The sequence below is a fragment of the Clostridium sp. genome (genome assembly GCF_017888565.1).
Classification (GTDB): Bacteria; Bacillota; Clostridia; order Clostridiales; family Clostridiaceae; genus Clostridium.
In genome coordinates this window covers 1-56,856 of sequence record NZ_JAGHFX010000014.1, presented here as the reverse complement: position 1 = coordinate 56,856, position 56,856 = coordinate 1, and the positions used below count along the sequence as shown (strand labels likewise).

General features: G+C 26.1%; 76 protein-coding genes and 3 pseudogenes (1 of these 79 only partly in view). 7 read left to right on the top strand and 72 right to left on the bottom strand.

Translation table 11 applies throughout. From position 1 onward, the window contains the following. The 6 genes from J7M87_RS02705 to J7M87_RS02680 form a co-directional block, all read right to left on the bottom strand. Positions 1-1,056 carry the 5' portion of a HAMP domain-containing sensor histidine kinase gene (locus J7M87_RS02705; RefSeq protein WP_291648435.1) on the bottom strand. It extends 348 nt beyond the left edge of the window, so 1,056 of the gene's 1,404 nt are visible here — the first part of the coding sequence; the start codon lies at positions 1,054-1,056; its stop codon lies off the left edge, out of view. 1 nt (position 1,057) lies between these two features. Continuing rightward, positions 1,058-1,762: a response regulator transcription factor gene (locus J7M87_RS02700; RefSeq protein WP_291648433.1), complete on the bottom strand. Its 705-nt coding sequence runs from the start codon at positions 1,760-1,762 to the stop codon at positions 1,058-1,060. Positions 1,763-1,979: 217 nt separating this feature from the next. Next, entirely contained in the window at positions 1,980-2,693 is a 714-nt protein-coding gene (locus J7M87_RS02695; RefSeq protein WP_291648431.1) for an ABC transporter permease, read from the bottom strand. A gap of 14 nt (positions 2,694-2,707) precedes the next feature. Then, on the bottom strand, positions 2,708-3,454 hold the full coding sequence (locus J7M87_RS02690; protein WP_291648430.1) for an ABC transporter permease: 747 nt from the start codon (positions 3,452-3,454) through the stop codon (positions 2,708-2,710). 2 nt (positions 3,455-3,456) lie between these two features. Beyond that, positions 3,457-4,368, bottom strand: a complete 912-nt coding sequence (locus J7M87_RS02685; RefSeq protein WP_291648428.1) for an ABC transporter ATP-binding protein — start codon at positions 4,366-4,368, stop codon at positions 3,457-3,459. A 129-nt stretch (positions 4,369-4,497) separates the two neighbouring features. Beyond that, complete coding sequence (locus J7M87_RS02680) at positions 4,498-4,995, bottom strand: GNAT family N-acetyltransferase (RefSeq protein WP_291648426.1); 498 nt, start codon at positions 4,993-4,995, stop codon at positions 4,498-4,500. A gap of 286 nt (positions 4,996-5,281) precedes the next feature. Between J7M87_RS02680 and J7M87_RS02675 the strand changes: the two genes are divergently transcribed. Both J7M87_RS02675 and J7M87_RS02670 read left to right on the top strand, forming a co-directional pair. After that, positions 5,282-6,409, top strand: coding sequence for an ABC transporter permease (locus tag J7M87_RS02675; RefSeq protein WP_291648424.1), 1,128 nt, complete (start codon positions 5,282-5,284; stop codon positions 6,407-6,409). Next, the gene (locus tag J7M87_RS02670) at positions 6,409-7,101 is read left to right on the top strand and encodes an ABC transporter ATP-binding protein (protein WP_291648422.1); all 693 of its coding nucleotides are present in this window, start codon (positions 6,409-6,411) and stop codon (positions 7,099-7,101) included. Before J7M87_RS02675 ends, J7M87_RS02670 begins: the two co-directional genes overlap by 1 nt. Positions 7,102-7,391: 290 nt before the next feature. Here the strand turns inward: J7M87_RS02670 and J7M87_RS02665 are convergent, their stop codons facing one another. The 13 genes and pseudogenes from J7M87_RS02665 to J7M87_RS02610 all read right to left on the bottom strand — a co-directional run bounded on the left by J7M87_RS02665 (position 7,392) and on the right by J7M87_RS02610 (position 16,984). Continuing rightward, positions 7,392-7,880 (bottom strand): CarD family transcriptional regulator, encoded by a 489-nt coding sequence (locus J7M87_RS02665; RefSeq protein ID WP_291648420.1) that lies wholly within the window; start codon positions 7,878-7,880, stop codon positions 7,392-7,394. Positions 7,881-8,253: 373 nt separating this feature from the next. Beyond that, positions 8,254-8,568 (bottom strand): hypothetical protein, encoded by a 315-nt coding sequence (locus tag J7M87_RS02660; RefSeq protein WP_291648418.1) that lies wholly within the window; start codon positions 8,566-8,568, stop codon positions 8,254-8,256. Positions 8,569-8,960: 392 nt separating this feature from the next. Continuing rightward, positions 8,961-9,881, bottom strand: coding sequence for a GNAT family N-acetyltransferase (locus J7M87_RS02655; RefSeq protein ID WP_291648416.1), 921 nt, complete (start codon positions 9,879-9,881; stop codon positions 8,961-8,963). Positions 9,882-9,932: 51 nt separating this feature from the next. Next, a pseudogene (locus tag J7M87_RS20400) lies at positions 9,933-10,049 on the bottom strand (GNAT family N-acetyltransferase); the annotation flags it as partial. Positions 10,050-10,092: 43 nt separating this feature from the next. Continuing rightward, on the bottom strand, positions 10,093-10,917 hold the full coding sequence (locus tag J7M87_RS02650) for a pentapeptide repeat-containing protein (protein ID WP_291648414.1): 825 nt from the start codon (positions 10,915-10,917) through the stop codon (positions 10,093-10,095). Positions 10,918-11,055: 138 nt separating this feature from the next. After that, positions 11,056-11,805, bottom strand: coding sequence for an aminoglycoside adenylyltransferase domain-containing protein (locus J7M87_RS02645; RefSeq protein ID WP_291648412.1), 750 nt, complete (start codon positions 11,803-11,805; stop codon positions 11,056-11,058). 464 nt (positions 11,806-12,269) lie between these two features. Continuing rightward, on the bottom strand, positions 12,270-12,455 hold the full coding sequence (locus J7M87_RS02640; RefSeq protein WP_291648410.1) for a GNAT family N-acetyltransferase: 186 nt from the start codon (positions 12,453-12,455) through the stop codon (positions 12,270-12,272). A 93-nt stretch (positions 12,456-12,548) separates the two neighbouring features. Further along, the gene (locus tag J7M87_RS02635) at positions 12,549-12,902 is read right to left on the bottom strand and encodes a hypothetical protein (protein WP_291648409.1); all 354 of its coding nucleotides are present in this window, start codon (positions 12,900-12,902) and stop codon (positions 12,549-12,551) included. 18 nt (positions 12,903-12,920) lie between these two features. Further along, entirely contained in the window at positions 12,921-13,277 is a 357-nt protein-coding gene (locus J7M87_RS02630) for a helix-turn-helix domain-containing protein (RefSeq protein WP_291648407.1), read from the bottom strand. A gap of 352 nt (positions 13,278-13,629) precedes the next feature. Next, on the bottom strand, positions 13,630-14,304 hold the full coding sequence (locus J7M87_RS02625; RefSeq protein ID WP_291648405.1) for a PIG-L family deacetylase: 675 nt from the start codon (positions 14,302-14,304) through the stop codon (positions 13,630-13,632). 113 nt (positions 14,305-14,417) lie between these two features. Beyond that, positions 14,418-15,359, bottom strand: coding sequence for a GNAT family N-acetyltransferase (locus tag J7M87_RS02620; protein WP_291648403.1), 942 nt, complete (start codon positions 15,357-15,359; stop codon positions 14,418-14,420). After that, positions 15,346-16,626, bottom strand: a complete 1,281-nt coding sequence (locus tag J7M87_RS02615; RefSeq protein WP_291648400.1) for a PTS transporter subunit EIIC — start codon at positions 16,624-16,626, stop codon at positions 15,346-15,348. Before J7M87_RS02615 ends, J7M87_RS02620 begins: the two co-directional genes overlap by 14 nt. Before the next feature lie 61 nt (positions 16,627-16,687). Beyond that, the gene (locus J7M87_RS02610; RefSeq protein ID WP_291648397.1) at positions 16,688-16,984 is read right to left on the bottom strand and encodes a PTS sugar transporter subunit IIB; all 297 of its coding nucleotides are present in this window, start codon (positions 16,982-16,984) and stop codon (positions 16,688-16,690) included. Between the two features lie 147 nt (positions 16,985-17,131). Here J7M87_RS02610 and J7M87_RS02605 point away from each other — a divergent pair, with 147 nt between their 5' ends. Then, positions 17,132-17,893 (top strand): MurR/RpiR family transcriptional regulator, encoded by a 762-nt coding sequence (locus J7M87_RS02605; protein ID WP_291648395.1) that lies wholly within the window; start codon positions 17,132-17,134, stop codon positions 17,891-17,893. A gap of 146 nt (positions 17,894-18,039) precedes the next feature. Here the strand turns inward: J7M87_RS02605 and J7M87_RS02600 are convergent, their stop codons facing one another. Continuing rightward, positions 18,040-18,225 (bottom strand): hypothetical protein, encoded by a 186-nt coding sequence (locus J7M87_RS02600; protein ID WP_291648394.1) that lies wholly within the window; start codon positions 18,223-18,225, stop codon positions 18,040-18,042. 347 nt (positions 18,226-18,572) lie between these two features. On the opposite strand from J7M87_RS02600, the gene J7M87_RS20395 reads away from it, so the two are divergent. Further along, positions 18,573-18,773 carry a PF20097 family protein gene (locus J7M87_RS20395; RefSeq protein ID WP_365844270.1) on the top strand — a complete coding sequence of 67 codons (201 nt, stop codon included), beginning with the start codon at positions 18,573-18,575 and terminating at the stop codon, positions 18,771-18,773. A gap of 149 nt (positions 18,774-18,922) precedes the next feature. Here J7M87_RS20395 and J7M87_RS02595 read toward each other — a convergent pair whose 3' ends face one another. From J7M87_RS02595 to J7M87_RS02570, 7 genes and pseudogenes are all read right to left on the bottom strand, one after another. After that, a complete protein-coding gene (locus J7M87_RS02595) occupies positions 18,923-19,174 on the bottom strand; it encodes a DUF4318 domain-containing protein (RefSeq protein ID WP_291648392.1) in 252 nt (83 codons plus the stop codon). 293 nt (positions 19,175-19,467) lie between these two features. Next, positions 19,468-19,965, bottom strand: a complete 498-nt coding sequence (locus tag J7M87_RS02590; RefSeq protein WP_291648390.1) for a hypothetical protein — start codon at positions 19,963-19,965, stop codon at positions 19,468-19,470. A 90-nt stretch (positions 19,966-20,055) separates the two neighbouring features. Further along, positions 20,056-20,487 (bottom strand): annotated as a pseudogene (locus J7M87_RS20390) (WG repeat-containing protein); the annotation flags it as partial. Positions 20,488-20,538: 51 nt separating this feature from the next. After that, entirely contained in the window at positions 20,539-20,958 is a 420-nt protein-coding gene (locus tag J7M87_RS02585; protein WP_291648389.1) for a WG repeat-containing protein, read from the bottom strand. A 286-nt stretch (positions 20,959-21,244) separates the two neighbouring features. After that, complete coding sequence (locus J7M87_RS02580; RefSeq protein WP_291648387.1) at positions 21,245-21,703, bottom strand: hypothetical protein; 459 nt, start codon at positions 21,701-21,703, stop codon at positions 21,245-21,247. A 262-nt stretch (positions 21,704-21,965) separates the two neighbouring features. Further along, entirely contained in the window at positions 21,966-22,451 is a 486-nt protein-coding gene (locus J7M87_RS02575) for a hypothetical protein (RefSeq protein ID WP_291648386.1), read from the bottom strand. A gap of 479 nt (positions 22,452-22,930) precedes the next feature. Beyond that, positions 22,931-23,455 carry a biotin transporter BioY gene (locus J7M87_RS02570; protein ID WP_291648385.1) on the bottom strand — a complete coding sequence of 175 codons (525 nt, stop codon included), beginning with the start codon at positions 23,453-23,455 and terminating at the stop codon, positions 22,931-22,933. 249 nt (positions 23,456-23,704) lie between these two features. Between J7M87_RS02570 and J7M87_RS02565 the strand changes: the two genes are divergently transcribed. Beyond that, positions 23,705-24,685 carry a biotin--[acetyl-CoA-carboxylase] ligase gene (locus J7M87_RS02565; protein WP_291648384.1) on the top strand — a complete coding sequence of 327 codons (981 nt, stop codon included), beginning with the start codon at positions 23,705-23,707 and terminating at the stop codon, positions 24,683-24,685. 92 nt (positions 24,686-24,777) lie between these two features. Here the strand turns inward: J7M87_RS02565 and J7M87_RS02560 are convergent, their stop codons facing one another. The 22 genes from J7M87_RS02560 to J7M87_RS02455 all read right to left on the bottom strand — a co-directional run bounded on the left by J7M87_RS02560 (position 24,778) and on the right by J7M87_RS02455 (position 38,433). Next, on the bottom strand, positions 24,778-25,452 hold the full coding sequence (locus J7M87_RS02560) for an HD domain-containing protein (RefSeq protein WP_291648382.1): 675 nt from the start codon (positions 25,450-25,452) through the stop codon (positions 24,778-24,780). Between the two features lie 12 nt (positions 25,453-25,464). Then, positions 25,465-25,671 (bottom strand): hypothetical protein, encoded by a 207-nt coding sequence (locus J7M87_RS02555; RefSeq protein WP_291648381.1) that lies wholly within the window; start codon positions 25,669-25,671, stop codon positions 25,465-25,467. Between the two features lie 138 nt (positions 25,672-25,809). Continuing rightward, positions 25,810-26,115 (bottom strand): hypothetical protein, encoded by a 306-nt coding sequence (locus tag J7M87_RS02550; RefSeq protein ID WP_291648378.1) that lies wholly within the window; start codon positions 26,113-26,115, stop codon positions 25,810-25,812. Between the two features lie 58 nt (positions 26,116-26,173). After that, positions 26,174-26,656, bottom strand: a complete 483-nt coding sequence (locus J7M87_RS02545) for a GNAT family protein (protein ID WP_291648377.1) — start codon at positions 26,654-26,656, stop codon at positions 26,174-26,176. Positions 26,657-26,947: 291 nt separating this feature from the next. Continuing rightward, positions 26,948-27,337: a DUF4440 domain-containing protein gene (locus J7M87_RS02540; protein ID WP_291648375.1), complete on the bottom strand. Its 390-nt coding sequence runs from the start codon at positions 27,335-27,337 to the stop codon at positions 26,948-26,950. A 52-nt stretch (positions 27,338-27,389) separates the two neighbouring features. Continuing rightward, positions 27,390-27,938, bottom strand: coding sequence for a GNAT family N-acetyltransferase (locus J7M87_RS02535; protein ID WP_291648373.1), 549 nt, complete (start codon positions 27,936-27,938; stop codon positions 27,390-27,392). Positions 27,939-28,370: 432 nt separating this feature from the next. Further along, positions 28,371-29,102 (bottom strand): ABC transporter ATP-binding protein, encoded by a 732-nt coding sequence (locus J7M87_RS02530; protein WP_291648371.1) that lies wholly within the window; start codon positions 29,100-29,102, stop codon positions 28,371-28,373. Between the two features lie 17 nt (positions 29,103-29,119). Further along, a complete protein-coding gene (locus J7M87_RS02525) occupies positions 29,120-30,016 on the bottom strand; it encodes a glycine betaine ABC transporter substrate-binding protein (RefSeq protein ID WP_291648369.1) in 897 nt (298 codons plus the stop codon). Continuing rightward, positions 30,016-30,657, bottom strand: a complete 642-nt coding sequence (locus J7M87_RS02520) for an ABC transporter permease (protein ID WP_291648367.1) — start codon at positions 30,655-30,657, stop codon at positions 30,016-30,018. Before J7M87_RS02520 ends, J7M87_RS02525 begins: the two co-directional genes overlap by 1 nt. 553 nt (positions 30,658-31,210) lie before the next feature. Further along, positions 31,211-31,462 (bottom strand): kinase to dihydroxyacetone kinase, encoded by a 252-nt coding sequence (locus tag J7M87_RS02515; RefSeq protein WP_291648365.1) that lies wholly within the window; start codon positions 31,460-31,462, stop codon positions 31,211-31,213. A gap of 127 nt (positions 31,463-31,589) precedes the next feature. After that, positions 31,590-32,066: a hypothetical protein gene (locus J7M87_RS02510; protein ID WP_291648363.1), complete on the bottom strand. Its 477-nt coding sequence runs from the start codon at positions 32,064-32,066 to the stop codon at positions 31,590-31,592. Between the two features lie 90 nt (positions 32,067-32,156). Next, a complete protein-coding gene (locus J7M87_RS02505; RefSeq protein WP_291648361.1) occupies positions 32,157-32,339 on the bottom strand; it encodes a DUF6199 family natural product biosynthesis protein in 183 nt (60 codons plus the stop codon). A gap of 114 nt (positions 32,340-32,453) precedes the next feature. Beyond that, positions 32,454-32,984 (bottom strand): GNAT family protein, encoded by a 531-nt coding sequence (locus tag J7M87_RS02500; RefSeq protein WP_291648359.1) that lies wholly within the window; start codon positions 32,982-32,984, stop codon positions 32,454-32,456. Between the two features lie 85 nt (positions 32,985-33,069). Next, positions 33,070-33,558 carry an AAA family ATPase gene (locus J7M87_RS02495; RefSeq protein WP_291648357.1) on the bottom strand — a complete coding sequence of 163 codons (489 nt, stop codon included), beginning with the start codon at positions 33,556-33,558 and terminating at the stop codon, positions 33,070-33,072. A 29-nt stretch (positions 33,559-33,587) separates the two neighbouring features. Then, the gene (locus J7M87_RS02490; RefSeq protein ID WP_291648355.1) at positions 33,588-34,019 is read right to left on the bottom strand and encodes a VOC family protein; all 432 of its coding nucleotides are present in this window, start codon (positions 34,017-34,019) and stop codon (positions 33,588-33,590) included. Between the two features lie 95 nt (positions 34,020-34,114). Then, positions 34,115-34,405 (bottom strand): serine hydrolase, encoded by a 291-nt coding sequence (locus tag J7M87_RS02485; RefSeq protein WP_291648353.1) that lies wholly within the window; start codon positions 34,403-34,405, stop codon positions 34,115-34,117. Further along, positions 34,344-34,670 carry a hypothetical protein gene (locus J7M87_RS02480; RefSeq protein ID WP_291648352.1) on the bottom strand — a complete coding sequence of 109 codons (327 nt, stop codon included), beginning with the start codon at positions 34,668-34,670 and terminating at the stop codon, positions 34,344-34,346. The genes J7M87_RS02485 and J7M87_RS02480 overlap by 62 nt, the downstream gene beginning before the upstream one ends. Positions 34,671-35,231: 561 nt before the next feature. Further along, positions 35,232-35,921 (bottom strand): NAD(+)--rifampin ADP-ribosyltransferase, encoded by a 690-nt coding sequence (arr, locus tag J7M87_RS02475; protein WP_291648350.1) that lies wholly within the window; start codon positions 35,919-35,921, stop codon positions 35,232-35,234. A 390-nt stretch (positions 35,922-36,311) separates the two neighbouring features. Continuing rightward, on the bottom strand, positions 36,312-37,142 hold the full coding sequence (locus tag J7M87_RS02470; protein ID WP_291648348.1) for a nucleotidyltransferase domain-containing protein: 831 nt from the start codon (positions 37,140-37,142) through the stop codon (positions 36,312-36,314). A 96-nt stretch (positions 37,143-37,238) separates the two neighbouring features. Continuing rightward, entirely contained in the window at positions 37,239-37,691 is a 453-nt protein-coding gene (locus J7M87_RS02465) for a DUF1835 domain-containing protein (protein WP_291648346.1), read from the bottom strand. Between the two features lie 52 nt (positions 37,692-37,743). Further along, a complete protein-coding gene (locus J7M87_RS02460) occupies positions 37,744-37,893 on the bottom strand; it encodes a hypothetical protein (RefSeq protein WP_291648344.1) in 150 nt (49 codons plus the stop codon). Positions 37,894-37,932: 39 nt separating this feature from the next. Further along, on the bottom strand, positions 37,933-38,433 hold the full coding sequence (locus J7M87_RS02455; protein ID WP_291648342.1) for a hypothetical protein: 501 nt from the start codon (positions 38,431-38,433) through the stop codon (positions 37,933-37,935). A gap of 162 nt (positions 38,434-38,595) precedes the next feature. Between J7M87_RS02455 and J7M87_RS02450 the strand changes: the two genes are divergently transcribed. Beyond that, complete coding sequence (locus J7M87_RS02450; protein WP_291648340.1) at positions 38,596-38,892, top strand: YciI family protein; 297 nt, start codon at positions 38,596-38,598, stop codon at positions 38,890-38,892. Between the two features lie 159 nt (positions 38,893-39,051). Here the strand turns inward: J7M87_RS02450 and J7M87_RS02445 are convergent, their stop codons facing one another. The 10 genes from J7M87_RS02445 to J7M87_RS02400 form a co-directional block, all read right to left on the bottom strand. After that, a complete protein-coding gene (locus tag J7M87_RS02445) occupies positions 39,052-39,594 on the bottom strand; it encodes a flavodoxin domain-containing protein (RefSeq protein ID WP_291648339.1) in 543 nt (180 codons plus the stop codon). 173 nt (positions 39,595-39,767) lie between these two features. Further along, entirely contained in the window at positions 39,768-40,199 is a 432-nt protein-coding gene (locus J7M87_RS02440) for a hypothetical protein (RefSeq protein WP_291648337.1), read from the bottom strand. A gap of 142 nt (positions 40,200-40,341) precedes the next feature. Continuing rightward, the gene (locus J7M87_RS02435) at positions 40,342-40,854 is read right to left on the bottom strand and encodes a hypothetical protein (RefSeq protein WP_291648335.1); all 513 of its coding nucleotides are present in this window, start codon (positions 40,852-40,854) and stop codon (positions 40,342-40,344) included. 168 nt (positions 40,855-41,022) lie between these two features. After that, positions 41,023-41,205, bottom strand: a complete 183-nt coding sequence (locus J7M87_RS02430) for a PspC domain-containing protein (protein WP_291648333.1) — start codon at positions 41,203-41,205, stop codon at positions 41,023-41,025. Between the two features lie 819 nt (positions 41,206-42,024). Further along, positions 42,025-42,141 (bottom strand): LPXTG cell wall anchor domain-containing protein, encoded by a 117-nt coding sequence (locus tag J7M87_RS02425; protein WP_291648331.1) that lies wholly within the window; start codon positions 42,139-42,141, stop codon positions 42,025-42,027. Between the two features lie 609 nt (positions 42,142-42,750). Then, a complete protein-coding gene (locus J7M87_RS02420) occupies positions 42,751-43,017 on the bottom strand; it encodes a hypothetical protein (RefSeq protein ID WP_291648329.1) in 267 nt (88 codons plus the stop codon). 21 nt (positions 43,018-43,038) lie between these two features. Then, positions 43,039-43,503, bottom strand: coding sequence for a pyridoxamine 5'-phosphate oxidase family protein (locus J7M87_RS02415; protein ID WP_291648327.1), 465 nt, complete (start codon positions 43,501-43,503; stop codon positions 43,039-43,041). 42 nt (positions 43,504-43,545) lie between these two features. Then, entirely contained in the window at positions 43,546-44,160 is a 615-nt protein-coding gene (locus J7M87_RS02410; protein ID WP_291648324.1) for an NUDIX hydrolase, read from the bottom strand. Between the two features lie 84 nt (positions 44,161-44,244). Then, on the bottom strand, positions 44,245-44,376 hold the full coding sequence (locus J7M87_RS02405; protein ID WP_291648322.1) for a hypothetical protein: 132 nt from the start codon (positions 44,374-44,376) through the stop codon (positions 44,245-44,247). Then, positions 44,366-44,551: a DUF6440 family protein gene (locus J7M87_RS02400; RefSeq protein ID WP_291648320.1), complete on the bottom strand. Its 186-nt coding sequence runs from the start codon at positions 44,549-44,551 to the stop codon at positions 44,366-44,368. Before J7M87_RS02400 ends, J7M87_RS02405 begins: the two co-directional genes overlap by 11 nt. A 231-nt stretch (positions 44,552-44,782) precedes the next feature. On the opposite strand from J7M87_RS02400, the gene J7M87_RS02395 reads away from it, so the two are divergent. Then, positions 44,783-45,547 carry a stage II sporulation protein P gene (locus tag J7M87_RS02395; RefSeq protein ID WP_291648318.1) on the top strand — a complete coding sequence of 255 codons (765 nt, stop codon included), beginning with the start codon at positions 44,783-44,785 and terminating at the stop codon, positions 45,545-45,547. Between the two features lie 94 nt (positions 45,548-45,641). On the opposite strand, the gene J7M87_RS02390 is transcribed toward J7M87_RS02395, so the two are convergent. From J7M87_RS02390 to J7M87_RS02330, 13 genes and pseudogenes are all read right to left on the bottom strand, one after another. Beyond that, on the bottom strand, positions 45,642-45,932 hold the full coding sequence (locus tag J7M87_RS02390; protein ID WP_291648316.1) for a hypothetical protein: 291 nt from the start codon (positions 45,930-45,932) through the stop codon (positions 45,642-45,644). A 510-nt stretch (positions 45,933-46,442) separates the two neighbouring features. Further along, a complete protein-coding gene (locus J7M87_RS02385; protein WP_291648314.1) occupies positions 46,443-46,769 on the bottom strand; it encodes a hypothetical protein in 327 nt (108 codons plus the stop codon). Positions 46,770-46,789: 20 nt separating this feature from the next. Continuing rightward, the gene (locus J7M87_RS02380; RefSeq protein ID WP_291648312.1) at positions 46,790-47,173 is read right to left on the bottom strand and encodes a VOC family protein; all 384 of its coding nucleotides are present in this window, start codon (positions 47,171-47,173) and stop codon (positions 46,790-46,792) included. Positions 47,174-47,184: 11 nt separating this feature from the next. Next, positions 47,185-47,781, bottom strand: a complete 597-nt coding sequence (locus J7M87_RS02375; RefSeq protein WP_291648310.1) for a GNAT family N-acetyltransferase — start codon at positions 47,779-47,781, stop codon at positions 47,185-47,187. 25 nt (positions 47,782-47,806) lie between these two features. Continuing rightward, complete coding sequence (locus J7M87_RS02370; protein WP_291648308.1) at positions 47,807-47,977, bottom strand: hypothetical protein; 171 nt, start codon at positions 47,975-47,977, stop codon at positions 47,807-47,809. 553 nt (positions 47,978-48,530) lie between these two features. Then, complete coding sequence (locus J7M87_RS02365; RefSeq protein ID WP_291648307.1) at positions 48,531-51,485, bottom strand: exo-beta-N-acetylmuramidase NamZ domain-containing protein; 2,955 nt, start codon at positions 51,483-51,485, stop codon at positions 48,531-48,533. 714 nt (positions 51,486-52,199) lie between these two features. After that, positions 52,200-52,516: pseudogene (locus J7M87_RS02360) on the bottom strand (transposase). A 382-nt stretch (positions 52,517-52,898) separates the two neighbouring features. Continuing rightward, a complete protein-coding gene (locus tag J7M87_RS02355; protein WP_271845905.1) occupies positions 52,899-53,171 on the bottom strand; it encodes a hypothetical protein in 273 nt (90 codons plus the stop codon). A gap of 73 nt (positions 53,172-53,244) precedes the next feature. Further along, entirely contained in the window at positions 53,245-53,709 is a 465-nt protein-coding gene (locus J7M87_RS02350; protein WP_291648303.1) for a TNT domain-containing protein, read from the bottom strand. A 476-nt stretch (positions 53,710-54,185) separates the two neighbouring features. Then, a complete protein-coding gene (locus J7M87_RS02345; RefSeq protein ID WP_291648301.1) occupies positions 54,186-54,524 on the bottom strand; it encodes a hypothetical protein in 339 nt (112 codons plus the stop codon). 9 nt (positions 54,525-54,533) lie between these two features. After that, on the bottom strand, positions 54,534-54,776 hold the full coding sequence (locus J7M87_RS02340; RefSeq protein ID WP_291648299.1) for a hypothetical protein: 243 nt from the start codon (positions 54,774-54,776) through the stop codon (positions 54,534-54,536). A gap of 462 nt (positions 54,777-55,238) precedes the next feature. After that, positions 55,239-55,481, bottom strand: a complete 243-nt coding sequence (locus J7M87_RS02335; protein WP_291648297.1) for a hypothetical protein — start codon at positions 55,479-55,481, stop codon at positions 55,239-55,241. Then, positions 55,478-56,856 (bottom strand): glycohydrolase toxin TNT-related protein (locus J7M87_RS02330; RefSeq protein ID WP_291648294.1); only part of this gene is annotated, 1,379 nt, incomplete at its 5' end. The genes J7M87_RS02330 and J7M87_RS02335, both read right to left, overlap by 4 nt.

The following is a 56,856-nucleotide window of genomic DNA, read 5'->3' as shown; positions in this document are numbered from 1 at the left end:
ATTTTCATCATGATAATTAAAATTTATTTCTCTATCACTATACTTACTATTATTTAATAAATCTATTATACTTTCTTGTACTAAATTAATTAAATTCTGTTCTTTAAAATTAATAGGAAGAACTTTATTTTTCAATTTATAAACTAAAGACAAATCATTAACTAGATCCTGAATATAGTTACTGTTATCTAAAATAGCGCTACCATATCTTTTTGCATCATCAATATTTATCTCATATTGATCCCCATTTAAAAGCTCTGCATATCCTTTAATTGAACTCAATGGAGTTTTTAAATCATGACTAATATTAGCTATCCATTCTTCTTTTGCTTTATCTGCTTCTTTTCTCTCTATTTCATTTTCCTTTAAAACAATAGATAAGTTATTAATATTTTTGCTTACCTCTTTAAATAGCCCTTGCTTATTTTTCTTATTTTCATATATTCCATTTTTTAAATCATCTATATCTTCAACAACTGATACCATCGGCTTAACTAACCTTCGACTAAATATATAAGCTACAATAGTCATTAAATTTAATACAAAAATAATGATTGAAATATGATATTTAAAACTTTCCTCTGTAAATGTCATTTTAAATCTAAAAATTTTATCTATTGGAAAACCAACTAATAATGTATAGGTTTCATTTCCTTTTGCTATATTGTTTGTAGAAATAGTAGTAGGTGCCTTACTTCCCCATGGATTTTGTATAAAATCTATTAAATCTGCCGTAAGATAGGTACTTGGCACATTTGTAGGCTTATTTACTTCATATACTTCATTGTTTCCTTTATCTAAAACCTGTATCCATATGTTATTTTCAATTAATTTATTTATATTATTATCTTCTAAATTAAATTCATTACCTCTTTCTAAATCTTCTATATATGGTTCTATAAATTCTGAAGTTCTAAATGATACACTAAAAACTTTTTCTCCAAAGGTTATATTACTATTATAAATTACTAAATTTAACACTGCATAAACTATCATTGTTATATAAAAAACTAATATCATAGATCCTAGTAATTTAATGGTTAATTTTACTTTCATATTAATTAACTAGCTTATAGCCAATCCCCTTCAAAGTTTTTATATGTTTTGGATCACTTGGATTATCTTCTAGCTTTTCTCTTAAATGTCTTATATGAACCATAATTGTATTGTCATACCCATCATATTCATATCCCCAAATTGCCTCACATAATGAGCTTTTACTAAATACCTTATTAATATTTTTAACAAGAAATAAGATTAATGAGTATTCCTTAGCTGTTAGTAATATATTATCTTCACCTTTTTTCACTTCTCCTGTTTCCTCATTAATAGATATATTACCAAAAGTATATAAATTAGTTTTCACTTCACTTACTATGCTTCCTCTTCTTAGTTGAGATTTAACTCTAAGAACAACTTCTTTGATATTAAAAGGCTTAGTTACATAATCATCTCCACCAGCTTCTAATCCTTTAATTTTTTCTTCATCTTCGCCCATTGCAGTTAAAAAGATAATTGGGCATGTAGAAAATTTTCTAATTCTATCACAAACTTTATACCCATCTATATCAGGCAAATTAACATCTAAAATTATAATATCTGGATTTTTTTCTTTAACCTGTAATATTGCATCTATACCATTATCAACTGGATATATTTCTTTAAATCCTTCTTTTATAAATACTTCTTTTAATAATGATAATAGCTCTCTTTCGTCATCTACTAACATTATCTTTTTATTTAATATTTCATCCATAACCATGATGCCAACTCCTTCTTGTTAAATTCTCCAAGTTATCTAATTATAAAACCGATATTCACCTTACATCATACTTGCAATACATTTAGCTTAAAACACTGCATATCAAAAATTCTTTTATAATAATATTCTATTTAAGAAACTACATTTATGAGATGCATTCAAAACTCAGATATAATTGTTGTTTATTCTATCAGTTACATTTTACCATAATTATCTTTTACTTTATATCTGATTTGGTAAACCTTATAAAATCTATAGAAAACATTATAATAGATAACAATATTGATACCACAAGTGTTATATACCTTTCAAAATTACTTATATTCCCTCCAACTATCATCATAGAATATGTCCAAGGAGCATAAACCCAAAATCTACTTTGTGCTATAAATATATTTGTAATTAACATAATAACTCCAGTTGAAATTAATGGTATTATACTTGAAAAATTTCTACCAATTATAAATAGTAAAATTAATATAGGTAATGTTGTTATAAAAATTTGCAAAGCATATGATAACAATTCAAAATTAAAGCTTATAGTCTTATTTAAATAAAATTCAGATAAAACTATACAAGTAAAATATGATAGGATTGAAGTAACTAAAGTAACAATCATTACTTTATATTTAGAAAAATAAATACTACTTTTCTTAACCGGTAAAAGCATCAATTGTTTCCAACCACAATTATCATTTTCTACCTTTGTTATTACACATGCTGTATATATGTTTTGCAGTGGTAAAAGTAATGATAAATAAGCAATTACCGAAAATATAAATATTTCTTCATTAAGACTTATCCCATTCATACTTCCCATGACTTGTATTCTTTTCATAACTATTAGTACTACTGGTATTGGGATAATTAAAGCTAAAAGTAATAAAGAGCTCTTTTTGACTTTTAATAATTCTATTTTTAATAATTCCATTTCTATCCCTCCACCTAATAAATTTTCTTGTTATTAAAATAGGCTTTAATTAATAAAGAACCTATTAATAATATGAATATAGATATAACTAGAACTAAGGCTATTTCATTGTTACCTTGAGTTATTGAAAATAAAGAAAATCCATATGGATTAATATTTTTAATGAAGGAATCGTTATAATAAATATTTGAAGAAACCATACTTAATACTGCTGCTATTCCTAAAGATATAAGTAAATTTTTATTTTTTAAGTTTATAAATAAATGTATAACCATTATTACTAATGATGATATTAACTGTATTGCAAACATAACTATGAAAAACTTCCAAGGTATTGGTTCTTTAAACTTAAATATTATTCCTACTATTATTAAAGAAATAACATTTAATAGTAGCATTAATATAGAATAAAAACTTGCTACTATATATTTTGATATTAAGATACTGCTTCTTTTTATTGGCTGCGTTAATAAAAATATCCATGAATTATTTTTATATTCACTTTCAAATAGTGTAGCTAAAATTAATGCTGCAAACATAGGCATAAAATCATTGAAATATAGTATTCTTTGTTCTTTAATTAAAACTTGCCATGATGTTAAGCCTTTTTCCATAGCTTGAGGCAAGAGCCAACTTTCATATCTTATTAAAAAATCTACACATAAAAGTGCTGCTACACCTAGTGGAATAGCTAATATAAATAAAATTACTAAATTTCTTTTTTCTTTTATAAATTCATTTTTTATTAAAGTCATCAACATAATTAAACCTCCTTAGTTAATCCTAAGAATATTTCCTCTAAGGAGCTTTTTTCTTGTGATAAATAGTTAATTTCATAGCCTGACATAACAAGGTCTCTACAAAGTGTAGATGCAGATACATTATTTCCTTTAACTTTTAGCTTTCCATTTTCCTCTTGAACTCTATATTTCCTAGAAGTAAGTAACTTAAATACTGAATCATTATCTTCATGCTTTTCTAAACCTATTAATACTTCGTTAGTTGAATTTTTCTTTAAATTATCTAGTGATCCTTGATATAATAACTTTCCTTTATTTATTACAGCAACTTCTGTAGCAACTAACTCAATTTCACTTAATATATGACTTGAAATTATTATTGTAATATTTTTTTCCTTAGCTAGATATTTTATTAAGTTCCTTATTTCTATAATTCCTGCTGGATCTAATCCATTAGTTGGTTCATCTAAAATTAAAAGCTTTGGGTTGCCCATAAGAGCTTGTGCTATTCCTAGTCTTTGCTTCATCCCTAATGAGAATTCCCTAACCTTTTTATTTTTAGCATCCCATAGATTTACTAACTTCAACTTTTCTTCTATTTCATTTTTACTTAACCTTAATACTCTTCTTAAAATCTCTAAATTTTCATAAGCTGTTAAATGTCCATAATAGGAAGGACTTTCAACTAAAGCACCTATATCTTTTAATATTTCTTCTCTATTATCTTTAATTGATTTTCCAAAAACACTTATTTCTCCACTATTAGGTTTTATTAATCCTAATATCATTTTGATAGTTGTAGATTTTCCTGCTCCATTTGGACCTAAGAATCCATAAACTTCTCCTTGTCTAACTTTTAAATTTACTTTATCCACACTATTTACATTATTAAATTTTTTAATTAAATTTTCTGTTTTAACAATATATTGGCTCATCTTTACTCTCCTCTTAAACTTTATGAACCAATTATATATTTCCAATCTTAATGACATTTTTAGCTGGCCTTAATTCTACCTTAATTTTTACTCCAGAGGAAATTCCCCTGTGCCCCATAAAACTTTCAATTAATATAGCTTGGCCATATAATATTCATCTACATATTTTCCATCAATTATCATTGAATTCTTTTTAGTCCCTTCTATGACAAATCCATTTTTCTCATATAAATGTTTTGCAACATTATTATGGCAAACTACAGTTAATTCTAATCTTGTAATATCATTTTCTTTTGCCCATATATCTAATTCTGAAAATAATTTTTTACCAATCCCAATACCTCTAAAAGCCTCACGAATACCAACTACAATATAAGCTGTATGCCTTATTCTTTTTGGCACTCCCCTTTGTGCAGAAAGAAAACCTATAATGTTTTCAGTATCATCGGTTGCAACTAAAAGCAAATTGTTTCCTTCAATACATTGATTTATAAGAAGATTAACTTTGCTAACATCATTTGACCTTTCCCCTGGCTCAAGCAACATAAATTTTGTTTCTTTATCAAGTTCTAATAACATTTTTAATAAATTATTTGTATCTTCAGCCTTTACTTTACGAACATTCATTGCATTATTCCCCCTATATAAAACATTTTCCTTATTTTAGCATAAAGCTTAATTTATTAATATATTTTTATTTATGAAACATAATCATACTCTCACTATTCATTAAAAACTTTTCTATAAAATATCTCAAGATACAACAAAAAAATTTTTATCATAAAGTAAATTCACTCTACTTAGATAAAAATTATTAATTAATATTGATTTTCTCTTGAACATAGTTCATAATTAATTCATGCTTATAATATACACTTTAATAAGTATTAATCAAAAGAAGGAGAATTGAATTATGTTTTTAGCACTAAAAGAACTAAAGCACAATAAGGCTAGATTTGGTTTGATAATCGGAATTTTAACTCTTATTATATTTCTAGTACTATTTTTATCAGGTATTGCAAAAGGGTTATCTGCAGCTACTGGCTCTTCAATTGAAAATTCTAAAGCAAATTATTATATTTTAGATGATTCTGCAGATAAATTAATTACTCGTTCTGTTATTGAGAACGATGCTTTAAAGAAATTAAATAGCCTTAATGAATTGATATATTTAAATGAAAATACTACACCTATTAATTTACATACAAGTAATTTCATTATGGATTCCTTAGATAAGAAAATCAATTTAGTTTACTTAGCTATTGAACCATCAGCTTTTCTTATGCCTGAAGTTATTGAAGGAAATACCTTAAATAATGATAGAGAAATAGTTTTAAACAACTCATTTAAAGAAGATGGTATAGAAATTGGAGATAAAATCAAAGATACATCTTCTAATTTAGAATTAACTGTAGTTGGATTTACTAAAAATCAAATGTATGCACATATTTCTGTAGGGGTAATATCTTTAGATACATATAAAGAAATAATGACTTCTGCTACTGGTAGGGATTATAATGATTTTCAAGCATTAGCTATTAATATGGACAAGTCTTCAGAAAATCTAGATTTACTTACTAACCTTGTTAATGATAATTTAGACAAAAAAGTTTTATTAACTAAAAGTGAAGTAATTTCAAATGTTCCTGGACATTCACAAGAACAGGCTACTATTCTTATGATGTTAGTATTTTTATTAATAATATCTTCATTTATAGTTGGAGTATTTTTCTATATAACAACTATGCAAAAGTTACCTGAAATCGGAGTGTTAAAAGCTTTAGGAGCTAAAATGTCAACTTTATCAGTCTCTTTAACATCTCAAGTATTTATGCTTTCAATAATAAGCATGGTCATCGGAAATATATTAACATTTTCTTTAGCCAGTGTATTACCAGCAAGCATGCCTTTTGTATTAAGTTATAAAGATGGAGCTTTAGTTTCACTATTATTTATAGCAATAGCATTATTAAGTAGTCTATTTTCTATAAGAAAAATAAGAAAAGTAGATGCTATTTCTGCAATAGGAGGTAATTATTAATGAAAAAATACGCACTTCAATTAAAAAGTATAACTAAAACATACAAAGATGGCGATACTGAAAATACTGTTTTAAATAATATTTCAATTAATGTTAAACAAGGTGAATTTGTTGCTATTGTTGGCCCTTCTGGCTCTGGTAAAAGTACATTTTTATCTATTGCTGGCGCATTGCTTTCAGCAAGTAGTGGTGAAATAATAATTGGAGATACAAATTTAAGTGAGAAAAATAAAAAGGAATTAGCTGATATAAGAAGAAATCAAATAGGATTTGTTTTTCAATCACATCAACTAATACCTTATTTAACAGTTATTGATCAACTAAAATTAATACCAAAGCTTTCTAAAAATAAAGACAAAAAAGAAGTTAATGATTATGCTAATAAGCTTTTAAAAGATTTTGGACTTGAACATAGACTTAATCACTATCCTTCCAAATTATCTGGTGGTGAAAAGCAAAGAGTTGCAATAGCAAGAGCTTTAATGAATCATCCTGATATAATTTTAGCAGATGAACCAACAGCAAGTTTGGATAGCAATCGAGGTCGTGAAGTTGTTACTATGATTAAAGATGAGATAAAAAAATATAATAAAGCTGCTTTAATGGTAACTCATGATGAGCGTATTCTTGATTTAGTAGATACAATATATAGAATTGAAAATGGGAACATAACTATAGAAAAGAAAATTTAACTTTAAAATGGCTGTTTCACAATAATTGTGTAACAGTCATTTTAAGTCTAGAACTTTAACTTATGTAATTTATAGTAATGATTATAATATAATTTAACAAACATTAAATTTCATAAACGCTATTTTAATCTTGGTATACTACTTCATATTACTAGATTAAATAAAATAGGTTTATTTCTTATAAAAGATTTAACTGTAAAATATACTTTTTTCTAGACCTATCATTTATATAGATATAAATTAATAATTTAAAGATACATATTATATTAAAATTAACCTTATAATTTATTTTAAATATTATTTGCAATATAATCTTGAACTTCATCTACATCAATTTCTAGGACTATTGCCATTTCTTGATATAATTGTTTGCTAGCACTAATCATAATATCTTCGTCTGTTTTGTTAAGTTTTTTACCTATTGAATTTTTTTCATCTTTTTCTAATTTTATTGAATTTATAACCTTTATAAGTTCCTCAGCATTACCTCTTTTTATTATAGCCTTATATTCTTCAACTCTTCTTCTTGAATCTTCGATGTCAACAGTCTCATTTTTTGAAATTTCTTTCAATAAATTCACTATTTCAGCTTTTGTCATAAGATCCCTCATTAATATTCTTTGATTATTTACAGGTGTTTTGATAGTCATCTTTTCATTATAAACTGGTGATAAAATATAATACTCTAACTCTTCATTTCTTAAAGTTACCTGCTCTATATCTGTAACTTTACAAACTCCATTTGAACCATATACAACATAATCATTTATTTTAAACATAAAATAACCCCCTTAAGTGTTTTAATTGTAATTAAAAAAGTAGCTCCTACAGCTAAAAACTTTTAGGAACTACCTGTTGTTATATTTATTATACCACAAATATACTAATATTTCTTCTAATCTTTATAATAATATTAATATTTAACTATTTTCTTATAATAATTCAATTAATTCTCTATTAAAATAGAAATTTAATACATTTTAATTATACTTTACTATTTAATATAACCACATTTCAATTATCTTTGTATAACTTTAGTATAAATATTAGATTTAAAAATTATTAATTTAACTGATAACCTCTTTATTTCCTCTTTGTTATACTAAAAGGTTAAATCAGTTATATTAATATTATCAATTCTGATTTTAAATATTAAATTTCTGATTTTTTATAATATATAAATGTAGTTACTGTGTTTAAAATTATAGTAACTACAACTAGAACTGCTGATACAAGTACCAATGCATCAGTCATATCCATAAGAGCAGACCAATCATTTATTTGAACCAAATGATTGTTATAAATAATCTGTAAAAACAAAGAAATTGTACAAGAACTGATACTAATAATTGAAAGAATAATCCAACTCTTATTTTCATTTTTCTTGTATTGTATAAGACTAATAATTGGAAGTATCCATGCAATTAAACCAAGAAATAAACTAGCAGGATTAAGTAAAATAATCATAATAACACACTCCTTTTTAATTAAGATCTATAAATTCAGTTTTCCATATCCCTGAACTTCCAAAATCGTATTCTAATTTAACAGTATCATTATCTACCCATGTAATTTTATATTGATTATTTGAAAAAGGTCTAAACCCATCATCAGTAGAAACACCTACATTTTCATAGCACTACCTTTCACCTCATATACTTATATATTAATTTATTAATCATAGTAAGTCAATAATATTTTGTTGTTTATCAATAAAGTATTATTGTTAAAAGATGTTGAACAAATTAAAATATTTATTCTTTAAGGTTAAAAGATTATAAAAAAAGTTCTTAAAGATGCTTTTTCCATTCTTTAAGAACTTTTTAATAAAATAAAGCTTACTTGAAATTGAATAAATTTTATATTAAATAAATTTCTGAGACTGTGCCATTTATCTCGTAATAATTCATAGTTGATTTTTCTTTAAATCCACAAGATTTATATAAATTCAATGCATTTTTATTTTTTATCTCAACATCTAAGGCAGCTTTATTTATTCCATCATGCTTTAAATAATTCAAGACTTGCATCAAAACCGCTCTTCCATATCCCTTATTCCTATATTCAGGGATTATTCCAAATCCACTAATAAATGCTGAATTGAACTCCTTACTTACTTTTATTTTACCAATTATTTTGTCATCTACTTGAATTAGATAAGTACTAATGTTATTCTTTTCATCATCTTCTGGTAATATTATCTCATTACAGCCTTCTCCAAAGAAGATTTCATTTAAATTATCTATTTGATCTATATCCTTATTTTTTGCAGTTTTTAATAAAATACCTTTATTTTGTTTATATAAGTCCCAACTATCACATTCCATCCTACACTCTGAAAATGAATAACTAGATTTTGTATTCTTTATGAATTCTGTTGCAGAATTTGACTTTTCATCTCCAAGTAATAAAACCTTATTAAAGTTTCTTCTTTTACATTCCTCAATAGCCATTTCTACAAGCTTAGTAAAAATCTTTCTTCTTCTAAAATCAGGATGAACCATTCCATTAATTTCGGCAATATTTCCGCCAAAACATGAAACTCCCAAATATCCAACTAACTTATCATTGATGTAGTATAAATATTCATTTATGTCATTTGAATCATTTTTATAGTCCTTATTAATTTGTGTCCTATATTCTAATTCTAATTTTAAATTTACTTTATCTTTATTGATACAAATACACTCTAAATCTTTTATCTTTTTATGTTCTTTATCATTTATATATTTTTTTAAGACAATATATTGATCTAAAATTTCATTATTTGTATTAACCATTTATTTCTCCCTCTCCATTTTTCTTATTACAAAATCAATTTCATTAATTAATTAACTAGCTAAAAACTTTCCCATAATGACTGTATTATAATAATTACCATCTTTATGAATACGATAACTTACTAGCAATCCTCCTTCTATAAATCCATATCTTTTATAATTTTCTATGTTTCATTAGTTATTGCTAAATTCTACTTGTAAACTTCATTCTCTACCAGTTGCTTGGTTTAATAATGGATTTAGGTAATCTTGTATTAGCATCACCTTTAGCACTATTAATTTGAGCCTGTGTTATGAAAATGCTGTTACTTAAATTAGCTCCACTTAAATTAGCATCTCTTAAATCAGCTCCAATTAAGTCTGTAAAGCTTAAATCCACTTCTCTTAAATTTGCTGCAATTAGAAAAGCCCCACTTAAATTTACTCCTTTTAAATCCTTCTTTCTAAGATCAGCCCCCATAAGATTTAGAGCTCCACCTAGAGCTTTTTTACCTTTCAAAGAATTTTTTCCATTATTAACTTTTTTCCTTAAGAATTCACTAGTTTGTAAAAGCAAAGTATTAACTCCTATTCTAATTGATGTTAAATCTAAATTTATGATTGATTTTGCTTCTAAATGTGTTAAATTTTCTATTTCATCTATTTTTTTAATCAGCTTGTCTTTATTTATATTATTATTATATTGCAGCCTAATAGCTTCATTAAGATACCAAAGCATTTCATGGAGTTGCTTCATAATAATAAAAACATCAAACATTTCTTTTGAATGCACAGATTTTTCTTTCCAATCATGTCCTGAATAAGTAACTTGAGCTACCTTTTGACCTGCCCCAATGCAATCATATGCTATACAGCCTTTTAAACCTTTCTTATTAAGATCTTTATGAACTTTACATTTAAAATCACCTGCTAAATTTATACAAGGTTTACCTGAGTCCTTATTAACTGGAAATCCATCCATAGCTGAAAAGTATAGTGCAACACAACATAATCCAAAGCATTTTTCACAATTAGGCTGTAGTTCTTTATAATTCATTTTTATCCATCTCACATTCATAAAATATATTATATAAATTATATCATATGCACATTATTATTCAATTTTAGCGATATTTCAAATTAAATCCTAAAATCCATCTTACATATTACTAATTTATTTTTATTAAGAACCATGTTAATTTATATTTTTCAACATATAATCAGAAAACTCTTTAGCTTCCTCTTCATCTACTTTCATTATTTCATTTGTCTTATAACTATACAGAGCCTCATTTATAATTTTATGATAGCATTTATCTAAATTATATAATCCCCATTCTCCACCTTTCTCTTTTGAAAGGATTAAGTTGTCTCTAACATATGCTAGCACTCTACATAAGTTTAGAAGTATATAAACAGGATTATAATAAACTTCAGATTTAGCATCAGATATGTCATTTTTAATACTATCTAGATAATCTTCTCTAGGAATTTCAGCAAACACCTCATTTATGGTCAATCCATATAAAACTACTCCTGAATTTTTTATTATAGTAAAATGTGCAGCTAAATCTTTATCAAACCCACTCATTTTTTTACAATAATCTTTTGAATCACTATTGTACCAATCAAGATGCATATTAGAAAAATGTAATTCATATGGAGTTGGATATATAAAATTAGTGCAATACTCCTTTAAAACCACACTCATTTCTAACCCTTTTGGTGGCGCTTGTTTATTTAACTCTATGGTAAAGTCCATAAATTTTAATTTTATCTCCTCTGTTAATGGTTTATTAACCACAACTATGTAGTCAATATCACTTTTATCCCAATTGAAGCAACCTAATGCAATTGATCCATGTACATAAATACCAACTAAATTATCTCTTAATATCTTTTTATACTCTATAGAAACACTTTTTAAAACATCTTCATAATTCATGCTTTTTACCTTCTTATAAATATTTGTAAAACATATATTTTATCTAGCAATATATTGCTATTTAATTATTTTCTTTAATTAAATCTATATTTAACTCAATTATATTACTAGTATCAATACCATATAATATATCTCCTATATCACCTTCAAGTTTAACCTTTTCAATTCCAAAAGTTTCATTTAAAACTAGTGTAGCAGCTATTTATAAAAGCACCATGAAATCCATGTGCCAACCCCACTGATAACGTTGTCCAATTCTTTAGTTTTATAATTGTAAAAGCATTAATTTCACTTAAGATTTAATCCATTAAAACTTATATTAGTCATCTTCTAACCCAAATTTTTCCAATCTATAATAACCTTCATCATCTAATTCTTTCACATCATTCTTATATTTATATCCCCCATCCTTTTATAAAATTCACACGCGGTAATTGATGCTGGTATTTCTACTCTTTTTGCTCTTATAAAATACTCATCTTTTCTAACGTTTCCATTATTGATTTACCTCTCCCTTTACCATGCAATTCTGGTGTAACAAATATAGTCAATAATATACTTTCATCTTCGCTTCCCCAAAAGCTTGAAATAGCCCCACATCCAACAATATCTGCATCAATATTATCAAATATTCTTATTTTTAAACTCATATTTTAAGCTCTCTCTTCAAATTCACATCTTAAATATATATTTAAATATTCTAAAGATCTATATAGACAAAACTTTTATATAACCTATTTATATTAAATTTTTATAACTTTGTTTCTCTTCTTAATTAAATTCATAGCTATTAATGAAATAATATAGAATAACATTACCCACCATGATATTATTGATAAAGAATGTATTCTTTGCCACTTATAGCCCATTTCATCTGCATATAGTAATTCTCCATATTCTTTGTACCAATCATAAGAAATGCTTTCTTTTGTTATTGTATTATGACTGCTTAACAATTTAATATTATCAGTTTTAATAATAGCAACAGTAGGATCATTACTAAATTTAACTTGAACTGTATAAAACTTTATATATGATAATATAGCAAATATAATAACAATACTTGTTATCAAGCTTACTTTTTTAATCTTTTTCATTTTACTTTGGCTCCATTACTACATCTTAAATTTTGATGTCTTTACCCATTCTTCCAATGCCTTTTTACTAAATATAAATTGTCCAGATATTTGTACACATGGTATTGAATCATCTTTAATAATTACTTGAGTCAATCTTTCTTGGCTTATACCCAAATATTGTGATGCCTCATCCAATGATAAAATGTCTTTTGAATCTAAGTTATTATTATTTTCTTGATTAATTGTATTAGTAATATTAAATAATCCTTGGCTTATCCCATCCCCAATGAATCGTCCATTGTTTTCCATGCCATTAACTATTATTGAAGCACTAATAATAAGTGAAATAGCTAAGCTAAAAATTGAAATTGGTAATAATTTTTCTTTTAACACTTTTATTCCCCCTTAAATTAAATTCTCCTTTAAAGTTTTCAGTAAAGACTTTACTAAAAGCAATTTATACCATTATTTATTTTATATGTAAATAATACCACATACATAATTTATTTATATAGTAAATTTTCATAAAACACATTTAATACTTGTTGGTATATTTATTAACTAGAAATTTTCTTAATCTTATTAAATTAATTCTTAATTTTCTATTGTTTATTTTTTATTCCATATACTTATAAACATATAAAAAGGACCTATGTAAAATTCAATCACATAAATCCTTTTTAAATAAACTTTTTATTGTGTTATATAATATATAAGAAAACTAATTAATTTAATTAAAATAATTTTATAAGTTTTCTATATATGAAGCATACATATATGCTTTTGTAAACTTTCTACTTCCACATTCCATACTTCTAACTTTTCCCATAGTTTTATAATAATCATAATAAGGAACACTATTTACTTTTCCATTAAAGATTTCATATTTTCTTAATGCATTGAACCATGTGTCAACTTCACTTTCGCTTAGCTCATAATATGCTTGTGGCACAAATCCAACTAAATCTTCACAGTTTTCTCCATATAAAAGTTTTATATCCATGCCATTATTTCTACATATCTTAACTGCTTCTTTAACTGTATAGTGTGTATAATAATGCCTTGGATGCAATGTTCCACTAAAGTGAGTTATAACTAAATCCACTTTTTCATCAGTAAAATATTTTACTAGGATATCAATGAATTCATTTTCTGTTGGAAGCTCTTTAGAATTATAACCAAATGACTTGCAATCTGAATTCATTGCTTTTGCAACATTGATATTTTCTTGAATTAGATTCTCAACGTATCTATCGTTTTCTTCCTTTGTAACATTAGTCCCTTCCAATCTTCCTTGTACAACATGGACAAAAGTGCATTTTGCCCCTAATGCTGCATATTTTATAATTAATGGACCTCCCATTAATTCTGCATCTAATGGATGTCCTCCAATACTAATAACTCTCTTAATGTTATTCATCTATTTATCCTCCACTCTTTAATGAATATTCTATATAATTTATTAGGCTAAACTTCATTTTAAATTCTAAATAAGTTAATTGGAATTAAATTCATTTTCAACTTTATCTAAATCTACTCTATTTTCTTAGCATATAAATAGTAACTTCTATATACTTCTACACCATGTTTTTGATAAAATTTCATACCTGCCCCATGAGTCCATAAGAAGTATAAATAATAAAGCTTATTTTGTTTCATGTCATCCATCATTAAATTAAATAAAACTCCACCTATACCACTACTTCTTAAATCTTCCCTTACTCCAAATGGACCAAATCTGCATTCATTACCATCCATTTTCCTCATACAAAAACCTACTACTTTGTCATTCGCATCTAAACTTATCCATATAAGATTTTCAGCCTCATTATTTTGCATAGCCATTAATGCATTTCTTTTCCATCCACCACCAAAATTTTCACCTAAAAATTCTAGCAAATCCATTGAATATTTATAAGCGAATTTCCTAAAGCTATATCCTTGCTTCTCTAATTGATTTTTTCTTTCCTTCACTTTTAATGGTATATTGTAATTCCATAAATTTCTTTGCATACTTACAGCTTCACCAGTTCTTATATAATTTAATTTTTCAAAGAAGCCTATACTTTCTTTATAATTTTCTTGATCTATTCCTGGAAAAAAATAATTAGGACTGTATGCCGCTACAGTTATATTCTTTACTCCGTATTCTTTTAACCTTTCTTCTACTTCCTTTACCATTTCACTTCCTATGCTTTTCTTTCTGAAATCTTCTCTTACAAACAATAGATTTATCCAACCTCTTTCTGGTTCAAGTCCTCTATCTAAATATGGCACTTGCCTTTTTGTTGCTAAGATAAATCCAACAACTTCTTTATTTTCAATTGCTATAAGAGCAAGTTTTCTATTAAAATTTTCATCAAACAAAACTTGTTTTCTGAATTGTTCACATGAAATAATATCGGCTATAAGACATTCATTCCATAGTTTCACTATTGAATTTTCATACTCTTGAGAGTAATTAATTATTTTCATATATTTCCTCAGTCCCCTCTATTTGACTTTCCATTTCTTTTCTTTCCAAAGCCTTAAAAAATGGATAAAATATTAAACCTATAATAAAGTAGTTAGCTAAGCTAAAGAAGAATGCAAAAACACTTCCCCCAGTTCCTAAATATGCTGCTATAGGTGCTGGAACTGTCCAAGTAACTTGAGTTATAATTGGTGGTATCATTGGAATTATTGCTGTGAATACATATGACCAAATCCATAAAAATGAAAACCCAAATACCCAAGGTATAAATAATAATGGATTTAATACAATAGGTAATCCAAACATTACAGGCTCTGCAATGTTAAATATAGTTGCTGGTAATGCTAATTTTCCTAAAGTACTATATCTTTTTACTTTAGAAATTGCTGCTAACACAGCTATTGGTAATACTGATATACGAACAAAATATCCGCACCACTCTGTAGTAAATAAATTAGGTATAACTTCTGATCCTGCTTTAAATGCTTCCATATTTTCTGTTATCATACTTGTCCAAATTGGAGACATGACACTTCCTACAACGTTTGACCCATGTATTCCTGTAAACCATAACACTCTATCCAAAAAGAATGATAGAAACTGTGGTATTGGTCCTTTTCCAGCAGCAACTAGTGGTTCAAAAACAACATTTGTAAGAGCTGGTATATTCCACTTTAATACATGTGACATTACCCATGACATTAGTAACACAACCATTGATGGAATTAATGCAGTAAAAGCATCCAATACCATTGGTGGAACTCCTGCTGGTAGTTTTATTGTAAAGTTTTTATTTATAAGAAATCTATATATTTCAACAGCAATAATTGATATAAATATTGCAGCAAACATTCCTGAACTTCCAAAATTAGTAGTTTCTATAACTAATTTTCCATCCTCTGTATTAAACATTGGAAAAAACATCATAAAACTCAAAAATCCTATCAATGCAGTAACTATTGGCTTTATTTTAGAACCTCTATCTTTGTAATATTCTCCCAAAAAGTATCCTGAAACTATTGAAATGCATACAGCTAAAAGTCCTAAAGATGAATTGACTCCAGCCCATAACTTTCCTGCAAATGGAGCTACTATATTGCTCCAGCCTGGAATAGGTAGTGCAGCGATTAATATTAATAATGAACTAAAAATTAGAATTGGCATTGTGGTCATAAATGTTTTTTGTATAACTTGTAAGTATCTCATTTCTGATATTTTAATAAGAGGTGGTGCAAGACGCTCCTCTATAAAACTAGTTATTTTTTCCATTAATCCATTCTCCTTTAATTCTTACTTATTAAACGTTTACTTGAAGTGTAAAATTTTATATCTATAGCAAAGTTGAAATTTGTTTTACAATTGCTTCGCCATCAATCATCCCATAATGCACCATATCAATTACTTTAACTGGAATATCTCCTGCTACTTTTTGTATTTCTTTTAGCTTATATCTTACTTGTGGACCAAGAAGCACTAAATCAGCTCCCTTAATACTATCTTTCGCATAACTTATGGAGTATGCACTTATGTCATAATCCAAATTATGCTTTTCAGCTGCTAACACCATTTTTGTAACTAATAAACTAGTAGACATACCTGCTGCACAAAGTAATACAATTTTTTTCATCTCAAACCCCTCCTGTAATATATTTACAGTTTTATCATAACACTCTTTTATTTAAAAAGAAATACCTTTTCCCATTTTTTTTGAGAAATTTACCAAATTGATTTTGTATGGTATAATATAACTATGAAATATAAGGAGGATGCACTTATGAATCCAATAGATACTATACTTTTACATGATGATGAATTTACTCAATCTGAAATTAAAATTAAAAATATAATTCTTACAAACCCTGATATAATAGCCTGCTTTCCTTTAGTAACAGCTGCATACAAAATGAATGTATCTAAGTCTGCATTATTGAGATTTTGTCAAAAGTGTGGCTATAAAGGTTTCTCAGAATTTAAATATGAATTATCACGTTATCTTCACTCTGGGAATTTGTCCAACGAAAAATCAATTAATGATTCATCACAGGAAATCCTTAATCGTTTTATAGAAAAGTTAACATTATTAAAAGAAAGTAATTTAGATAATCAACTCGAAACTTTATCACGAGATATATTAAAAGCAAATAAAATTAAAATTTATGGTGTGCATGAAACTGGACTTGCCGCTAGGCATCTTCAATATAGGTTAACAACAATAGGGATAGATTCAGAGAGTATTATAGATAATAGCTTAATTGCTGAAAAAGCATTATTTTCATCACAAAATGATCTAAATATATACTTTTCACTATCAGCTTTAACATCTATAATTGTAGAATCAATAAAAAATTCTATTAGTAATAATAGCAATATTGCATTAATTACTCAAAACAATAAAACAAAGTTTTCTAAGCAAATACCAAATATAATAGTTTTACCATCATTTTCATTAGCTAAGGATAGTTTTTTTATTGATAGCCAAGCTCTAAATTTTGTATTTATCGAATTATTAATCAATAAATTATCTAAACTTCTATAACTTTTAAATATTTACTAAAATCTTAATTCATTCTGATCTGACTAAATATACATAAAAAAGCTACAGAATAGTATTACTTAAATAATTAATTTAAAGTAAAACTATATCTGTAGCCTAAAACTATTCCTTTATTAATCTAAGTCACTCTATGATTCATCATTATCTACTGATTTAGAATCTAATCTATCAAAAATTTTTTCTACAAAGAAACCTATAAGTCCAAATAATGATATTAAAACATATGCTGCTTTTTTATCATTTGATAATATAAAAATCAATACTAGTCCAATAATAAATATAGTTAGATAAATATTTCTCACTTTTATTTCCAAATTATTCCTTGCTAATATAGTACTTTAAAATATCTTTCAGAGTTAGTTATAGGTATTAGTTTATTATCAAATTATCCTTTATACTTATAAGTCATTTACATAATATATTATTCTTTGTAATTTTGAATTGCTAAACTATACTCAAAATCTATAAAATGTTCTTTGGTAAAATTATCATTACTTTTATTTTGTTAATAAAACCCAATATTTTACAGCCATCATTAAGTACTCTGTAAATAATATCATGCAACAATTATACTAGACTGTATTTTAAATTGTCATTATCTGTATTATCTTCTATATGATATACTTATTGTATTAAATATAGATTTATCGAAGTGATATAGGTGTATTGTTCATATTGTAATAAAGATATGAAAAAAGGAGTCATTGTATCTACTAAAAGTGGTTTTGATTTTATTTCAGAGGAAGCTAGGAGCAAATCTTATTTTTTTCCCGAAAGAATTAATTTAAAAAGTGTATTGGATAAAGAGTTAGTTGCTTATTACTGTGATTACTGCCTTAAAATTATAATTGATGTTAAGTAAATTTAGTGTATAAGAATAGCCTCTTAAAATCTCATTGGCTATTAAATAATTTATTTTATATTATATTTGAATTGCACACTAAAAATACCGCATATTCAATTTTGAATAATACGGTATTTTTATTATTATATTTTTAAATTTTAATAATGTTACATGGGTCTACATTTAATTCCATAACCGCCTCTACCACCATTATAGCGTAATATCTCATAAAGTTTTCCATCTAATTTCACTTGCATATTATTATCTTCATTATTTTCTAGGAACTCATAATCAATCTTTTCTTTTAAACAATAATTAGCAATGGCATCCTTTGTAATACTAACTGTTGGATAAACAGTGTAGTCTTCATATGGAATATCAATACTTACTTTTAGCATGTTCTTTAAAATATCTCCCATAAAATCCCTCCAAATAATTTATTGAATCTATTCTTCTTTAGATTCTAATTTGATTATACAATAAAATTTCGCTATTGTGAAATTTTATCATAATCGTTATTTTATTGTATAATTTTTATACCGTACTATTCAATTTTCAAAGATCTGTTTCTATTAATTGGTTCGCAATATGTTCAAACTACGTACTATATTTGAATTGCACACTAAAAAATACCGCATATTCTATTGAATAATACGGTATTAACTTTAACTTATATTTAATTTTCTCTTCATAATGAAGAAAAACTACTCTTCTATCTTAAAATGTTAGGTAGAAGCTCCCCTTTAATATTTATCCATTTAAAGTCTTCTTCATTAAATTCTACTCTAATTAAGTCTTCCTCAAAGATTGTGACCTTACTAGCTCTATCTTCTATATCTAAAAGCTTTTCTCCTTTTTCATTTAATATAGCGTACTTCCCATCATTTTTTTTAACAACTACTTTTTTGAATTCTTCATAGCCAAGTACCTCTACATAAATATCATTAGATAATATATTTCCTTTATCATCAATTAAACTTCCATTAATTTCTCTTTCCTTATCACTTGCAATAAATAAATCCAACCCTATTGGTATTAAAGTTTTACATTTTGCTAATATACTACCTTTTAAGTCTAATAACAAAAACATATCTTCATTAGTTGCTATTATACTATCATTATATAAGCTCATACCAGTATAATTATTATCAATGAAAACTTCTCCATTTTCACTTATAACCTTATATTTATCATCTTCTTTTATTATCATATATTTTTCGCCATCAATTTCATAGCTTAGTTTTTCTTCCTCTATATATTCTCCTTCTTTATTTATAAACTTTTTCTCATTATTTATTTCTACCTGCGCGTTACCATCACTAAAGGAAGAAGCAGAGTCAAATTGAAATGGTATTATAGTATTTCCTTCTACATCAATATATCCCCATTTATTATCTTTAAGAACAGCTATTAATCCTTCTCTCCCTGGATAAATGTTATCATATAAAAAGTCAGTTAACTGATTTCCTTTACTATCAAAAAAGCCTATCTTTCCGTCAAAATTTTCTACTTCAAAAATCTCCCTTTCATCTTCTCTTATTGAATGTGCTATTTGTACTCTTTCATATTTTATTGGTACTAACTCTCTACCTTTTAAGTTAACTAAACCACTTTTATCTTCTTTTTTTACAATAAGAGAATCTTCTACTTGAAATATATAATCATAAATTATATCTAATACTACATTCCCATCCTTATCAAAAACACCTTGTTTATTATTTGAAGTAACAATTATATTACCTTCATTATTTATTTCAATCTTATCATATACTGCTTCTAGTACTCATTCACCTTCTAAATTAACTACACCGTACTTAGTAGAGGTATAATCCTGAAAAAAAATCAAATCATATTGTGGCAATGATACTACTTTGTACTCACCAAAAGGCAGATACTCTTTACCACTCTTATCTATAATAGTTACAGTTTCGTTTTCATCATAAGCTTGTGCATAACCACTTGATAGATATTGAAAATCTGTAGCTGATGTATATTTAGGTTCTATAATTACCTCGCCCTTGCCATCCATATATCCATAAAGTCCTGTTTCCTCATCTTTAAACCTATAGCATCCAATAGGCTCAAATTTCGTTACTTGTTCTGTTGCTTCATTATAATTTCGAGTATTTTTCTCTTCTTTCTTATAACAACCTGTAGCCAATACAGCTACTAAGATTAGTCCTAGTATAAAGATTTTTTTCATGTTCTTCCCCTCATAATATATTTCAAATATTTTGTACACCTAATATTTTATTATAGATTTTATTCTTATTTATTAAACTACCGATCATATTTAATCACGTCATAAAATCAAATTACAATCTAAGTATAGCATATTTTGTAAATACCGTACTATTTAATTCTAAAAGAACAAAATTCATTAATCAATTCTTAATATGCTTAAATTACGTACTATTTTTGAATTGCGCACTAAAAAATACCGCATATTAATTTTCAATAGTACGGTATTTCTATAATATATTTTAAAGTTATTCTCTTTTTGGGCTTAACTTCAGTACTTTTTTACTAACATTTATAAGTATTATTATATATAGAGGTATCATTATAAATGACATATTAAATAAATTTAATATGTATATACAATCAAAAATGGGCACAAATGGTAATATTACAACATTGCTTAATATCAAAATACTATATGGAAATATTATATCTGGTGTACTTTGAATATATGATGAATAAAAATAATCTTTATCAATAATAAGTATTATAAATATTCCTAAAATAATTAATAAATACTTCATAACACTATTTTCTTTAACTTTAAATTGATTAATTAAAATTAAAAATAGTATTGTATTAACTAATAATATTACCCATGAAAATTCATTAACATATCTATATGGTTTTTCAGTTATTACACTTATACCTAATGTTGAAATAAATAATATTATATGTATTATTATTAATTTGTATCTATCTTTCATTTTCTTATCCTCTCATTTTATATAGTAATATATATTATAAATAAATTATAACATATACTTCCAATACCGTACTATTCAATTTTCTAAGATCATTTAGTGCGCAATAATTTCAAATTGCTTATTATAATTAAACTTAAAACTAAAAAATACCGCATATTCTTTTTGAATAACACAGTATCTTTAGCACTTCAATATTTAATTTTAATTCGTAATATTCATTCTTTATTTAGTTATCCTACTTCACCTTAAAAAAGCAGCAAAATTATTCACCATTTAGAACCCTCTTTAGGCTTACATCTATTGCCTCAGAATCTTCAGGATGTCCTATAAGCAATTCAGTTGACTTCATAATAGCAGCAGACTCTGGGGTTTGTACAGATTGTTTTACTGAAGGATCATCAATAGAATCAATGTAATCAATTTGCTTCTGCCAAGCTTCTTTTATTAAGTCATAGTATTCTTTTTCAATTAATTCTGATTGCGTGTCTTGTTGTGTATCTGGTTGAATGTCTTGTTGTTTATTTTTTAGTGCACCCTCATCCGTTTGTTTACTTACTACTGAATTTTCAACAGAAGGAGATGTAGTTTTTTCACTTTCTTTTACTGAGCTTTGAGTGCTGGTAACAAATTGGCTTGTACTTAATTCAGAAGAATTATTTTCTCCTACTGAATTATTTTTCTGTCCACATGCGACAAGTGACAGAGATAATAACAATAATCCTAATTTCAAAAATAGCTTTTTATTCATTTTATATCTCCTTGCAAAATGGATTTTGAACAATACAATATTATTAGCATTTCAATATTTAATTTTATTTCCGTAATATATTAATTTAAATCATAATATCATGTAATATCTTTTCTGATATCAAATAATTTAAATATATAAGAACCGAAAATTATCCATATCGAGATCTCTATTAATATATTAGCCTCTATTATTGCTCCAAATATCAATGTAATCCTAAATATTAATTTAATTATTAAAATTTCATATTCTAATCTTATTCTATCCTTAATACTCTTAGCTTTTATTAAATATTCTTATTATAAAACAATTTAAATATAATTATAACATATTTTGTAAAGACTGTAATATACAACTGTCAGAGATTAAATTATTATTGACTAACAACAACTTCCAATTTAATACATATAATAAGTGTAAAGTTTTATAAATATAAGTCAGAAAACTATAAATACTTTCGTTCTTTAAATACAAAGTTTTTAACTTTTTAATACTTTATTCAATTTTACAGCTAAGTAAGAACTTAAAAAACACTTAAATATATCTCCAACTACAAATGGAAATACTGATAACGATAATGAAGACATAATGCTTATTTTTTGTATTATACTCATATATATTGATCCAAAACCATATAATACAATCATTCCAATAAATACTGTTACAAATAAATATCTTTTAAAGCTATTGTTCTTACCTTTTAAGTAGCTCATAAATGGAGCTATAACTAAAAATCCTAATATGAATCCACCTGTTGGTCCAAGAACTCTTCCAAATCCACTTGTTCCTCCTGAAAAAACAGGTAATCCAAAGGCGCCTAAAAATATATATAATAAAACAACTATAAATGATTGCTTAGGTGTAAGCATTAAGGCTACTAAATTAATTGCAATTGTTTGTGCAGTTATCATTGTAGGCGTAAATGGTAATGGAAAGGAAATATAAGCTGATATACAAATTATAGCTATACAAATTGACATCTTTGTTAAGTCTTTTATTTTCATATTAATCCCCCGTTTTTATTAATTCTATGATATTACATTCAAAACATAATATATTGTTTAACTTTTTATTTTTTTAATTACTTATTTTAGTTAATGATTTTGCAAAATCTTTTATAAAATAATCTAACATATTCTATATAATACTTTTTATTTTTATAATAGTCAACCTATTTTCTATTTTAAGGTGACAATAATTATGTTATAATATACTAATAAAATAACAATACTGAAAATAAAATAGGTGAAAACATGAGTGTAAAAGATAAGACTTTAAGTGTACTTGAAAATAATAAAGGAGATTATATATCTGGTGCTGATCTTGCTAAAAAGCTTTCAGTTAGTAGAAATGCTATTTGGAAAGCAATTAAATCATTACAAAATGAAGGATATAATATTTATGCTGTAACTAACAAAGGCTATTGCCTTTCTACTAATACAGATATTTTATCATCACAAAGTATTTCTAAATACTTGAATAAAAAAAATAACAATTTCAATATTAATGTTTATAAAACAATTAATTCAACTAATAGTGCAATAAAGGAACTTGCAATTAATGGAGAAAAAGAAGGCACTGTAATTATTTCAGAAGAACAAACTGAAGGTAGGGGAAGATTTGGTAGAAAGTTTCACTCTCCTAAAGGTACAGGAATTTATATGAGTATTCTTTTACGTCCCCAAATGCATGCTTCAAAGGCATTCCTTATTACTGCGGCTACTGCTGTTGCTGTTGCTGAAGCTATAGAAACAGTTTCTGATAAGGAAGCTAAAATAAAATGGGTTAATGATATATATTGTGATAATAAAAAAGTATGTGGGATATTAACAGAAGCATCTTTTGATTTTGAAAGCGGTATAATTGATTATGCTGTTTTAGGTATTGGTATTAATGTAAGAACACCTAAAAATGGATTTTCAAAAGAAATCAAAGATGTGGCAACTGGTATTTTTGAATACAAAGCTTCTGCTCCCATTGATATTAGAAGTAAACTTATAGCTGAACTTTTAGAACGCTTTTGGAGTTACTATAAACATATTGAGGATAAATCCTTCTTAGAATCTTATAAAAGAAGATCTCTATTAATTAATAAGGATGTAAATATACTTTCTAATAAATCTTCTGAAAAAGCTACAGTTCTCGAAATTGATGATGAATGCAGGCTTAAAGTTAAAATGGAAGATGGATCTATCAGGTTATTATCTTCTGGTGAAGTAAGTATTAGAATATAAAAAATATGTACTATATTGAATAATACAATTTAATATAGTACATACCTTTATTATACTATTCATAGAATATTTTTTTGGAATATTCTTTTATTCTAGTTTCCTAGCATATCATTAAATAATTGCCATTCATTATTATTAAAAAATACTTGAGGATTTAAATTCATTTTCCTTGAGAAAGTTATTATTGCCTTAAAAACTTTTGTTATAAAATAAAATTCCTCTAATTCACTTTTATTAATTTTATCGTCACAAAGAAACTTAATTTCTAAACATTTATTATGAATATCAACTAATATATCATTAATATACTGTAACTCCTTCATTCCCTTTACATTATATCCTTCTTTTGCAACTCTAGTACATTTTATATCTAATTTATCACTTATAATTAAAGCTAATGCAATTATATTATCACTATTAAATCCGTCACTATGAATTTTTATTGCTTCTAAAACTAAATCCTTATTTTTTAGTATAATATTATTATTTTCAATATAATCTTTTGCAAAATTATAGCTTCTTAAAGAATGATTATTTTTTCCTTCTATTGCACCAGTATCATGTAAAATGGCTGCTATTTTTGCTTCTTCTATAAACTTTTCATCGTATCCTAATTTCTTCAATAAATCTTCCACTAATTTAGCAACATTTTTAACATGCTCTAAATTATGATGTGCCCACCCTTTATCTAAATCTTCAAACTCGGATATTTTATTATAAAGTTCAATTATTGTCTTATCATTTTCTATTTTTTTAAATTGGTTCATCCTATTCCCCTTTTATATAATTTTATATTTGCATTTTTCTAGTATATCCTTTAAATATTCTCTTTTGAATCCATTATGCCCACAAAACCCTTTTTCATTTTTATGAAAACTACCATCTTCTTCATCTAAATCTATAATAATTAAATATCCATCTTTTTTAAGAAGCTTATATAATCTTTTCAATTTATCTTCAACATTGCTAATATGATGAAATACCATGTAGCAACTTCATCAAAATACATAACTTTTCTCCACTCTAATTTTGTTATTTCTTTAATCTCATTCTCTAGTTAATGTAACTTAAAAGATCCTCTTATATCATGCAATCTATATTTAAAATAAAATTTACATCTAATCTTAAGAAATATTAAAAAACATACTATTTATAGACAATACAATTATTAATGTTGTAAATATTAAAGATAATATAACTCCTAGGTTAGCGCCAAAATTATTTTTAAATTTACCACCTATAACTATCGATACTATAAATAAAATTATTGAAACTATCATTGTTGGAAATGATACTCCAATGGCATGAAGTATTTCTTCACCTATAGAATTGCTCCCTAAATAAGTAAATGAAAAGGCTATTCCAAATATACTCAATATTAATGATATAGTACCAATACCTGCTCTTTTAATACTCATTGTTTCTTTCATAATTTAAAGCCCCTTTTAAATTTACTTTTCAACTTAATATATCCACTTCTCTTACTTTTCAATATATCATAAGATCAAACTCTATGACATCAACATGAGATCTTCTTTTAAAGGAACTAACTTTTCTAAACCCTGCCCTTTGATATACTTTTATTGCTCGTTTATTAAAAGTAGCTACAGTTAAACGAAATTCTTTTGCATAGAATTCATTTCTAGCAAAATCTAGCCCTATTTTTAAAAACTCTTCACCCAATCCTTGTCCACAAAACTCTGGATTTATTCCTATCCCTATATCCATAATATCTTTATTGTCATAAACACCATATTTATGGCCAATCTGAACTTGTGCTGACCTACCAAAGCAATAGTACCCAACTATATAACATTTACTATCTAAAGCTGAATAATAATCTCCATTAAGAAGTTCTTTTATACAATCATTATTTCCATTCAAGCTATAAATTGAATATGGCTCATTATAAACCCATTTTGATATTTGCCTTGCTTCATTATCAGTAACTTGCTTTATTTCTATATTCATATATAATCCTCACTTAAGAATTTTATAAAATTCTCTCTTATACAAGAGAATATTTCTGCAACTGGTAATGTAACCATTCCTAATTTAATCATTTCCTCTAGTTTATTTAGCTATACCCACTTTGCATCTATAATTTCTTCATTTTGCATTATTAAATCGTCTATTTTAATATTTTTTCTAACTATATATGTATCAACAAATGCTATTTTCTCTTTTTTATTATGAATTTTATTTAATGGTTATTTTTCTCATCAAACAAATCCCATAGCTCCATTAGTTTCTCCTCCACCTCTAGCACTTCTGTAGTTGCTTTAAATAATTATTAGTAACTACAGGAGTGCCTTGATGAAAAATTATTTTCCAATTTCCATTAATACATTTCCATATTGAACTACGAATTGAAGGCTTTTCATCATTATTTACTCCATGTTTTTTTAGAACCATATAAGTTGCTAACACGCAATCTTCAGATAACTGATTCAAATTAAAATTACTAATTTCAAAGAATATATTTTCTTCATAAAAGATATCGCTAGCTTTATATTTATATATTTCTCCAGTGCTACAAAACTCAATAAAATCTTCTGATAGTAATTCTCTTATTCTTTCTTTATCTTTTCTAACTTCTGGTTTCAGCAATTCTTTTTCTCTCTCAAGTATAAAATATTCAATATTGTTCATACTAAGCCCTTCAAAGCTTCATTTAATCCCTAATATTTTATAAGAATTATAATTACTGACCTTTAGCAAAATACTCTGATCTTAAAATATTATAGTAAAGTATATCAACCTCTTTATTATCTAGTAATTTCAATTTTTCTTTTCTAGTAAATCTATATTTAAACCCACACTTTTCATTTACTCTTTTGGAATTATTATTAAAATCATAGTGACCACACCAAATTAAATCTAAATTTAATTTATTAAAGCCATAATTAACCAAGTAATTCACTGCTTCAGGAATATAACCCTTTCCCCAATATTTAGGATTTAAAACATAACCTATTTCTTTTTGAGCTAAATTAGGCAAATTTAAATCTGGCTTTCTCCTATGCAGCCCAATGCCTCCAATAACTTTATTTTCTGATTTTAAAACTATAGCATAAGTCTCATTATTACGTATAAACATTTTAATTTTTTCTCTACTTTCATTTTCATCTTTGTGCGGTGGCCAACCCGCATTTGGTCCTACTAAATTACTTTTAGCATATTCATATAAATCTGCACTATCACTTTCCTTCCACTGTCTTAATATCAATCTATTGGTTGTCAATTTTTCCATTTAATATTCCCCTTTTATTTAATATTAAATAATAATCTTATAGAGTATATCCATTCTTTTGCTGAAATAAAGTATTCTGCATCAAAAGAATACTACTATTTTCATTCTTTTCATCATCTATGTATTTTCTAATTATTCCCACCTTATATTATAGAATATTTCTAATATTTTGTAATCTGATATTATTAAAAATTCATTTTTTTATATAAAATTTATATTAACGAAATTCTTTATATATTTTTTAATAATTTATTATAATCATTTATCTATAGTGTTTAAAAACAATTTAACTAACAAAAAAACATCGTAAAATTTACTTATAAATAATACGATGTTTTTTATTGCTATATTCTTTTTTATTTTTCTTTTAATTTATCATGAACATTTATAAAATTCTTTATGCTAAATCTTTTCATCTTTCTTTTTTTATTTTTAAGCTCCAATTAGCTCCCTTACAAAACTATTATTAGGATTTTCTACTATTTCTTTTGGAGAGCCAGATTGCATAACTTTTCCTTTATCCATAACTAATACTCTTGTTCCAAGTTTTAAAGCCTCTCTAATGTCATGAGTTATAAAAATGATGGTAACACCTAATGCTTTATGAATTTTAATTATTTCTTCTTGAAGCATTTTTCTAGTAATTTCATCAACTGCTCCAAAGGGTTCATCCATGAGTAATATATGAGGTGACGCAGCTAGCGCTCTTGCTATTCCAACTCTTTGCTTTTGACCTCCAGAAAGTTCTGAAGGGTATCTTTTAAGTATATCTTCATTCATACCAACAAGGTTAATTAATTCTTTAACTTTATTTTTAATAGCTAATTTATCTCTTCCATTAATTAAATTAGGTACATATGCAATATTATTCTCAATGCTCATATGTGGAAATAATCCAATTCCTTGAATTGAATATCCAATTTTTCTTCTTAATTCAATTTGATTTACTTCTGCTATATTTTTTCCTTCAATATAAATATTTCCGCTGTCTGGTTTTAATAATCCGTTAATTAATTTAAGTATTGTAGTTTTCCCACATCCAGAACTACCTATTATAGTTAAAAACTCTCCTTTATTTATTTCTAAATTAAAGTTATCTAATATTAAATCATTGTTATATGATTTCGATACGTCATTTAAACTTATTATTATTTCATTTTGCATATTATTGCTCCCTTACCCTAATTATCTAATAATCCTTTAGATATTAAAAACTCCTTGGCTACATCTCTTTCATTGCTACCATTACTTTCGACTTCATAATTTAATTTTGCCATTTCACTATCATTAATTATGTTATCCATCTTTAATAATACATCTTTAAGCTCTGGATTTTTCTCCAATGTATCATTTCTTACTACAGTTCCACAATAATATGTTGGATAAAATTTCTTATCATCTTCTAATACAACTACATCTGAAACTGATAACTGCCCATCAGTTGTAAAAATATTCATTACATCAATTTCTTTAGAATTTATAGCTTGATATTTAAGTCCTATGTCTAAATCTGAAGTACTTTTAAAATTTAAACCGTAAGTTTTGCTTAACGCATCATAACCATCCTCTCTTTCGTAAAAATCATATTCTGCTCCAAAATTAAGTTCTGATGCATGTTCAGCTAAATCTGAATACGTCTTAATACCATATTTATCTGCAATCTCTTTTCTAACAACAAGTCCATAAGTATTATTAAAACCGTACATTCCAACCCATTCTAATGCATATTCACTTTCGTATTGATTAAATAGTTCCTCTTCATTAACTATACCTTCTTCTTTTAAAACAAAGTTCCATCCAGTTCCTGTGTATTCTGGATATAAATCAAACTCGCCTTTTAATATAGCTGGTTGTATATTACTAGTTCCTCCCCCTACTCCATGAGTAATTTCTACATCTAAATCAGTATTTTCTTTAATCAGTAATCCTAACATTTCACCTAAAATTAATTGCTCTGTCATAGGCTTAGTTGCTATTTTTACTGTTTCTCCTTTTTTAGAACAACCAATCATAGAAATTGTTATTATAGTAAGCACTACTGAAAGTCCTTTTGTTATATATTTTTTAAACTTTTTCATTATTCTAACCTCCACTTTTTCTTAATAAGCTTCTCAATTGTCCCAATAATAAAATCAACAACTAAAGCTAAAATAGCAATTAGTAAGCTTCCTGCGATAGTCATTGCTGCATTATTGGTTGTAATACCTCTATAAATTGCAACTCCAAGTCCACCTGCTCCAATAAATGATGCAATACCTGTAAGTGCAATTGTCATAATTGTCATATTCCTAAGTCCTGCAACAATTATAGGTGTTGCTAATGATAATTTAACCTTATATAATATTTGAAATTGCGTGCTTCCCATCCCTTTTGCTGCTTCTGTTATAGAATTATCTATACTTTTTATACCAGTATATGTATTCCTCACCATAGGTAATAGTGCATATACTGTAAGGGCTATTATGGCTGTTGTATCGCCAATCCCTGAAAATGGAATCAAAAATCCTAATAAAGATATTGATGGAATTGTATATATAAAGTTAGTTAACCCTAAAACAATTGGTGCTGATCTATTGTACTCACTAATTAATACTCCTAAAACTAATCCTAATATGGAAGCAATTAAAATAGAAATAGCTGCTATTTGCAAATGCTTCATTGTTAGCTCTATGAAAAAATCATATCTACTTATTAATAATTCAAAAACTTTACTAAACATCCTTACTCCTAACTATTATTTATTAATATATTATCTTCACTCTTCCTGCTTGACTTGCTTTTTCTACTTGTAATTTATAATCATAATTTCCAAGTGTAGTATGATATTTTGAAATGTAAATTTCATCGATTTATTCTCCTTATACTCCAATTATTGTAAATACCAAAATATTCACATACATCTAACTACTATTAATAATTTAATATAATATTTTCTCTTAAAATGTATTAATCTCTTTTAACCTTTCTAAATTTTATGTCATCTTTTAATAATAGCTTTATTTAATACAATATGAGATAAAAATAATACTTATAACTTTATACTATTATTTTTATTGCTCCTTGTTAAAACTTTACTCATTTTGATTAAGTTAATTCTATAAATAAATATATGAATTTTAAATAATACTTAGATGTTTTGCATACATCTTTTGATAGTAATTTATCTGTAAGCTTGTAGAAAAGATAATAAAAAAAAACGCATATTCACCTTAGAATAATACGTTTTTTTATAAATATATTTTTAATTATATAATTAGCTACTTTTGTATCCTTTAACCTTGTAATCCATTTTCTTGACGTTCCATGTTTTCAATAACAACATCATATATATCTCCTAGAGAAGCACAATATTCAAGTACTTTCCATGGTGTATTAGTATGAAAGTGAACCTTTATTAAGTCTTCATCCCCAACTGCAAGTAAACAATCGCCTTCAATATTTTTAGTTATATATTCATTAATAGCATCTTCTGAAAGATCATTACCTTCAATTAATAATTGGGTATCAAATTTATATTCAAGCATAACTCATTCTCCTTTTTTATTTCAATTTCTATATTAGTTAAATAAAATTAATTCAACTTAATAATATTATGAATAGATTATAGCATATTTTACATTTTATATAAATTTAAAAGAGTATCTTAAAATACTATTTATATTTTATTTCTTTCAAGTGCTGAAAGTGTATTCCTATATGCCCAACTCCAAGAATTATTGTAGATATAATCATCCAAATTACCTTTCCATATATCCCTAATAATAAAAATGCTATAACGGGAAGGGTTGCTCCTGGAACTGGAATGTAACAGAAACTACGATAGAAATTTTTTAAAGTAGGCTTCCCTTTAATATATCTAATCCAATACATCTCGTATATAATCATTAAAATAAACGATGCAATTAACCATATACTCCATAGAGAAAAAGTAGTAATATTGAAATCTAAAAAAATCAAAGCACAGCATGTTACAGCTACTTGTCCAACACGTTCAAATATGAGCAATATTTTATTTTCATTGCTATAATCATAATTCTCTGACTGATGCTTTGTCCAGATAATATTAGGGATAAATAGCATCAACAAATAAATTAATCCTATATATGAAAATCCTATATGTCCTAACATAGATTTTCCTCCAAAATTTAACTTATATATCTTAATTAATTATAATATATTTTTCAAATTACATATACTTATATAACTATGTATCTATATCTAATTAGAAATTATAACCCATATCATTATTAATATAATTACACTGCTTATTCTATTTACAACAAGATAAGTATCACTTGGTTCTACATCTTTATATTTCCAGCCTTCTGACATTTTCCATGATAGTCTAGGGTTAAATATATTTATTAGTAGTATAATACTAGCAATTATTTTTATAAACATAATTCCTCTCCTTTTCACTTAATAAAATAGCTTAAATTTACTTTTCTCATTAAAACTTTATATATATCTAATACTTATTATGTATTTAACTGTATTACTAATTTTAAAACAATATTATTTTAAATTTCTATATTCATCTTCAAGAATACTCATATTAATTAAAGACCAGTATTGTCCATTTATTTTTCTACACTCTCTAAAGCTTCCTTCAATGATAAAGCCAGCTTTTTTATAGCAAGCTATTGCAGCTTCATTAAAATCAAATGCTCCTAAATCTATTCTATGTAAATTTAATTTATTGAAAGCAATATCCAAAACAGCGTTAATCATTTGAAGTCCAATTCCCTTATTTCTATATTCTCCTACTGTTAGAACTCTTCCTATTCTTGCAGACATGTTTACTCTATCTATTGCTAATAACTGAATATGCCCAACTACTTCATTACTTTCTTTTAACTTAGCACTAAACATTAGATTTAAAGGACTTTCTTTTGACATCATACCTATATCTTTTTTAAGGTGTTTTTCTAATAGCTCAAATGTATATGATGGACCTGCCCATTGAAGTAAAAATTCTTTATTAGGAATCCAAGAAATTAATTGAGGGATTTCCTCATATTTAAATCTTTCAAGTTTTATTTTCATATCTTTCACCTTCATTTATATAATAATTATCATTTCAATATTGTTGATAGCAGTTAATTGAAATTTCATTTATGATCAATGCTAACTATAATTTTTCCTTCAACTCTTTAACGGTTTTTATCCAAATCAATTTATCTTTATAGCATAATAATATATTCTCGTATTTATTTCTTTTCTTTTGAAAATCCTTTGTCCATCTAAACATATTTTTTAATACTTTAAAGGTAGGATTATAATTACATTTTTCTATTCCAAGCCTTTGCTTTAAAAAACGTGTAATTATTCTTATCTTTCTGATATGTAATGGAGTATCTAAGAAAATAATTTTATCTGCTATATCAAATAAACATTTTTGACTTTCTCTATAAGTTCCTTCAATTATCCAATGACATCTCTTGTCAATTTCTAAAATTTTATTTAATTGCTCAGAATCTGAGCGTTTATACCTCTCTTCCCCTTCTCCTCCCCACGCTATGCTATCTCCTTCATAACAAGGAATATTGTATCTTAATGATAATTCCCTTGAAAGTGTTGTTTTTCCACTTGCAACTATACCAAAAATCAATATTTTCATATCTTCCCCAATCATACTTATTTTAAATTCTATAAAATAAGTAGTCCATTTTCATCATACTTAAAATTAGGTCCCCATGCAACTTCCCAATAATAACCATCAAGATCAGCAAAATACGCATGATATCCACCCCAAAATACATCTTGAGGCTCTTTAGCTATAGTCGCTCCAGCATTTCTAGCTAACTCAATAACTTTATCAACATCTTCTTTAAATTCTACATTATATGCTAATGTAACACCTGAAAATCCATTATTTATTTTAGGAGGATTTTCTTCATTTATATCCTCAGCTAATAAATCTAAAGGATAAAGCTCAAATTTTGTTCCTACTGTATCAAAAAACACAACTTTAGGATTATTTTCCTTTTCATCAGTTTTAAATCCAAGTCCATCTCTATAGAACCTTATCGCTCTTTCCATACTTCTTACCCCTAAACAAATACATGTAATTTTATTCATCCTCAATCTCCTTTATACAATTTTATTTATAATCTTACTTTATTATAAGCTTATGCAAAACTAAACTTACATAACAACTTTTAAATCAAAAATAATTATAATTTATCTATTAAAGTATTCCATGTAAGTTTTAGAATCTCTGTAATATTCTTAGGTTCATTTGAAACATAAGTTACAACTGCATTCTTACCTGGCAAAATCACTACATAATTACCATATAACCCATCCATACGATATGAACCATTATATGAATTCCCCCACATTTGATAGCCATATCCTTGATGATGATCTTCAGTAGCAAACTTTTCATTAAACTCATCTGTCTCAATTTGAACAGAGGTTGCCTCTTTTATATAACTTGAAGGAATAAGTTGCTGAACTATCATATGTAAAATGAGTACCATGTTTAAATACAATAAATTCATCAAAAAATAGTTGAGAGATATCCCATTCCTTACAACTACTCCAATCAACCTTCATTACAGAGCCCTGTGCATGACCACTTCCCATGCAAAGCAAATCATGAATAGTAATTTCTTTTAAATATTCATTCATAGGCATATCTTTCATATTAGTGGAAAAATCTATAACATCATCAGTAAGTCTAAAATATCCTTCACCAATTGCAATCCCTACAGCCCATTGATGCAAATGTTTTACTTACAGAATATAAAAAAATCGGTTTTTCTTCTTCAAAATCATACTTTGCAATTATATTACCATTTTGTCTAACAACATTAAGCACATGAAGATTTTGATCTTTTACTGATAATATTCAATTCCACCTCTTAAAAACATATATACAAAATAATTACAACTAAAAAACGTTTATTCATTTTTTGTATATGGTATTCTCTTTAAATTATATTTAGTTTATTCTTCGTAATAATTTAATATTGTTCATCAATTTTATTCACGAAAAATGTAACACGTAGATAGTGTAGTATCAATTTTTCTCTAGATTCATAATCAACATCACAGAGTATACATACATTCTAAATGTACATTATTAAAAATATACTTAAATCTATCTGAAATAGAATTAACCCCAAACATACGATGTGTAAAAATATATATATAAGGAATGACTTCTATTTTAGCAATTATTCATTCCTTAATATTATTTTAAATATTCATTATATGGTTTAAATTGTTTCAATTCTGCAATCACTTAAGCTAAAGGATTTCACTTAAGAGTGATTAAATATATCTTTAATTAATAATTTCGCCTTTGTTATTAGCTAATTTTTCACGCCATTGATTAAGTTCTTCAGATGTCTGTTTCATCCAGTCTATTTTTTCACCAACAATTCTTAAAGGGGCTTGCGAACGATAAGAACATGTCAAGTTTCCTGGGAATTTCTTATCAGTTACATTTGGATCATTTTCAAAGGTTCCTGTTGGTTCTACAACATAAACGCGTTCTCTTCCTTCTCCTTTTGCTAATCCAGCGGCAAGTCCTGCTCCATTAAGATTGGATGTGAAATAAATGTGATTCATCTTAAGTTCATAATTATAATTTGAACTTCGACCTGTTACAAGCAAATCACCAACCTGTAAATCTGCTCTAGTCCCATGGTAAAAAGGTCCTTTATCATAAGGTTCAGTATTAGATGAATTTGATAATTCATAATTTGTTTTTGCCTTATTATAATCACCTAATTCTTCATAGCATTTTGAGATGCTTAAATATATTGCGGGAAAAGCACTCTTAACACTATCATCATTTGATTTTATGGCATACTGTAAAGATGTTTCCATCCATTTTAATCTATCTGAAATATCTTTTTCGTGTTTAGCTACATGATAAGCTGCAATGAATCTTTCAAAGTCATTTACTGCTTCATTCCAAGCCTTAAGAAATAATGCACTTGCTTCTTCAGAGTTACCTTGGTCTTCCATGCCCATTCCCAACATACATAGTCTGATAATTTTGTTTTTAGGATCAAATTTAGTGCTCATTTAGTTTCCTCTTTTCTTATTATTATATTTACATTATCTTAATATATATATAATAATAAATATAGACTTATATGTTTATTTTATATATGCTATAATTAAACTAGGGAGAGGGTATTTTAATAGATAAGAATAATCTCTCTTTTTTATATTTACTTTGCACAAATTAGCTCATAAGGTAATAGTTACCATTTTTCTAGGTGCGTAAGCTAATCTAACTCCTATTTATCTCTATCCTATAGAAAATATTTTTATTTCGTATAATAATACCATTACGAATTAATCATAATATATTTTCTAAATACCGTAATACTATTCCTTTATTCTCTTAATCTAACATAAATCTTTAGTTTCATTAACAAGTTCCTCAAGTATTTCTACTCCCCTTCTTGTATTACTTTCATTAGAAGAAATTAAAGTAACAACCTCATCTATTCGTTTCTTATAATTTTGTGGTTTAATTTTAAAAGTATCTATCATTTTTACAGCTTTTTTCTCATTAATACAATACTCGTTATTTAATGCAAATAAAACTTGATTTAAGGATGAAATACTTCTAAAACTATGTCCGCAAACGTATGAAATATCATCTTTATCTATATTTGATTTAGCAAACATTAAAGAAAAAGAGGCTTCAAACATATACCATCCAATTATTGCATTCTTTAAATTTTCTGGATATGGCATAGTTTTTACTTTTAATTCTGATATTTTGTTTTTAGGATCATCTAATACTTTGCAAATTGCTACTTCTCCCATATACATAGCATTTAAATAGGCATGTGGATGCCCTGTCTGATAATTTGACGAAATTTTTCCATTTAAACAATCATCAATCACCTTATATACACGGTTTATATCACGGAATATAAAATCCACATGATACCCTTGAATTATTAACCATCCTCCAGCATTCACCCATGGTCCCCATTCTCCTAATGAAGTAACTAATTTTTTCCTTTTTTCATCATCTAGTTTAGTAGCAATTTTATCAACTTCAGTAACATTGAAGCCTTCTGATTCATCATAATATATGCCAATATCAATATCAGAATCTTTGTTGTTAGTTCCTCTTGCTCTAGACCCTCCTAGAACTATCCCTATAACACCAGGAATATTTTTAAATTCAGCTGTTATATCATTTAAAATCTTTTCAATAATCATATTCTTTTTTCCCTTTCTTATTTTAAAATTTCAATATTATCTCTGAGTTAATTATATTTAATCCTTCTTATATAAAAGATTGATTTCTTTAAAATATTATAACCCCACTGCACTAAATAGCGGAAATACTATTATAATCAAAGTTATCATTATAAAAGAAATTATCCTTCCTGCCTTTACTCCATAGTCATTTTTAAATTTGTATCCTAAAATAAACGATGGTATAAAAAATATAAGAGAATATAATACTGTATAATGTGTACCGCTATTCCCATTAGACCATGGATTTAATCCTATATATTTTAATATAATATCTCCATAGCACACTTTATTACTAAATGAGAAAGTAAATAATATTCCTAATATAGATAATATCAATGAAAATTTCATATAACTTGGTAGTTTAATAACTAATATTTTACATTTATATTTTTTTAGAAAATTACATACATAATATAATTCACAAAGAGAATAAGCTGCATTGCTATACCATATACGAAGTTTTTCTCCTTTTGATGCATACTCCTCTGATAGGAATATTGATATCACCAATATCAAGCATAAAAGGAATACATATTACTTCTGAAAGATTGTTAGAAATTTATTCACTATTAGAAGTTTTATTAATCTCTTCTTTATTAGATTTATTTCCAAAGCAAAAAATAGCTTCCTCATCATAATTTGATTTATAATGCTCCTTAGCTATTTTCAATATTCCACCTTCACTTTCCCCAAACACTACTTCTATCATAAATATTCTCCTATTTAATTTTATATTAATTAGCTAAATCTACTCTACTATAACTTTAAATATAGTTGAAGTATAGTTTCCTTCACTCCAATATCCATTAACTTCATAAATATATTCTCCTTTTTTCTCTGGTAAGGTTATATTATTTACTTTTTTTGAAGAATCAAATTTTATAGTTGTATTGTTTTCAGAATCACCTATTACCCATGACCTTAAAATTATTTCTGGAGGTGCTGACTTAAAAGTTACTTCTACTTCGCTATTAGGGTTTGCAGAAAATCCTGAAACTTCCATTCCAGCATCATATGATGGTCCTACTAAATAACTACTCCCTGTTTTTTGTCCCTTTGGCAAATCTTCAGACCATGTATGTTCTCCAATACTTGTAGGAACAGCTTTTCCGTTGTATTTTATAGTTACAGATGGCTTTCTCATAGGTACATTCCTTGTTATTTTTGCATAAGCATAGCTAGATATTATCCATACTACAAATATACAGATAAATAATTTTACTAAGAAATTTCTACTTTTTAAATTCAATATTTCCACCTCTTTTCAGCACTTTAAGAATTATTTATAAATATTCTCCTTTATAATTAATAGTCTAAAACAGTTTCATAATATTAATATTAATTCTTTATTAATTATTATTATGATATAATATACATAATATATTTTATATAAAGAAGGAGGATAATAGAAATGAAATATTTTATTATCGAAGGTAAACTAAATAGTTCTGTTGAAATAGATGAAAGTGTTATGAATGAACATATAGCTCATTCTCAAAAAGCAATCGAAAAAGGTGTAACACTAATAACAGGACTAAAAGAGGATATGAGTGGTGGCATTTTAATTATGAAAGCTAATTCACTTGAGGAAGTAGAAGCTTACTTAAATACTGATCCACTTAAGATCTCTGGTTCTCAAGAATATCGTATTATGGAATTTACACCTCATTATACTCATCCAAAAACTAATGAGTGGTTTGATAGATAGTTATAGGTAATTCAAAATGAGTAATTTGTAATATTAGGTTATTAGGACATTTTTAAGGAAACCCCTAAGTTTCCTTAAAAATGTCCATAATTTACAGGAATTAATCCTTAAATAATCAACCTTTATATTTATTCTTTCTACCTTCATACTTTACTAATCTTATTCAACTATTTTTGATTGTAATTTTACAAACTGAATTAATGGTACAATATACTTTTTAGAAGAAATATCATAAGAACTTCCAATAGCTTGCTCAAATCCAGCTTCATTTGGACTTTTATCTTTTTTATTACTCAAAATTTTAGCAAGTGTTCTCATAATCATACGATCTAAGATTCCCATTTTTTCACAATTAAGCCCACCTTGCATATAAAAATGTGAAATTATTTTTAATTCTTCATTTGAAAAGTTTGATTGCCAAATTGTATTGATAACATCTTCTGCTGCCAAAGGTGTTGCACCTGTAGCAAATATGATTAGCTTAGACATTTCATTATCTGAAAATAATGCTTTTATCTTTTTTATTCCATCAATTTTCCCTGCATGAACACGGCTTCCATAAATTATAAAATCATATTCTGCAATAGAAGACCTTGATAAATTTTTATAATCTAAAATATCGCATTTAAGTTCTTCTGAAATCCATTCTGCATACCTTTTCGTAAAACCAGTTTTTGATTTATAAATTACAATTATCTTCATATAACCTCCATTAATAACAAAATATAAATACTCTTTACTATAAACTCTAATCTGAGTATTGATTGAAGAAAAATTTGTACTCATTTCCAAAGAATTATTTACAAAAATACATACACTACTTCTTATGTTAACACCATATTATTTATTATGCTGTATTTTTTATTTATACATTATTATAAATTATCTCTATCCATTTCTTTATCAAATACATAAATGTATGTCTCTCCATCGTCAACATACTTATCTTCGCCATGTCCAAAATTATATCCTACTAACGTTAAATACATAACTATTTCACCTTCAATATTAGATATTTTAAATGTAAAAATCGCATCGCCAGAATATAATTTATCTCCTTTTATTTCATAAGTAGAAGCTCCATCTTTTCCATTACTTCTATATTCATTAATTGATGTTTCTGAAATATCCATATAGTCCTTTGAATTTAGTTTTTCTGCTATATTTAGTTCTGAATTTATATCACTACCAGTATATAAATTCCATCTTCCCTTTATATTTGGTTGTGATAAATTGTTTATAAACAAATATAATATTGAGCAACCTATTACTAATATATAAAATCTTCTTCTTAAATTCTTTCCCATATCACCTACCCCTTAAATATTAAATTTATTACTATTAATTAAAAATAGGATAAATATTATCTTTATAAATATACTCTAATGTTCCAATAGTTCTTTCTCTAGAAATCAAATATCCTATATCTCCATTCTTAAATTTAATATCCTAATTAATATACCAATATGTTTCTTCTTTGATTTCAAGTGGAATCAGCTCAAATTCATACTCATTATCCACAGCTCTATAATCACATTTTATTAATGAGTTTTCTTCTATATTGTAAACATACATTTCTTCACTTGATATATTATGCAATTTAACTATGTTACCATCTTTACTAACTGAAACGTCACAATAATTGTCTCCTTGATTATAATTTATATTATTTGATTCTAAATCAATGTTTCTTATTATCTTTTTATCATTAAGATCATATAAAAATAACCCAAAGTGTCCATGAAATATAATTCTATTTTCAGATGCATAATCTAGTTGTATCATATCAGACCCAATATTTTCATCAAGAGAGACTTTAGGAATTATTGGCTCAACCTCTACTCCATCTTCTCTTTTATTTTCTTCAACTGATCTGCAACCTATTAAAATTGATGAAACTATTATAATATAAAATACTTTTAAAACTAGTCTTTTTATACTATCACCTCTTTTTTTATACAATTCTAATAGGTAAGTATTAATTTAGTGCACACTTTTATTTAAATATAGTTTTAAGTTTTATATAAATAACTTCTAATCTATTCTTATTTATAAATTCTATAACTTCCTTATTTAAAAATGGATAAATTGAAAGATATGTCAGTTCTCTTGAAGCAGCATTATTAATATTTAACACATATTGTCTGATGGCATAAGAAATAATAGCACTATATATAACCAAAATGTAACACCTATAAATATTACAAATAATATTCTTAATGTAGTTGCATTAAACCCAAAATATTCTGCTATCCCTCCACATACGCCTGAAATTTCTTTATTTCTTTTAGATTTATATAGATATTTATTCAAATAAATTCTCTCCTTTTATTTTAATGAATTAATTGTTACATAAAGTATAGCCAAATACATGCTTTTAACAATTTTATTATCCACTCTAAATAATCAAGAAATTTTTCTCTCCATAATTTACCATTATAAATTAATTATAGCATATTTTGTAAACTTGTAATTGTTTGATTTCTAATATAATTCTTAAATATTAATAACATTCCTTTTAATAACATCAATTTGAATTTTATTAGCCTTTTATTTATCAATAATGAAAATTCTCAATTAATTTATTTAATTTTTAATTACTTAATTTGATTATCTATTTTCATAATAATCAATTTTCTTATATAAAAAAATAAAGACCTATAGAAATAAGTCTTTAATACAAATTATAGTATATTAATAAAAAATATAGTCCCCAAAAATATTAATATTCCCCCAATAACATTTCTAATAAATCTGAAAAATTCTTCTGATTCCATAAAATTGTGTCTAATTATATAATTTTTATGCCATTTAGTTTTTTATAAAAATATACATAATAATCCTGCTATTATTAATAAAATTCCATATCCCATAATTATTTCCTTAAATCTATCTATTCATTTAGTTCTTTAAATAATCTCAAATTAAAATTTATTATTTATTTATAAGCTCTTATAAAGTTTACGTTCAAAATAAATTGCAAATTCTCTAAGAACTACAAATACAGCTGCTTTTTTTGATTTAGTTCACTACATATTTGAATTGCGAACTAAAAAATACCGCATATTCACTTTTGAATAGTACGGTATTTTAGCAATTTAATATTTAATTTTATCTTCGTAATACTTAACATTATGACTTATTTCTTTTTTTCATATAGATTAATAAGCCTACTCCAATAATAATTATAAATCCTATGCTAATAAGTAAATGAGATACTTTAATAGCAACTAACTCTGCTTCTACCATCTAATTCATTCCTTTCACCTTAAGTATGTTCACGAAAAATATAATACTATTACGAAGCAATTATAACATATTTTCCCAATACAGTACTATTTAATTTTCAAAGAACATTCTTATTACTTAATTCGCAATATAATCAAATTATTCATTATATTTGAATTAAACCTTAATATTTAAGTAACTTTATAATAATCATTTAAAAGTCACTTTTAATATTTTAACAGTTAATCTGAAACTTTAAAATTAATCTTGCTTCTTTTATGTAATGTATAAAATCTATTAATAGCAACATTAAACACTCATAACTTAACATTTTGATCTATTAATATACACATTTTTCATGCACTTTAATAAAAGTTTCTTAAATAATATCTTATGAATCTTCCTTATATTCTCCTATTGAAATTAAATACTTATAAGCTAAAGATAAGTCATTTTTCACTAAATTATATACAGCATCTCTAATTGCCCTCTCTCCCCTCATAAGTTATCTTTTATGGTACCATGTATATATAACTTTTTAACATAGTAAAAGGTGAACATTTAAATTCTATTATTTAATATTGAATATCGAACATCTTATTTTCAATCCTTGCTAATGAATTACAATTTTTATGAGTTTCTTAAACGAATAATATTAAACCCATAAATTAAATAAATAGCTAATATTAATAAAAAGCTAGAAACAATTATAATTTTATTCTTATTAGTTATATATTCTCCATTATCCATTATATTTCTATTCAGAACACCAGTAAAAAATGGTATCATAAAAAGAAATGATATCCTTTCATTAATTGAGTAGATTAATAAGAACAATGTAAATAAATTTATTATTATTGCTGCCATTACTGGATTTTTATATAGTATTTTTTTCATCAATTTATCTCCATATAGAAATTATCTTCTTGCCTTTCCAGATATATGATCAATACCTACCTTTATAACTTTAGTTTTAGTACTTGCATTTTTAATGTATACTTTACCCTTTTCCATATAATCTACTGAATATTTTTTAATTAATTCTAAGAGAGCTTCCTTCTTTTCATCTTCAAATACTTCTTTTGCTCTTCCAAATATTATTACACTTTCATATTTAGTACTAAATTTATCTGGTAATACATCAGTTTGTCCAACTACACAAAACGATACTTTATCATTGTTCTTTATATTTTCCAACTTATGCCCTTCTACTGAACTATGAAAATATATTGAATCATTTGCATAAACATAACTCAATGGGATTCCATATGGATATCCATTCTCATCTACTGTAGATAAAATTCCATATTCGCATTTTTTTAATATGTCTATTGCTTCTGAAGCTTCTATTTTTCTATCTTTTCTTCTTATTTCTTTAACCATATTTATTCCTCCATAACCACATTTAATTTACGTAAATAGAATCTAGTCAAATAATGTTTTCCAATTTGTACTTTGATACGCTTCAAAACACATTTTTATTTGCTCTTCGTTATTTTTTTCTGTTGCTAATAATGGCAAATTATCTAATGAAAAATAATCACTTTTTATTGTTTCAATATTTTTCTTAAATTCTCCATCTATTAAAGAACATAGAACAAAAACTTTACATACTTTATAAGCATATATTGGTAAATTATGCTTTTCTCTATCTTGAACAGCAATAATCATATCTGCTGTAACATTTAAACCTGCCTCTTCTTTTACTTCTTTTATTGTGTTTTCTTTTATTGATAAATCTACATCTACCCACCCACCTGGCAATGACCAAGTAGCATTGTTTTCTTGAACTAATAAAATTTTATTATCTTTAAATATTGCTGCTCTACTATCTAACTTAGGGGTTTGATATCCAATTTCATTACAAAATAAGTTCTTCACTTTATCTAAAGGAATATCTGATTGTAAACTTATCATTTCTGCTGAAATTTCTCTAATCCTTTCAAACCTTTCTATATCAAACTTATCTTTGCAATAATATAAACCACCTTGCGCAATACTTTGCAATTCAATTGCCCAATCTAATAATTTATTATTCATTTTTCATCCTCATCCTCTTTATCAATTATTCTCTTTTCTGCTATAAATCTTAATAACATAATTTATCTATATATTTTGCAAATTTTATTTTGCTTTCTTTATAATCATCCTATTTCTAGTAAAATTATTTCTTGATTTAAAATAGGCAACTGTTGAAATCATTATACTTATAAAAGAAACAATTATATCTTTTATAAATTGAATTTTATCTATCAACTATGACCTTCCCATCAGAATCCAATAGCGGTGTAACTCCATTCTGCCCTGTTCCAACAGTCATTAAATAATTTACTCCTGTATGATTATCAACAACAATATATATTGCTCCAAATCCTAACAATTGCTCCTCTTTAATAACGAATCTCTTTTCTTTTTTATCTTTTCCAAACATATAAAATCCCTCCATCAAATAATTTTTTATTTTTATAATATATAATAGTCTTTATTTTTCATTTTTTATAATTATTTAAAATTTGCTAACCTATATTTTATATTTCATGAGACTATTTAACTTATTTATTAATACATCACAAAAATTAGTAAGATTATTAATTACTTTCGATTTACTTTCATAATATAAATATTTATTTAATATACTTTTAAAGAAAGGAGGTGTATTCTTTTGAAGAAAATCCATAAAAATATTATTATAACAGTTATATTTCTAACTGTATGTGCATCATTAGGGTATGTATATTTAAGAAAACAAAATACATTATCAGATTCGAATAAAATAGATAACTTAAAAATAACTAAATCAAGTGATTCAAATAATAATGAATCATCACTCTCTCTATTAGATACTATTAAGAATATAACTATAGATAATTCAAGTTCTACTATTCCATTTTCATCTGATATAGTTATATATAATAGTCATCCAGATGAACAATATGAATCTGGAGTTAAAGTAACTGATTTAGGCGCTTTAATCAACCATAAATTTAATAATGAAGGCTTAAACAGTAGTTTTATTAGCTCCCAATCAAGTATAGAGTATATAAATTCATATAAAATTTCAAATGAATCTATAACCAAAAATGTGTCTGAATATGAAAATGCAATCCTTTTAGATATTCATAGAAGTAATAGTGATTCTTTTGAATCTGATCCTGAAATTATTACTTTTGTCCTTGCAAAAGATAATTCACATTTTGAAGAAAATAATAAATTTGCAGAACAACTAGTAAATGAGATTTCAAAATCTGATAAAGTTAAAGCATCAATATATTACTATGATGTTACTGCTGAACATTTAAAACGTAATCAGGAATTATCTAATAATTCATTATTAGTAGAAATAGGCACTGATAAATCAGATGATGGTTATATTCAAGAATGTGTAGATGTACTTGTAAGCTCATTAAAAAATATTAAAAATACTTAATTTACTTATTATACTTATAGGCTTACTGCTTTATTATATGTAGTAAGCCCGTAATTCATAATTTTAAATATACTTACTTAAATTCTTTATATTTCTAATGTTTATTAAGTTTATCTGTGATATTTATTAATTCATTAATCACTATTTTTGCAATGTAACTTATATAAATACAAATAAATAACTTTATAATAGATAAGATACCCATTACGTTGTAATCTTTTATTAATGAGTAAAGTCCTGCAACAATTCCAACAAAAATTATATTTTTACTTATGCTACTTAACTTATTAAAGTTAACTTCATCTTTTTCTAAGTCATATTCTGATTTACTATTAATAAACTCTTCTGAATTCTCAATTTCAAAATATAGTTTTTCTTTATCCACCATATAACCTCCAATTCACCCTCATCTCATAATTTATTTATATGTTTCTTTTACTTTTCCAGAAGGACATGTTTTTAAAAATTTATTCCACCCCTCTTAATATAACCATTTATACATATATTTTTCTTATTTTCCAACACTAACAGCAAAGTAAAAAATAACTCTAATTCTTTCATCACCTTTTGCTGTATTTATTATTAATCAAACATTTCTTTTTCTAACCGCATATTACCACTCTTAAATATTTATTTCTACTTTACTTCTTTTACACACTAAACATCATCAACTTTAACAATTATTAATGTTGTTTCAGTAATTTCAGTAGGTGAATACGAAGTCTCCCAATAAAATTTTATTTTTGCCTCAACTAAAGAATCATTTATCTTTTTCTTAGAAATCACTTCATATTTATACGCTAAGGACTTGATCCACTGTCATTTATTTTTTAAAATATTATTCATTACATAAAAATTTTTAAAGAAAATAATAAAAAGTGTTAATATAGATATACTAAATGTATTCTAACATCTCCTCTACATCACATCCATTTAATGAGTACCAAGTAACTCTTTCCCATATATCACGTATGTTATTACCTTTAAACACTTTTGCACTTAAAAGTTCCTCTAAGTAATCATAATTATAAGCTTGTGACCCATCCTCAACTAGTCCGTACCAATAAATTTCTTTATTATTATCATTGTTTGACGTTTTACCTAACCAACAGTCTCCATATTCTAAATCATCATCAATAGAAAAATTCATTTCAACGCAAGTATCATTTTCTAATACATTTACATTTAGAACTCTTATTAGATCCTCTAATTTAAATTTCATCATTATCTCCTTTAGTACTTCTAAGATTCTTTTATTCCAAAACATATCCATCTTCCATCGATATCTTCAATAACAAACTCTTTATTATGATAATCAGTGTATGATAACTTTCGAACAATTTTAGCTCCTGAATTTTTTAATTCCTCTTGTAAAATTTCTTGATTATCTGTTATAAAGTATGCATCATAGCCATATCCATATAATTTTCTATTTGGAATTACCTCTTGTCCATTTGACTTTGTTAAAATAATTTCAGTAAAATCTCGATACAAACAAATATGAGGTTCCTTTACATCTAGATATTCTTCTACTCTAAATCCTAATGTTTTTTTATAATAAGCTGCTGTTCTTTTAATATCAGGTGTTGGAAAAACACAGTGTGACATATATAATATTTCTTTCATAATAATCCCTTTCATAATATTTTTATTAGCTTACGGCATTCATCCATAATATCGTTAACTAGACCTTGGTCAACATTTTTAATTGATAATAAAGGCTTTGGTTCACAATAATCTTCATTGATACTTTTTTCAAACCAAACTACATCATGCCATTTGCCAAATTTATATCCAGTATTATGGTAAACTCCTATCTTCTTAAATCCAAAATACTCATGCAATTTCTCACTATTTACATTATTAGAAGTGACTCCTCCATAAATATTTTTGATATTTTGAAGTTTAGATATTTCAATTAAAGCTGTATAAAAAGCTTTTCCAAGTCCATAACGTAGGTATGCATTATCAATATAAACAGATAATTCAACATTCCATTGATATGCTGCTCTTTCTTTATGTCTATATGAATATGCATATCCTATTATTTTTTTATCTAAAACACAAACTAAATAAGGATAATCTTTAGATATTTTTCTAATACGATTTCTAAATTCATCAACTACTGGTACTTCATATTCAAAAGTTATTGCTGTGTCCTTTACATATGGTTCATATATTCTTAATATTTCTTCTACATCATTTTCACTAACCATTCTTATTTTTATATCCATTATGTCCTCCTACCAGTCTGATATTCTATTTTTTCTCCTTACTTTTTTTATCAATTATTTCTTTTAATTGTATATTTAATTTTTCTATTTCATTTTTAAGCCTTTTTTGAATTATCAGTATTCTTATTATAAATATTATTAATGCTACTGGTATAGCTATTTGAAGTAAAATAATTATAACAGATAATATCTCCACATACTTTCCCCCTTAATTATTTATAAAACTATAACTTTTTAAAACTCTATTAGTGTATCTATGTATTTTTAAACATATATTAATTATACATTTTTAGTAATTATACCATAATTTACAATTTAGTATAAATGCATTAATTCTATTTATTTAATTTTTTATTATCATTTACGAGTATTTCTATTACAAAACCAAATTTAAAATATTGAATTATTAAAATAATTTTTTACACGTATGTAATTTGTAATTCTCTTCTTAGTTTCATTTATTGGATAGTTTTCTTATGTGTGATTTTGTTTTTAAATTTTTAATACTATGCGATATTTTTTAGTTCGCAATTCATAAATAAGATTAAATAAAGAATTTCTATAAATATTATGTTACATTGAATATAATTTATTTTAATAATATATTCATCTAAATTAGGTTAAATAAATATAAAAGCTATAATCAATAAATGAATTTTAATTCTTTTATGATTATAGCTTTTTAATTAATATAAATCTTCTAAATATTTAATTTTATAAAAGTTCTTATTATTATTAACATCATAAATTTACTTTTTATCTACTGCTTTCTTAGACTTATCTTCTAAAAATCCTTTTCCCATATATATCATAAATAAAGATATAACTATTAATAATAATGAACTATTTACAGTACTACCAGTTTGAGGCAAACTTCCTGAGTTATTATTTGGTTCACTATTATTATCATTTGGTTTAGGAGCTTCTCCAGGCTTATTATCATCTGGTTTTGATGGTTCTTCTGGCTTATTATTGTTATCATCTGGTTTAGGTGTACTATTATCTTCTTTAACTGTAACATTTATTTTTTTAGAAGTACTAGCACCATTACTATCAGAAACACTGTAGTTCACTACATATTCTCCAACCTTACTAGTATCTACAGTATTCTCTACAACTTTTATAGATGATGTTAAATCTCCATCCTCTTCATCATAAGCTGTTACATCTTTTAATGGATCAAAGTTTTCATTTAATTTTAATGTTTTATCATTTGAAGTTATAACAGGAACATTATTAATAGTTGATGCTGGTACGTATATTCTATATTTTTCTATATCAGATTTAAATTCACTAGATTCTTTATCTACTATTGCAAATAATTCTTCTAATGTATATTTTCCCTCTCTTACATAACTATTTCCAGTTAGCTTGTCAATGAAATTAGTGCTTAAATATTGGAACTTATCTGGATACATATCTCTAACTGTATATAACATAGCATAGCCTGTCTTAACTGAATTAAAGCTATCCCTATCTGTTACATATACTTGAACTCCACCACAAACTTGATTTTTCCCAGTTGGATAATTTGCAGTATCTGATGCTGAATACTTTGATATCTGTGGCGTAAATGAAGCTGCTCTAAATTTTACTCCTGGTAACCCTAGAGAGTTAAGTTCATTAGCTAAATTTATTGGATTTATCCATGGAGCACCTATTAGTTCGAATGGTCTTGTTGTTCCTCTTCCTTCTGATAAATTTGTTCCTTCAAAAACACAAGTTGCTGTATATACTATTGCTGTATCTAAAGTTGGCATATTTGGTGAAGGCATTACCCATGTATCTAATCCTGTTTCATCATAATACATTTCTTGTGACCATCCACTCATTTTAACTACTTTCAAATCACAATTAATATTAAATTTGTCATTAATATATTGAGCATATTCACCAACAGTTAATCCATATCTTTGAACTATAGGATACATTCCAACAAATGAACTAAATTCAGGATCAAGTATATTTCCTTGTACTTCACTTGATATAGGATTAGGTCTATCAAATACAACAAATGTTTTATTATTTTCTGCACATGCCTCCATTGCATAAGCTAGTGTATTTATATATGTGTAGAATCTAGCTCCTACATCTTGCATATCATAAGCTACTATATCAACGTTTTCAAGCATTTCTGGAGTTGGCTTTTTAGTTGATCCATACAAACTATGAACTGGAAGTCCAGTAATATTATCTACTTCATTTCCAACACTATCTCCAGCTTGTGCATATCCTCTAATTCCATGTTCAGCAGCAAATAATGTTGTCAAATTAGTTTTTTCGTATAATACATCTATAGAACTTTTAAAATTACTATCCATACCAGATGGATTTGTTATAAGTCCTACTTTTTTATCTTTAAATATATCTAAGCTTTCTTCTATATTATCTATACCAAGTTTAATATTGCTTACATTTTCTCCACCACTATTTGACTCTTGGTAAATATAATATTTTTCTGTTTTAGCTTTAAATTCATTAGACTCCTTATCTACTATTGCAAATAGTTCTTCTAACGTATATTTTCCCTCTCTTACATAGCTGTTACCTGTTAACTTATCTATAAAATTAGTACTTAAGTATTGGAACTTATCTGGATACATATCTCTAATTGTATATAACATTGCATATCCAGTTTTAACAGCATTAAAATTATCTCTATCAGTTACATAAACTTGAACTCCACCACAAACTTGATTCTTTCCTGTTGGATAATTTGCAGTATCTGATGCTGAATATTTTGAAAATGTTGGAGTAAATGATGCAGCTCTAAATTTTACTCCTGGTAAACCTAAAGAATTTAATTTATTACTAAGATCCATTGGTTCAATCCAAGGTGCACCAATTAATTCAAAAGGTCTTGTTGTTCCTCTTCCTTCTGAAACATTTGTCCCTTCAAAAACACAAGTTCCAGTATAAACTATTGAGGTAGTTAGAGTAGGCATATTCGGAGATGGCATTACCCATGTATTTAACCCTGTTTCATCATAATACATATCACGAGTCCAGCCTTCCATTTCAACAACTTCAAGTTTACAATTTATATTAAATTCTTCATTTATAAACTTAGCATATTCTCCAACTGTCATTCCATACCTTTGAACTATAGGATACATCCCAACAAAGGAGCTAAAATCGGGATTAAGTAAATTACCTTGTACTTCTCCACCAATTGGATTAGGTCTATCAAATACAACAAATGTTTTATTATTTTCTGCACATGCCTCCATTGCATAGGCTAGTGTATTTATATATGTGTAAAATCTAGCTCCTACATCTTGCATATCATAAGCTACTATATCAACATTTTCTAGCATTTCTGGAGTTGGCTTTTTAGTTGATCCATATAAACTATGAACTGGAAGTCCAGTAACTTCATCAACTTCATTTCCTACATTATCCCCTGCTTGTGCATTTCCTCTAATTCCATGCTCAGCAGCAAATAAGGTTGTTAGATTTGTCTTTTCATATAATACATCTATAGAACTTTTAAAATTACTATCCATACCAGATGGATTTGTTATTAACCCTACCCTTTTTCCTTCAAAAATGCTTAAATTCTTATCTAAATTATCGATACCTAATTTTACTTGTCCATTACTACTTGCATTTACAGTTTTTACATCTCTAGCTTGAAATAATATTGATGAAATTAAAAATCCACATGTAATTATTCCAAGCTTTCTTTTTAACTTTAAATTCATGAAATTATCCCCCTATTTAATATCATTTTTTAGTGTTAATAAGAAATGTATAATAATATTCATGTCAAGCCTTAAGAAGTCATATAGTATAATATAAACTTTTGTGCATAATAATATAAAAAGGTAGACTAAACTACCAAAACACTTTATCCTAGGTATCTTTATTTAATATTTTCATCTTGTATGTTTATTTTAATTCACTATAAATCTTTATTTCACATAACTCCCCCTTTATTGTTTATTATAATTTATAATATTTTTGTTTTAAATTATAATAAAAATCGTATTTATTAAGAAATAAATATAGTTTATATTAGTATTATATTAACTTTGATCTCGTTTACAATTTGTTATTATTATATCATTATAGAAATATTATTTCAAGTTTTTGTAAGTTTTGTTTTATTTTATTTCACTTTTTATTATATTTATTTTTAATTTAATAGATTTATAGATTAAATAATTTATTTTATAAGCATATAAATTTTAATATTAGTTTATTAAACTGCTTCTATAGTTTTTAATATTAAAAATAAAATTAATACCATAACTTATACATCAGTATCATTTATATCTTTATAATCAATTAAAAGATATAATCAGGCCACCCATCAAACAGGTGGTTTGCTCTGCGTTACTGGCTGTGCTACTCGTACGCTAAACGGTTTCTCAACCGCATCATAAATTCACTGGCTACCCCTAAAGGGGTTCTTATTACTTGCCTTTCTTTACTGGCTCACCCGTAAACTGGCCTATATATTCTTTTAAACTCATTTGTTCATAAGTTAAATCTTCTTGAATTTTATTTTTTATATATTCTTCTATTACTTTTTTATTTGTCTCTACTATATCAACATAGTATCCTCTACACCAAAACTCTCTATTTCTATATTTATATTTCATATTACCCCATTTTTTAAATATCATAATAATACTTTTTCCCTTAAGATATCCCATAAAACTAGATACACTCATTTTATATGGTATTTGCAGTTCCATTTTGTATGTGATAAACTATGTACATCATTCATTTTGAATGTCCTCCTTCTCATATTAAAGTTCAGTTACCAGACCGCCTTTTATTATATCACAAGGAGTTTTTTTTATTACCATCATAGCTATAAGCTATTTAGAATCCAACGTCTAACGCGAGTTTTCTAAATACAAAAAGAGTCAATATTTCTTTGCTTAGAAACATTGACTCTTATCATTTTTATAATATATATTTAGTTTTTATTTTAGTTACAATTTACTGCATTATTAAATTTATGCATCGTATTATTATATATTGATTATTAGATAAACTTATAACACATTATACATTTATACTTCTATACAATACTTAAATATTTTTGTATCAAGATTATTAGTAATTCTGTAGTCAGATATTGTTTATTAATAATATTAAACCACTTATTGTTTATTTATTTTTCTTAATCGTCTTTCAGCAAACCTTTTTTCGATTCTTAATCCATCTATCATATGAGAAATCGCATCTTCTTTAATTTTATATGTTTCTATTATTTCAATACCGCCTCTTTCATTCGTACAAAAAACCTGCCACCCATCTTTTATTTCTCTAATACCTATTTGATTTTCTTCTATATCCTTGCCATCAAATGTTATCTTTTTATATCTATTTAATTCTTCATCTTCTATTACTTTAATTGCTTCATTAAATGTCATATACTTTCTCTTCTTATTTAATAGTTTTTAAAAATCCTAACTCCTCTAAAATGTCCAATGGTAACGGTAGTTGTTATTGTATTCCTCCACCTATTGAACCAAAGCCAGGTGCTATTTCCCCTTTATATGATATTAAATCATCATATGATTTTATCTTTTTGTATACCATAAAATCATTAATATCTTGAACTAGCTCTTTATCAGTGCAATTTCTTATATAATCACTTAATTTACTCAAATCATCTGTTAATTCATATTGATGATACTTAGACAAATCATCTATATATGGTAAAGACCTATTGTCATAACTATACGGTTTGCCATCAATCACAGGTGATATAAATGTTCCATCCGATGGTCCATATCTATCAATAATCTCTCCCTTCTTAGGAAAATATGTCTCCTTGATAGCTTTCTCGCCACTATCCAAAACATAACCACTATCTGGTACCTGACTCCAATCTATTGATCCTTTTGATGTTAATACATCTGAACTTTTAGGAATTTGAATATTATCAGGCCACTTTTCAGTACTCAAGTACTGCTCTGCATAACTAGTTTTAAAATAATCATCATTGCTCTTTAAATATTGATATAACTTTTCATTAGAGCATGTTGTTTCTTTTAATAACTCTTGCGTATTTTTGAATACTCTATTATGGTTACTAACCCCCTCGGGGCAGAGTCTATCTTTTTATATTTTACTGCTACACACTAGTATTTCCAATAATTCTTTCAAGAAAAAATAGAAACTAACCTATTTTATTTTTCAGCTAGTTCCTATGTCTTTATCTCACTACATTATTAAAATTATGCAGCTTTAATTATTAATATTTTAGTTAACTTTAATCTCTTCTATGAAAAAGAATTTTTATGCAGTCAATTAAACCTTATTTTTGCAGTTAATTATCTTAACACTTCCTAAAATTCACAAGAAATTTTCGTTAAAAAGTAATTAACTTTAGTAGCTTATTAATATTCTTCCTATAGATATAAATTTCTATAAACTGATTTTTACTTAACTATATTACAGCCTTCTATTTTACCAGTATCCAAATTAATAGAATAACTTCTACCATAAAAATCAGAAGCATACAGAGTATTATCTTTTATCCCCATTTGTTCATATGAAAGATTTTTCAGATTAGGATAAAGCAATTTTAAATCTTCTGATTGCCATACTATCTTTCCAGACTTATCTATGCAATAAATATTATTAATATCATTTTTTGTATAAGGAATACTTAAAAGAATTATTACTTTATCAAAATATTCTACTGCACTTCTGATATTAAAATTAAATTCTACCGTTATCGAATCAATAAACAAGATATTTTCTTTTATACTATACATACTTTCCTCCTATTTTATAGGTCTTTCATTTATGAAATCCCCTACTCTTTGACCGATTAAATCATATTGAGTGCCTCCACCATTACCCCAGCCCTCAAGTGGGTTTACTTCACCAACTCTCATATGTGTACCTGCATCTATTTTAACATCACATATATATTTAGGAGTATTAGGCAAAGCAAATTTATCTTGAATCTGCTTTCCTGTCAATCCTTCAATATCTTCTGCCCTCATTACCCAGCTTCCATACATACCAGAACCTCCTGGGGTATTATCATAAACACGTACAAAAGTTGTATCTTGAGTTAACTTAATTTCATTTACAACTTTATAGTTACTAGCTTTACTAACCCCTTTGGGGCAGAGTCTGTCTTAACATCTTATCATTGTAAACCCCAGTGTCTTCAATGCCTTGAGGTACTTTTTAACTATTTTTTATCACTTACCATTTTTAGTTTTATGTAGTTAGTTTTTTTATATGAACTCACTTCACTCTATTAGCCTCATTTTATCACGCTATATGTTGTATTTCTATACTTGGTCTTACTTTAAAAAAAGATTAATGCTCCATTTACTGAAACATTAACCTTTTAACTTCTTTAACTACATTATTTAAGTTATGCAGTATAGTATTTTTATAAGAATATACATTTTACTATATATAATAACTTTTCACTATTATGCATTTAAATTTTTTCTTATTTTGCAGTATTTTTATATTATTCCTACGCTTTTTAATGATTCAATAAGCCACTTATAAAAATAATTACATGCATCGTCTTCTGTAGTAAATTCCTCCTTATCCGATTTTATTCCTCTTTCGCTATAATAGGTTTCCCATTTGCCATTTATATAGTTTAAACAATATACTTCATTGGGTCTTCCACCGTCTAATGAATATACTTCTTCTGGCACTTTGTCGTTAATTAACTTTATTTTCAACTCATTTTTTGTCATTTTATTTCCACCCTTCTTATAAATCCACCCTCTATCAGCTTTTTAACAGATAGGTTCAATTCATACTGTATTCCCCCACCAGGTTCACCGAACCATGGTGCTATTTTCCCTTCCTGTACTTCAATTGGTTTAATTACTTCATATACATTATAAGGTTTATTTTCTGTACCTGGTGCAAGTGCTCTACTTGGATATGGAATTCCTTCTGGAGATACGAAAGTACCACCCTCAAATCCATATCTGTCAATCCTAGTTCCTGGCTTTAAAGTTTCAATTACTGCTTCTCCATCAAGTCCTCTATCGGGTGGCCATATAATATTTCCTGCTTTATCTACCCAATTATTATTCTCTGCATATATTCTTGTATCTATTTTTGCAAATTCTTGATAATTTGAAGCTTCTCTAGCAATTTTACTTTCTTCAATATTCTTTGATACTCTTTCTCTTATGTCAGCTTTACTTACCCCCTTTATACCTTCTTCACCATTAACAATTTTATTATAGTTCTTTTGAATATCATTTAAAGGAGGTGCATCAATATCATTTAATTTTCCTATGTCCTTTATATCACCTATTCTAACTCCATCTGCTACAAGCTCTGGTTCAAATCCCATTACTTTTCGTATATTATATCCTATATTATCAATTTGATCTCCTATATTCTTAATTCCACCTCTAAAATATTGAATTAAATCCGGAGCTTTCTTTATATATGCTCCTATTGCCTTAGCTGAATCAAGTAATGGGGATCCTATTTTATTTATTATATCAGAATTTTTTATAACTTTAAATCCATTCTTTAATCCTATCCATGCCTCATCCGCATATTTTACTGCTCCAATTATTGGTAATAAAGTTACTAAATCAAGTGCTGTTTGTCCCGCATGCTTCCATGACCATTCCCAATTAATAAAATCAGCGCTTATATCTCTAATATCTAATGGTAAATCGGCTCCCAGTAAGCCTAATCCAACTTGTCCAACTGTTCCTAAAGCTGTAACATCATTAGTAAAGTTACCCAACAATAGCTGATTGAAAGATTTTTTTAGATATTCTTCTACTCCTTTATTATTATTTGTTACTCCTCCATGAATTATAGGTCCTAATGTTGTTACCCCTGCTCCAACTCCCATTCCAACCATTGCTAATCCAGGATACATTCCTAAATTAAAATTTCCTGATGCTAGGCCTCCATAAAAGCCATAACTATTAATCCAACTTACTGAAAAATTATATATATTTCTTATAATGCTAATTCCATCTTTAAAAAAGTTACTTATTCCATTAAACACCTTGTTTCCAAATGATATTAATGAATTGCTAATCTTACTTATAAAAGATTGGACTTTATAGCTTCTACTTATTGCTCTTACTC

Excerpts from the sequence above, each read along its gene's own strand:
- J7M87_RS02490 (WP_291648355.1), bottom strand. The coding sequence starts at position 34,019 with ATGAATAAAATTACATGTATTTGTTTAGGGGTAAGAAGTATGGAAAGA.
- J7M87_RS02570 (WP_291648385.1), bottom strand. The coding sequence starts at position 23,455 with ATGAAAATAAAAGACTTAACAAAGATGTCAATTTGTATAGCTATAATT.
- J7M87_RS02505 (WP_291648361.1), bottom strand. The coding sequence starts at position 32,339 with ATGTTTATAAAAATAATTGCTAGTATTATACTACTAATAAATATATTT.
- J7M87_RS02545 (WP_291648377.1), bottom strand. The coding sequence starts at position 26,656 with ATGAATATAGAAATAAAGCAAGTTACTGATAATGAAGCAAGGCAAATA.
- J7M87_RS02675 (WP_291648424.1), top strand. The coding sequence starts at position 5,282 with ATGTTTTTAGCACTAAAAGAACTAAAGCACAATAAGGCTAGATTTGGT.
- J7M87_RS02555 (WP_291648381.1), bottom strand. The coding sequence starts at position 25,671 with ATGGTATTTCATCATATTAGCAATGTTGAAGATAAATTGAAAAGATTA.
- J7M87_RS02650 (WP_291648414.1), bottom strand. The coding sequence starts at position 10,917 with ATGAATTATAAAGAACTACAGCCTAATTGTGAAAAATGCTTTGGATTA.
- J7M87_RS02535 (WP_291648373.1), bottom strand. The coding sequence starts at position 27,938 with ATGGAAAAATTGACAACCAATAGATTGATATTAAGACAGTGGAAGGAA.
- J7M87_RS02375 (WP_291648310.1), bottom strand. The coding sequence starts at position 47,781 with ATGGATATAAAAATAAGAATGGTTAGTGAAAATGATGTAGAAGAAATA.
- J7M87_RS02645 (WP_291648412.1), bottom strand. The coding sequence starts at position 11,805 with ATGAATTATGAAGATGTTTTAAAAAGTGTTTCTATAGAGTATAAAAAG.
- J7M87_RS02365 (WP_291648307.1), bottom strand. The coding sequence starts at position 51,485 with ATGAATTTAAAGTTAAAAAGAAAGCTTGGAATAATTACATGTGGATTT.
- J7M87_RS02495 (WP_291648357.1), bottom strand. The coding sequence starts at position 33,558 with ATGAAAATATTGATTTTTGGTATAGTTGCAAGTGGAAAAACAACACTT.
- J7M87_RS02635 (WP_291648409.1), bottom strand. The coding sequence starts at position 12,902 with ATGAAAAAGATTAAAAAAGTAAGCTTGATAACAAGTATTGTTATTATA.
- J7M87_RS02595 (WP_291648392.1), bottom strand. The coding sequence starts at position 19,174 with ATGGGAGATATTTTAAAGAACATGCTAAAAGTAAGTATTGATATTCCA.
- J7M87_RS02695 (WP_291648431.1), bottom strand. The coding sequence starts at position 2,693 with ATGGAATTATTAAAAATAGAATTATTAAAAGTCAAAAAGAGCTCTTTA.
- J7M87_RS02680 (WP_291648426.1), bottom strand. The coding sequence starts at position 4,995 with ATGAATGTTCGTAAAGTAAAGGCTGAAGATACAAATAATTTATTAAAA.
- J7M87_RS02700 (WP_291648433.1), bottom strand. The coding sequence starts at position 1,762 with ATGGTTATGGATGAAATATTAAATAAAAAGATAATGTTAGTAGATGAC.
- J7M87_RS02500 (WP_291648359.1), bottom strand. The coding sequence starts at position 32,984 with ATGAAAATAAAACTTGAAAGATTTAAATATGAGGAAATCCCTCAATTA.
- J7M87_RS02450 (WP_291648340.1), top strand. The coding sequence starts at position 38,596 with ATGAAATATTTTATTATCGAAGGTAAACTAAATAGTTCTGTTGAAATA.
- J7M87_RS02670 (WP_291648422.1), top strand. The coding sequence starts at position 6,409 with ATGAAAAAATACGCACTTCAATTAAAAAGTATAACTAAAACATACAAA.
- J7M87_RS02615 (WP_291648400.1), bottom strand. The coding sequence starts at position 16,626 with ATGGAAAAAATAACTAGTTTTATAGAGGAGCGTCTTGCACCACCTCTT.
- J7M87_RS02415 (WP_291648327.1), bottom strand. The coding sequence starts at position 43,503 with ATGGTTAAAGAAATAAGAAGAAAAGATAGAAAAATAGAAGCTTCAGAA.
- J7M87_RS02540 (WP_291648375.1), bottom strand. The coding sequence starts at position 27,337 with ATGAACAATATTGAATATTTTATACTTGAGAGAGAAAAAGAATTGCTG.
- J7M87_RS02690 (WP_291648430.1), bottom strand. The coding sequence starts at position 3,454 with ATGTTGATGACTTTAATAAAAAATGAATTTATAAAAGAAAAAAGAAAT.
- J7M87_RS02580 (WP_291648387.1), bottom strand. The coding sequence starts at position 21,703 with ATGAAAGATAGATACAAATTAATAATAATACATATAATATTATTTATT.
- J7M87_RS02590 (WP_291648390.1), bottom strand. The coding sequence starts at position 19,965 with ATGATAATAAAAGAAGATGATAAATATAAGGTTATAAGTGAAAATGGA.
- J7M87_RS02605 (WP_291648395.1), top strand. The coding sequence starts at position 17,132 with ATGAATCCAATAGATACTATACTTTTACATGATGATGAATTTACTCAA.
- J7M87_RS02610 (WP_291648397.1), bottom strand. The coding sequence starts at position 16,984 with ATGAAAAAAATTGTATTACTTTGTGCAGCAGGTATGTCTACTAGTTTA.
- J7M87_RS02655 (WP_291648416.1), bottom strand. The coding sequence starts at position 9,881 with ATGGTTAATACAAATAATGAAATTTTAGATCAATATATTGTCTTAAAA.
- J7M87_RS02665 (WP_291648420.1), bottom strand. The coding sequence starts at position 7,880 with ATGTTTAAAATAAATGATTATGTTGTATATGGTTCAAATGGAGTTTGT.
- J7M87_RS02515 (WP_291648365.1), bottom strand. The coding sequence starts at position 31,462 with ATGCTTGAATATAAATTTGATACCCAATTATTAATTGAAGGTAATGAT.
- J7M87_RS02445 (WP_291648339.1), bottom strand. The coding sequence starts at position 39,594 with ATGAAGATAATTGTAATTTATAAATCAAAAACTGGTTTTACGAAAAGG.
- J7M87_RS02355 (WP_271845905.1), bottom strand. The coding sequence starts at position 53,171 with ATGACATTTAATGAAGCAATTAAAGTAATAGAAGATGAAGAATTAAAT.
- J7M87_RS02525 (WP_291648369.1), bottom strand. The coding sequence starts at position 30,016 with ATGAAAAAGTTTAAAAAATATATAACAAAAGGACTTTCAGTAGTGCTT.
- J7M87_RS02345 (WP_291648301.1), bottom strand. The coding sequence starts at position 54,524 with ATGTATAGTATAAAAGAAAATATCTTGTTTATTGATTCGATAACGGTA.
- J7M87_RS02640 (WP_291648410.1), bottom strand. The coding sequence starts at position 12,455 with ATGAGTTTAAAAATAAGAATATTTGATAATATTGATGCAGATATTGTT.
- J7M87_RS02520 (WP_291648367.1), bottom strand. The coding sequence starts at position 30,657 with ATGTTTAGTAAAGTTTTTGAATTATTAATAAGTAGATATGATTTTTTC.
- J7M87_RS02530 (WP_291648371.1), bottom strand. The coding sequence starts at position 29,102 with ATGCAAAATGAAATAATAATAAGTTTAAATGACGTATCGAAATCATAT.
- J7M87_RS02340 (WP_291648299.1), bottom strand. The coding sequence starts at position 54,776 with ATGTATGGAAGCTGGGTAATGAGGGCAGAAGATATTGAAGGATTGACA.
- J7M87_RS02620 (WP_291648403.1), bottom strand. The coding sequence starts at position 15,359 with ATGAAAATAATTAATTACTCTCAAGAGTATGAAAATTCAATAGTGAAA.
- J7M87_RS02400 (WP_291648320.1), bottom strand. The coding sequence starts at position 44,551 with ATGTTTGGAAAAGATAAAAAAGAAAAGAGATTCGTTATTAAAGAGGAG.
- J7M87_RS02385 (WP_291648314.1), bottom strand. The coding sequence starts at position 46,769 with ATGAAATTTAAATTAGAGGATCTAATAAGAGTTCTAAATGTAAATGTA.
- J7M87_RS02485 (WP_291648353.1), bottom strand. The coding sequence starts at position 34,405 with ATGATAGTTCAGCAACTTATTCCTTCAAGTTATATAAAAGAGGCAACC.
- J7M87_RS02565 (WP_291648384.1), top strand. The coding sequence starts at position 23,705 with ATGAGTGTAAAAGATAAGACTTTAAGTGTACTTGAAAATAATAAAGGA.
- J7M87_RS02380 (WP_291648312.1), bottom strand. The coding sequence starts at position 47,173 with ATGAAAGAAATATTATATATGTCACACTGTGTTTTTCCAACACCTGAT.
- J7M87_RS02440 (WP_291648337.1), bottom strand. The coding sequence starts at position 40,199 with ATGGGAAAGAATTTAAGAAGAAGATTTTATATATTAGTAATAGGTTGC.
- J7M87_RS02425 (WP_291648331.1), bottom strand. The coding sequence starts at position 42,141 with ATGGTAGAAGCAGAGTTAGTTGCTATTAAAGTATCTCATTTACTTATT.
- J7M87_RS02420 (WP_291648329.1), bottom strand. The coding sequence starts at position 43,017 with ATGAAAAAAATACTATATAAAAATCCAGTAATGGCAGCAATAATAATA.
- J7M87_RS02335 (WP_291648297.1), bottom strand. The coding sequence starts at position 55,481 with ATGACAAAAAATGAGTTGAAAATAAAGTTAATTAACGACAAAGTGCCA.
- J7M87_RS02660 (WP_291648418.1), bottom strand. The coding sequence starts at position 8,568 with ATGATTATTTTACTTAATCCTGCTAGTTTATTTCTTGGTTTAATTGCA.
- J7M87_RS02460 (WP_291648344.1), bottom strand. The coding sequence starts at position 37,893 with ATGATAGAAGTAGTGTTTGGGGAAAGTGAAGGTGGAATATTGAAAATA.
- J7M87_RS02585 (WP_291648389.1), bottom strand. The coding sequence starts at position 20,958 with ATGAAAAAAATCTTTATACTAGGACTAATCTTAGTAGCTGTATTGGCT.
- J7M87_RS02625 (WP_291648405.1), bottom strand. The coding sequence starts at position 14,304 with ATGAATAACATTAAGAGAGTTATTAGTATTGGAGGACATCCATTAGAT.
- arr (WP_291648350.1), bottom strand. The coding sequence starts at position 35,921 with ATGGAAGACCAAGGTAACTCTGAAGAAGCAAGTGCATTATTTCTTAAG.
- J7M87_RS02550 (WP_291648378.1), bottom strand. The coding sequence starts at position 26,115 with ATGAAAGAAACAATGAGTATTAAAAGAGCAGGTATTGGTACTATATCA.
- J7M87_RS02560 (WP_291648382.1), bottom strand. The coding sequence starts at position 25,452 with ATGAACCAATTTAAAAAAATAGAAAATGATAAGACAATAATTGAACTT.
- J7M87_RS02510 (WP_291648363.1), bottom strand. The coding sequence starts at position 32,066 with ATGTTAGGACATATAGGATTTTCATATATAGGATTAATTTATTTGTTG.
- J7M87_RS02575 (WP_291648386.1), bottom strand. The coding sequence starts at position 22,451 with ATGAATAAAAAGCTATTTTTGAAATTAGGATTATTGTTATTATCTCTG.
- J7M87_RS02685 (WP_291648428.1), bottom strand. The coding sequence starts at position 4,368 with ATGAGCCAATATATTGTTAAAACAGAAAATTTAATTAAAAAATTTAAT.
- J7M87_RS02470 (WP_291648348.1), bottom strand. The coding sequence starts at position 37,142 with ATGATTATTGAAAAGATTTTAAATGATATAACAGCTGAATTTAAAAAT.
- J7M87_RS02410 (WP_291648324.1), bottom strand. The coding sequence starts at position 44,160 with ATGAATAATAAATTATTAGATTGGGCAATTGAATTGCAAAGTATTGCG.